The organism is Photobacterium sp. R1, assembly GCF_054600795.1.
This window is the reverse complement of sequence record NZ_BAAHZP010000003.1, coordinates 114,083-171,753: the sequence shown is the minus strand read 5'-3', so window position 1 is coordinate 171,753 and position 57,671 is coordinate 114,083. Positions and strand designations below refer to the sequence as shown.

57 protein-coding genes and 1 pseudogene (2 of these 58 running past the window's edge) are annotated in these 57,671 nt (G+C 47.3%); 14 read left to right on the top strand and 44 right to left on the bottom strand.

All coding sequences use genetic code 11. The features are described 5' to 3' along the window. A protein-coding gene (locus ACYP03_RS06550) for a PnuC protein (RefSeq protein WP_459778967.1) crosses the window boundary here: on the top strand, positions 1–20 show its end. Its footprint begins 223 nt before the window's first position; only the last 20 of its 243 coding nucleotides appear in the window; its start codon lies beyond the left edge, outside the window; it ends in the stop codon at positions 18–20. A 5-nt stretch (positions 21–25) separates the two neighbouring features. On the opposite strand, the gene ACYP03_RS06545 is transcribed toward ACYP03_RS06550, so the two are convergent. The 7 genes from ACYP03_RS06545 to ACYP03_RS06515 all read right to left on the bottom strand — a co-directional run bounded on the left by ACYP03_RS06545 (position 26) and on the right by ACYP03_RS06515 (position 7,554). Continuing rightward, complete coding sequence (locus tag ACYP03_RS06545; protein ID WP_248143124.1) at positions 26–1,033, bottom strand: substrate-binding domain-containing protein; 1,008 nt, start codon at positions 1,031–1,033, stop codon at positions 26–28. Positions 1,034–1,056: 23 nt separating this feature from the next. Further along, complete coding sequence (rbsK, locus tag ACYP03_RS06540) at positions 1,057–1,989, bottom strand: ribokinase (RefSeq protein WP_459778966.1); 933 nt, start codon at positions 1,987–1,989, stop codon at positions 1,057–1,059. A 165-nt stretch (positions 1,990–2,154) separates the two neighbouring features. Further along, complete coding sequence (gene rbsB, locus ACYP03_RS06535; protein ID WP_459778965.1) at positions 2,155–3,036, bottom strand: ribose ABC transporter substrate-binding protein RbsB; 882 nt, start codon at positions 3,034–3,036, stop codon at positions 2,155–2,157. A 73-nt stretch (positions 3,037–3,109) separates the two neighbouring features. Further along, positions 3,110–4,093 (bottom strand): ribose ABC transporter permease, encoded by a 984-nt coding sequence (gene rbsC, locus ACYP03_RS06530; RefSeq protein ID WP_459778964.1) that lies wholly within the window; start codon positions 4,091–4,093, stop codon positions 3,110–3,112. Next, positions 4,090–5,595, bottom strand: coding sequence for a ribose ABC transporter ATP-binding protein RbsA (gene rbsA / locus ACYP03_RS06525; protein WP_459778963.1), 1,506 nt, complete (start codon positions 5,593–5,595; stop codon positions 4,090–4,092). Before rbsA ends, rbsC begins: the two co-directional genes overlap by 4 nt. A gap of 25 nt (positions 5,596–5,620) precedes the next feature. Continuing rightward, the gene (gene rbsD / locus ACYP03_RS06520) at positions 5,621–6,040 is read right to left on the bottom strand and encodes a D-ribose pyranase (RefSeq protein WP_330961273.1); all 420 of its coding nucleotides are present in this window, start codon (positions 6,038–6,040) and stop codon (positions 5,621–5,623) included. Positions 6,041–6,480: 440 nt separating this feature from the next. Continuing rightward, complete coding sequence (locus ACYP03_RS06515; protein WP_330961274.1) at positions 6,481–7,554, bottom strand: alkene reductase; 1,074 nt, start codon at positions 7,552–7,554, stop codon at positions 6,481–6,483. A 116-nt stretch (positions 7,555–7,670) separates the two neighbouring features. Here ACYP03_RS06515 and ACYP03_RS06510 point away from each other — a divergent pair, with 116 nt between their 5' ends. After that, positions 7,671–8,549 (top strand): LysR family transcriptional regulator, encoded by an 879-nt coding sequence (locus ACYP03_RS06510; RefSeq protein WP_459778962.1) that lies wholly within the window; start codon positions 7,671–7,673, stop codon positions 8,547–8,549. Positions 8,550–8,648: 99 nt separating this feature from the next. Then, positions 8,649–9,077: a hypothetical protein gene (locus ACYP03_RS06505; RefSeq protein ID WP_459778961.1), complete on the top strand. Its 429-nt coding sequence runs from the start codon at positions 8,649–8,651 to the stop codon at positions 9,075–9,077. 130 nt (positions 9,078–9,207) lie between these two features. Here ACYP03_RS06505 and ACYP03_RS06500 read toward each other — a convergent pair whose 3' ends face one another. The 6 genes from ACYP03_RS06500 to ACYP03_RS06475 all read right to left on the bottom strand — a co-directional run bounded on the left by ACYP03_RS06500 (position 9,208) and on the right by ACYP03_RS06475 (position 13,888). Then, the gene (locus tag ACYP03_RS06500) at positions 9,208–9,708 is read right to left on the bottom strand and encodes a hypothetical protein (RefSeq protein ID WP_330961277.1); all 501 of its coding nucleotides are present in this window, start codon (positions 9,706–9,708) and stop codon (positions 9,208–9,210) included. 184 nt (positions 9,709–9,892) lie between these two features. Continuing rightward, entirely contained in the window at positions 9,893–10,147 is a 255-nt protein-coding gene (locus tag ACYP03_RS06495) for a DUF5676 family membrane protein (protein WP_459778960.1), read from the bottom strand. Between the two features lie 18 nt (positions 10,148–10,165). Then, positions 10,166–10,627 carry a hypothetical protein gene (locus ACYP03_RS06490; RefSeq protein ID WP_459778959.1) on the bottom strand — a complete coding sequence of 154 codons (462 nt, stop codon included), beginning with the start codon at positions 10,625–10,627 and terminating at the stop codon, positions 10,166–10,168. 127 nt (positions 10,628–10,754) lie between these two features. Next, the gene (locus ACYP03_RS06485) at positions 10,755–11,108 is read right to left on the bottom strand and encodes a cupredoxin domain-containing protein (protein ID WP_459778958.1); all 354 of its coding nucleotides are present in this window, start codon (positions 11,106–11,108) and stop codon (positions 10,755–10,757) included. Positions 11,109–11,135: 27 nt separating this feature from the next. Beyond that, positions 11,136–13,493 carry a heavy metal translocating P-type ATPase gene (locus ACYP03_RS06480; protein WP_459778956.1) on the bottom strand — a complete coding sequence of 786 codons (2,358 nt, stop codon included), beginning with the start codon at positions 13,491–13,493 and terminating at the stop codon, positions 11,136–11,138. A gap of 23 nt (positions 13,494–13,516) precedes the next feature. After that, the gene (locus ACYP03_RS06475) at positions 13,517–13,888 is read right to left on the bottom strand and encodes an NfeD family protein (RefSeq protein WP_459778953.1); all 372 of its coding nucleotides are present in this window, start codon (positions 13,886–13,888) and stop codon (positions 13,517–13,519) included. Between the two features lie 119 nt (positions 13,889–14,007). On the opposite strand from ACYP03_RS06475, the gene ACYP03_RS06470 reads away from it, so the two are divergent. Further along, the gene (locus ACYP03_RS06470; protein ID WP_459778951.1) at positions 14,008–14,160 is read left to right on the top strand and encodes a hypothetical protein; all 153 of its coding nucleotides are present in this window, start codon (positions 14,008–14,010) and stop codon (positions 14,158–14,160) included. Positions 14,161–14,890: 730 nt separating this feature from the next. Here ACYP03_RS06470 and ACYP03_RS06465 read toward each other — a convergent pair. From ACYP03_RS06465 to ACYP03_RS06450, 4 genes are all read right to left on the bottom strand, one after another. Next, on the bottom strand, positions 14,891–15,094 hold the full coding sequence (locus ACYP03_RS06465) for a hypothetical protein (RefSeq protein ID WP_459778948.1): 204 nt from the start codon (positions 15,092–15,094) through the stop codon (positions 14,891–14,893). A gap of 15 nt (positions 15,095–15,109) precedes the next feature. Further along, positions 15,110–15,253, bottom strand: a complete 144-nt coding sequence (locus tag ACYP03_RS06460; protein ID WP_459778946.1) for a hypothetical protein — start codon at positions 15,251–15,253, stop codon at positions 15,110–15,112. A 382-nt stretch (positions 15,254–15,635) separates the two neighbouring features. Further along, positions 15,636–15,848 carry a transcription antiterminator/RNA stability regulator CspE gene (cspE, locus tag ACYP03_RS06455; RefSeq protein WP_330961286.1) on the bottom strand — a complete coding sequence of 71 codons (213 nt, stop codon included), beginning with the start codon at positions 15,846–15,848 and terminating at the stop codon, positions 15,636–15,638. A 455-nt stretch (positions 15,849–16,303) separates the two neighbouring features. Further along, entirely contained in the window at positions 16,304–17,836 is a 1,533-nt protein-coding gene (locus ACYP03_RS06450) for a methyl-accepting chemotaxis protein (protein WP_248143366.1), read from the bottom strand. A 696-nt stretch (positions 17,837–18,532) separates the two neighbouring features. On the opposite strand from ACYP03_RS06450, the gene ACYP03_RS06445 reads away from it, so the two are divergent. Both ACYP03_RS06445 and ACYP03_RS06440 read left to right on the top strand, forming a co-directional pair. After that, positions 18,533–19,147 (top strand): TetR/AcrR family transcriptional regulator, encoded by a 615-nt coding sequence (locus ACYP03_RS06445; protein ID WP_459778943.1) that lies wholly within the window; start codon positions 18,533–18,535, stop codon positions 19,145–19,147. 28 nt (positions 19,148–19,175) lie between these two features. Further along, positions 19,176–20,126 (top strand): LysR family transcriptional regulator, encoded by a 951-nt coding sequence (locus tag ACYP03_RS06440; RefSeq protein ID WP_459778942.1) that lies wholly within the window; start codon positions 19,176–19,178, stop codon positions 20,124–20,126. On the opposite strand, the gene ACYP03_RS06435 is transcribed toward ACYP03_RS06440, so the two are convergent. From ACYP03_RS06435 to ACYP03_RS06400, 8 genes are all read right to left on the bottom strand, one after another. Further along, positions 20,108–21,646: an MFS transporter gene (locus ACYP03_RS06435; RefSeq protein WP_459778940.1), complete on the bottom strand. Its 1,539-nt coding sequence runs from the start codon at positions 21,644–21,646 to the stop codon at positions 20,108–20,110. The genes ACYP03_RS06440 and ACYP03_RS06435 overlap by 19 nt on opposite strands. A gap of 30 nt (positions 21,647–21,676) precedes the next feature. Further along, on the bottom strand, positions 21,677–22,684 hold the full coding sequence (locus tag ACYP03_RS06430) for an HlyD family secretion protein (RefSeq protein ID WP_459778939.1): 1,008 nt from the start codon (positions 22,682–22,684) through the stop codon (positions 21,677–21,679). Between the two features lie 216 nt (positions 22,685–22,900). After that, complete coding sequence (locus ACYP03_RS06425) at positions 22,901–23,308, bottom strand: hypothetical protein (protein ID WP_459778937.1); 408 nt, start codon at positions 23,306–23,308, stop codon at positions 22,901–22,903. A 79-nt stretch (positions 23,309–23,387) separates the two neighbouring features. Then, positions 23,388–23,966 carry a TerD family protein gene (locus ACYP03_RS06420; RefSeq protein WP_248143106.1) on the bottom strand — a complete coding sequence of 193 codons (579 nt, stop codon included), beginning with the start codon at positions 23,964–23,966 and terminating at the stop codon, positions 23,388–23,390. 24 nt (positions 23,967–23,990) lie between these two features. Next, complete coding sequence (locus ACYP03_RS06415; RefSeq protein WP_248143105.1) at positions 23,991–24,566, bottom strand: TerD family protein; 576 nt, start codon at positions 24,564–24,566, stop codon at positions 23,991–23,993. Positions 24,567–24,589: 23 nt separating this feature from the next. Then, on the bottom strand, positions 24,590–25,759 hold the full coding sequence (locus ACYP03_RS06410) for a toxic anion resistance protein (protein WP_459778935.1): 1,170 nt from the start codon (positions 25,757–25,759) through the stop codon (positions 24,590–24,592). Continuing rightward, positions 25,749–26,825, bottom strand: a complete 1,077-nt coding sequence (locus ACYP03_RS06405; protein ID WP_459778934.1) for a toxic anion resistance protein — start codon at positions 26,823–26,825, stop codon at positions 25,749–25,751. Before ACYP03_RS06405 ends, ACYP03_RS06410 begins: the two co-directional genes overlap by 11 nt. Before the next feature lie 517 nt (positions 26,826–27,342). Next, complete coding sequence (locus ACYP03_RS06400; protein ID WP_459778932.1) at positions 27,343–31,407, bottom strand: hypothetical protein; 4,065 nt, start codon at positions 31,405–31,407, stop codon at positions 27,343–27,345. Positions 31,408–31,861: 454 nt separating this feature from the next. Between ACYP03_RS06400 and ACYP03_RS06395 the strand changes: the two genes are divergently transcribed. The 3 genes from ACYP03_RS06395 (at position 31,862) to ACYP03_RS06385 (ending at position 33,511) form a co-directional block, all read left to right on the top strand. Continuing rightward, positions 31,862–32,062 carry a hypothetical protein gene (locus ACYP03_RS06395; RefSeq protein ID WP_459778930.1) on the top strand — a complete coding sequence of 67 codons (201 nt, stop codon included), beginning with the start codon at positions 31,862–31,864 and terminating at the stop codon, positions 32,060–32,062. 95 nt (positions 32,063–32,157) lie between these two features. Further along, positions 32,158–32,664, top strand: a complete 507-nt coding sequence (locus tag ACYP03_RS06390) for a cupredoxin domain-containing protein (protein ID WP_330961293.1) — start codon at positions 32,158–32,160, stop codon at positions 32,662–32,664. A 13-nt stretch (positions 32,665–32,677) separates the two neighbouring features. Continuing rightward, a complete protein-coding gene (locus ACYP03_RS06385; RefSeq protein WP_459778928.1) occupies positions 32,678–33,511 on the top strand; it encodes an FTR1 family iron permease in 834 nt (277 codons plus the stop codon). Between the two features lie 113 nt (positions 33,512–33,624). Here the strand turns inward: ACYP03_RS06385 and ACYP03_RS06380 are convergent, their stop codons facing one another. Further along, positions 33,625–34,779 carry a right-handed parallel beta-helix repeat-containing protein gene (locus ACYP03_RS06380; protein WP_459778926.1) on the bottom strand — a complete coding sequence of 385 codons (1,155 nt, stop codon included), beginning with the start codon at positions 34,777–34,779 and terminating at the stop codon, positions 33,625–33,627. A gap of 325 nt (positions 34,780–35,104) precedes the next feature. Between ACYP03_RS06380 and ACYP03_RS06375 the strand changes: the two genes are divergently transcribed. Continuing rightward, entirely contained in the window at positions 35,105–36,715 is a 1,611-nt protein-coding gene (locus ACYP03_RS06375; protein WP_459778924.1) for a methyl-accepting chemotaxis protein, read from the top strand. 104 nt (positions 36,716–36,819) lie between these two features. Here ACYP03_RS06375 and ACYP03_RS06370 read toward each other — a convergent pair whose 3' ends face one another. The 4 genes from ACYP03_RS06370 to ACYP03_RS06355 all read right to left on the bottom strand — a co-directional run bounded on the left by ACYP03_RS06370 (position 36,820) and on the right by ACYP03_RS06355 (position 40,308). After that, complete coding sequence (locus tag ACYP03_RS06370; protein ID WP_459778923.1) at positions 36,820–37,242, bottom strand: hypothetical protein; 423 nt, start codon at positions 37,240–37,242, stop codon at positions 36,820–36,822. A 462-nt stretch (positions 37,243–37,704) separates the two neighbouring features. Then, positions 37,705–38,373 carry an alanyl-tRNA editing protein gene (locus ACYP03_RS06365; protein WP_459778922.1) on the bottom strand — a complete coding sequence of 223 codons (669 nt, stop codon included), beginning with the start codon at positions 38,371–38,373 and terminating at the stop codon, positions 37,705–37,707. Between the two features lie 170 nt (positions 38,374–38,543). Continuing rightward, positions 38,544–39,023, bottom strand: a complete 480-nt coding sequence (locus ACYP03_RS06360) for a DoxX family protein (protein ID WP_459778920.1) — start codon at positions 39,021–39,023, stop codon at positions 38,544–38,546. A 289-nt stretch (positions 39,024–39,312) separates the two neighbouring features. Further along, on the bottom strand, positions 39,313–40,308 hold the full coding sequence (locus ACYP03_RS06355) for an AraC family transcriptional regulator (protein ID WP_330961299.1): 996 nt from the start codon (positions 40,306–40,308) through the stop codon (positions 39,313–39,315). Positions 40,309–40,646: 338 nt separating this feature from the next. On the opposite strand from ACYP03_RS06355, the gene ACYP03_RS06350 reads away from it, so the two are divergent. After that, positions 40,647–41,003, top strand: coding sequence for a VOC family protein (locus ACYP03_RS06350; protein WP_459778916.1), 357 nt, complete (start codon positions 40,647–40,649; stop codon positions 41,001–41,003). Between the two features lie 318 nt (positions 41,004–41,321). On the opposite strand, the gene ACYP03_RS06345 is transcribed toward ACYP03_RS06350, so the two are convergent. From ACYP03_RS06345 to ACYP03_RS06310, 8 genes are all read right to left on the bottom strand, one after another. Then, positions 41,322–41,564: a hypothetical protein gene (locus ACYP03_RS06345; RefSeq protein WP_248143079.1), complete on the bottom strand. Its 243-nt coding sequence runs from the start codon at positions 41,562–41,564 to the stop codon at positions 41,322–41,324. 103 nt (positions 41,565–41,667) lie between these two features. Further along, a complete protein-coding gene (locus ACYP03_RS06340; RefSeq protein ID WP_459778914.1) occupies positions 41,668–42,018 on the bottom strand; it encodes a hypothetical protein in 351 nt (116 codons plus the stop codon). Between the two features lie 269 nt (positions 42,019–42,287). Next, on the bottom strand, positions 42,288–42,578 hold the full coding sequence (locus tag ACYP03_RS06335; protein ID WP_248143076.1) for a hypothetical protein: 291 nt from the start codon (positions 42,576–42,578) through the stop codon (positions 42,288–42,290). Positions 42,579–42,928: 350 nt separating this feature from the next. Then, on the bottom strand, positions 42,929–43,087 hold the full coding sequence (locus ACYP03_RS06330; protein ID WP_459779174.1) for a DUF7919 family protein: 159 nt from the start codon (positions 43,085–43,087) through the stop codon (positions 42,929–42,931). A 447-nt stretch (positions 43,088–43,534) separates the two neighbouring features. Continuing rightward, positions 43,535–44,152, bottom strand: a complete 618-nt coding sequence (locus ACYP03_RS06325; RefSeq protein WP_459778913.1) for a hypothetical protein — start codon at positions 44,150–44,152, stop codon at positions 43,535–43,537. Between the two features lie 862 nt (positions 44,153–45,014). Beyond that, positions 45,015–45,371, bottom strand: a complete 357-nt coding sequence (locus ACYP03_RS06320; RefSeq protein WP_459778911.1) for a hypothetical protein — start codon at positions 45,369–45,371, stop codon at positions 45,015–45,017. 163 nt (positions 45,372–45,534) lie between these two features. Then, positions 45,535–46,089, bottom strand: coding sequence for a hypothetical protein (locus ACYP03_RS06315; protein ID WP_248143069.1), 555 nt, complete (start codon positions 46,087–46,089; stop codon positions 45,535–45,537). Between the two features lie 202 nt (positions 46,090–46,291). Then, a complete protein-coding gene (locus tag ACYP03_RS06310) occupies positions 46,292–46,651 on the bottom strand; it encodes a hypothetical protein (RefSeq protein WP_459778909.1) in 360 nt (119 codons plus the stop codon). 317 nt (positions 46,652–46,968) lie between these two features. Here ACYP03_RS06310 and nfi point away from each other — a divergent pair, with 317 nt between their 5' ends. Continuing rightward, positions 46,969–47,661, top strand: coding sequence for a deoxyribonuclease V (gene nfi, locus ACYP03_RS06305; RefSeq protein WP_459778908.1), 693 nt, complete (start codon positions 46,969–46,971; stop codon positions 47,659–47,661). Here nfi and ACYP03_RS06300 read toward each other — a convergent pair. After that, on the bottom strand, positions 47,640–48,056 hold the full coding sequence (locus ACYP03_RS06300) for a toxin-antitoxin system YwqK family antitoxin (protein ID WP_459778907.1): 417 nt from the start codon (positions 48,054–48,056) through the stop codon (positions 47,640–47,642). The genes nfi and ACYP03_RS06300 overlap by 22 nt on opposite strands. Before the next feature lie 2 nt (positions 48,057–48,058). Next, the gene (locus tag ACYP03_RS06295; protein ID WP_459778905.1) at positions 48,059–49,747 is read right to left on the bottom strand and encodes a YwqJ-related putative deaminase; all 1,689 of its coding nucleotides are present in this window, start codon (positions 49,745–49,747) and stop codon (positions 48,059–48,061) included. Between ACYP03_RS06295 and ACYP03_RS06290 the strand changes: the two genes are divergently transcribed. Continuing rightward, a complete protein-coding gene (locus ACYP03_RS06290) occupies positions 49,724–50,236 on the top strand; it encodes a hypothetical protein (protein ID WP_459778904.1) in 513 nt (170 codons plus the stop codon). The genes ACYP03_RS06295 and ACYP03_RS06290 overlap by 24 nt on opposite strands. Before the next feature lie 306 nt (positions 50,237–50,542). Here ACYP03_RS06290 and ACYP03_RS06285 read toward each other — a convergent pair whose 3' ends face one another. Continuing rightward, a complete protein-coding gene (locus tag ACYP03_RS06285; RefSeq protein WP_459778903.1) occupies positions 50,543–50,914 on the bottom strand; it encodes a hypothetical protein in 372 nt (123 codons plus the stop codon). Positions 50,915–51,029: 115 nt separating this feature from the next. Next, entirely contained in the window at positions 51,030–53,198 is a 2,169-nt protein-coding gene (locus ACYP03_RS06280) for a DUF6862 domain-containing protein (protein ID WP_459778902.1), read from the bottom strand. Between the two features lie 142 nt (positions 53,199–53,340). Between ACYP03_RS06280 and ACYP03_RS06275 the strand changes: the two are divergent. Further along, positions 53,341–53,545, top strand: a pseudogene (locus tag ACYP03_RS06275) (IS256 family transposase); the annotation flags it as partial. A gap of 47 nt (positions 53,546–53,592) precedes the next feature. Here the strand turns inward: ACYP03_RS06275 and ACYP03_RS06270 are convergent. Continuing rightward, complete coding sequence (locus ACYP03_RS06270; RefSeq protein WP_459778900.1) at positions 53,593–53,913, bottom strand: hypothetical protein; 321 nt, start codon at positions 53,911–53,913, stop codon at positions 53,593–53,595. Then, positions 53,913–57,671 carry the 3' end of a two-partner secretion domain-containing protein gene (locus ACYP03_RS06265; protein ID WP_459778897.1) on the bottom strand. It continues 4,785 nt past the right edge of the window, so only the last 3,759 of its 8,544 coding nucleotides appear in the window; the start codon falls outside the window, past its right edge; its stop codon occupies positions 53,913–53,915. Before ACYP03_RS06265 ends, ACYP03_RS06270 begins: the two co-directional genes overlap by 1 nt.

Sequence of the window (57,671 nt, the reverse complement as noted above, 5' to 3'; positions counted from 1 at the left end):
CAACGCATCAGCAGGATTAAACCGCTTAGCCTTCCAGCACCCGCACACTCTGCCGGACCACCAGTGTCGGCTCGAGCTGCACGATCTGCGGTTCAGTGATCTCTTTATTGATGCGTTTCAGCAGCGTTTCGACGGCGGCCTGACCGAGACGATATTTCGGCTGGTGAATGGTGGTCAGCGAAGGCGTCATAAATTTCGCGATATGGATATCATCGTAGCCGATAATGGAGAGATCGTCCGGAATACGGACGCCTTTTTCATTGGCAGCGTTGATCACGCCCATCGCCATCATGTCGTTACAGACGAAAATCGCACTGGGCAAAGTCCCGCTGGCGTACATGGTGTGAAAGGCATCGTAGCCGCCTTCGCATTCGAAGTCGGACTCAATCACCCAGTCACTGCGGAATGCCAGACCCGCTTCATTCATGGCCCGCTTAAAGCCTTCGTAACGAATTTGTGCCTGATGTTTGATCAAGGGGCCGGTAATACAGCCAATGTCCCGGTGCCCACAATCAATCAGATATCTGGCGGCCAAGTAGCCGCCCTGATAGGAATTATCCTGAATCTTGTCGCTGGCAAAAGACATCGGTCCCCAGTCCATGACCACGACCGGAATATCCGGGTAGCGGTCGAAGACTTCAATCCGCTCCCCTTCCAGCGTCGAGCACATCAGCAGCAGTCCGTCGACCCGCTTTTGCAACAGGGTGTCGATGGAGGCTTTCATACGCTCGTTGTCGCCTTCGGTATTACACAGAATCAGGTTGTAGCCCTTCTGGTAACAGCTGCGCTCAACCCCTTTCACCACTTCGCCGAAAAAAGGATTCGTCGAGGTGGTGACCAGCATCCCGATGGTCTGCGTGCGGTTAATCTTGAGACTGCGGGCTAACGCAGAGGGGGCGTAATTCAGCGCTTTTGCAGCATTGTTGACCCGCTCTGCGATTTCATCGCTGACAAAACGGGATTTGTTGATCACATGGCTGACCGTCGATGTCGACACGCCAGCAAGTTTTGCGATGTCTTTCATCGTCGCCATGGCTATCTCCTTCCCTGTTTCTATTAATCAACGATTGCGAAACGCTCTGACAGAAACACATCGACCTCTTCCCGGGTCGGAATCGAGGTTTGTGCGCCAAAACGCGTCACGGAAAGTGCAGCTGCGGCATGGCCAAACTGAATGGCTGATTCTAAAGACATCTCTTCCAATAAACCAGTCACGAACGCACCATTGAAGGTGTCGCCCGCCGCCGTGGTATCCACCGCATCCACTTTGTATCCGGGAATCAGCTGGCCCCGACCGTTCTGGCTCAGCCAGACCCCTTTCGCTCCCAGCGTAATCAGGACGATTTCAATGCCCTTCCGGTGTAACACGTCCGCAGCACGCTGAGCTGAGGCATTGTCAGTCACCATAATCCCGGTCAGCACTTCCGCTTCTGTTTCATTCGGTGTGATCACATCGACGCACGACAACAGACTGTCGGGCAACGCACGTGCCGGGGCCGGATTGAGAATCACATTGGTCTGGTGCGCTTTGGCTTCCTGCGCTGCTTTTTCGATCCCGTCCAGCGGCGTTTCCAGCTGCATCAGCAAAAACCGGGCTTCACGAATCCGCGCCAGATCCGGTTCAATCCGTTCAGCCGTCAGACAATCATTGGCTTCAGGAGACAGACAAATTGTATTTTCTCCGCTGTCAGACACCTGGATCATCGCGATGCCCGTCGGACAGTTCGGCTGCATTTTCACACCGGCGGTATTGATGCCGTCACACTTAAAACGTTCCCGGATATGAATGCCGAACGCATCGTCCCCGATGCAGGCAATAAAGCCGGTATCAGCCTTTAACCGCGCAGCCGCCACAGCCTGATTCGCACCTTTTCCGCCGGGAATCACCTGATAATCACGTCCCTGTAACGTTTCGCCCGGACGGGGAAAATCGGACACCCGAAGGACATGGTCCGCATTCACACTGCCTAAAACCACTAATTTATTCATAGAGTTATCCTGGAACATACTGTACCGACCCAAACACAAGGCTTTGCCATTTGTGGAAAAGACAAAGCGTTATATTCAACGCACGTGCTGCCCGCGTGCAGTCTCCGCCACTTCAGCGGCGCTTTGTGGATTGGATCCCCGCTCACACGGGGATCACATGCAAGATTACTGATTCGCAACGACTTTCAGTGGTACCGGAATGTACTTTTCAACTTTCTCGCCTTTCAGGACTTTCACTGCCGTTTCCACGCCCAGCGCACCGATTTGATCCGGCTGCTGTGCAATGGTCGCTGCCAGCTTGCCGCGGTTCACCGCCGCGATGCCGTCATCTGTACCGTCAAAGCCGACAATCATCACTTGCTTGCCTGATGCCTGAACCGCACGCAGCGCGCCCAGTGCCATTTCATCATTCTGCGCAAACACAGCCTGCACATCCGGGTTCGCCGCCAGCAGGTTTTCCATGACATTCAGACCTTTGGTCCGGTCGAAGTCCGCAGGCTGGCTCGCCAGCAGATCCATCTGACTGCCTTTTACCGCTTTCATGAAACCCTCACCGCGTTCACGGGCCGCAGAGGTTCCGGCAATGCCTTCGAGCTGAATGACTTTGGCCTGCTCACCGACTTTTTCCATGATGAACTTACCCGCCATTTCGCCACCGGCCACGTTATCCGAAGCAATATGGCTGACCACCTCACCCCGGCTGGCACCACGGTCCAGTGTCAGGACCGGGATATTGGAGCGGTTCGCCATGCGAATCGCATTCGACACTGCATCAGAATCCGTCGGGTTGATCAGAATGGCCTTCACACCGCGAATGGTCAGGTCTTCCACATTCGACAGCTCTTTACTCGGGTCATTTTGCGAATCCAGCACAATCAGGTCGTAACCCAGCGCTTTTGCCTTCGCTTCCGCACCGTCTTTCATGGTCACAAAGAACGGGTTGTTCAGCGTGGAGACCACAATCGCCAGCGTGTCCTGCGCCTGAGCAGACACAGAAACGGTCGAAGTGAGCAGTGCAGCAGAAATCAGGGTTGCCAGTTTTTTCATTGTTATGATCCTTTGTGTAGGGGGAGCCGGTACACGTCACCCGGCTCTCTTTTCATGGGTAAATCCCGAGGATTTACTTGTTTTTATTATCCACCAGCACAGCCAGCAAAATCACAACTGCTTTGGCAATCATCTGGTAGTAAGAAGACACATCGAGCAGGTTCAGGGCGTTATTCAGGAAGCCGATGATCAGCGCGCCAATCAAAGTGCCCATAATCCGGCCCTTACCGCCCATCAGGCTGGTGCCGCCCAGCACCACAGCCGCAATGGCATCCAGTTCGTATCCCATGCCCGCCGTCGGCTGTGCCGAAGACAAACGCGAGGTCACAATGATGCCCGCCAGCGCAGCCAGCAGGCCACAGATGGCGTAGACACCGATTTTCACCCGGTCCACATTGATACCGGACAAACGGGTCGCGGACTCATTCCCGCCGAGCGCATACACATAGCGGCCAAAGCGGGTGTGATTGAGCAGATACCAGGCCGCCGCGAACACCACCACCATCAGCCAGACCGGCACTGGAATCCCCAGCGCATAGCCGGTACCAAACCAGGCAAAGGCATCAGCCGTATCGGTAAAACCCGTCGAGATCGGACGGCCATCTGTGTACACCATGGTGACACCGCGCAGCAGCGTCATGGTCACCAAGGTGGCAATAAAAGCCTGCACCTTGCCCTTGGCAATGATGATCCCGCTGACCGCGCCCAGCGCAGCTCCGGCAAGCAAAGCCGTCGGCACCGCAATCAGGACCGGGACTTCCATCGCAATCAGACTGGCGGCAAACGCGCCGCACAATGCCAGCACCGAGCCGACACTGAGGTCGATCCCCGCAGTCAGAATGACCAGTGTCATGCCGACGGCAATGATGGCGTTGACCGAGGTCTGGCGCAGAATATTGAGAATGTTATCCGCGGTGAAAAAGTTCGGATTCAGAAAGGACACCACAACAATCAGAAACAGCAGGGCAATCAACGACTTCTGCTCAATCAGCCAGGCTTTGCTGAACCGTTTTTTCTCGCGGGCTTCGGTGGGTTGACTCAAGGTTTTGGTACTCATGCTGCTTCCCCGTTAATCAATTTGCCGACAGCACAGGCCAGCAGTTTTTCCTGATCGGCATCTTTTGCATCAAATTCGCCGCTAATCCGGCCTTCATGCATCACCAGAATCCTGTCACTCATTCCGAGGACTTCCGGCATTTCGGAAGACACCAGAATGATGCTCATACCTTCGTCTTTGAACTGATTGATCAGCTGATAAATTTCTTTCTTGGCACCGACATCGACACCCCGTGTCGGCTCATCCAGAATCAGAACTTTGGGCCGGGTCATCAGGCCTTTGGCAATCGCCACTTTCTGCTGATTCCCGCCCGACAGATTGCCGATGATCTGATCCCGGCCCGGTGTTTTGATGTTGAACAGACGAATAAAGTCATCCACAGCCATCACTTCGTCGCCATGCTGAATCTGAATCCCTTTGCTCAGTTGCGCCAGTGCACACAGAGACATGTTTTCTTTCACCGACAACCCCAAAACCAGACCATCGCCTTTGCGGTCTTCCGAGATATAAGCGATGCCATTGGCCAGTCCGTCCTGCGGGCTGATCGGATTGATGGTTTTGCCGTTCAGGTTGATCACGCCCCGCTCGCTTGGCAACGCACCGTAAATCACCTTCATCAGCTCCGTCCGGCCAGCCCCCATCAAACCGGAAATCCCCAGAATCTCACCGCGTTTGAGGGTAAAACTCACCTCATGCACACCGGAGCCGGTCAGGCCGATCACTTCAAGGCAGGTCTCACCATGTTTGACCGCAATGCGCGGATACTGCTCTTCCAGTTTGCGGCCGACCATCATTTCAATCAGACCGTCTTCATTGGTGTCTGCCACCCGGCATTCCCCGATGAATTTGCCGTCCCGCAGCACGGTGATGTCGTCACAGATTTCGAAGATTTCTTTCAGGCGGTGCGAGATATACACAATGCCGCAGCCTTGTGCGCGCAACTCATTGATTACCGCGAACAGAGAGGCGGTTTCGGTATCCGTCAGCGCGTCAGTCGGCTCATCCATAATGATAACTTTCGACTCGAACGACAGCGCCTTGGCTATCTCCACCATCTGCTGTTCACCCAGACTCAGGTCGCCCAGTAAGGTTTTCGAGCTGTGTTTCACATTCAGCCGGGCCAGCAACCGGTCGGCTTCATCGTACATCCGGCCCCACAGAAACCGGCCCAGCGGACCGGTGAATTCACGACCGAGAAAGATATTCTCGGCAATCGTCAGTTCAGGGATCAGGTTCAGTTCCTGATGAATAATACTGATGCCCGCCTGCTGAGAATCACGTGGCCCTTTGAAAGCTGCGGTTTGCCCCTGATAGTGAATGCTGCCCGCGTCTTTGCTGTAAATGCCGGTCAGCACCTTCATCAGGGTTGATTTCCCGGCGCCGTTTTCCCCCATCAGCGCCATCACCCGTCCCGGATAGACGTTCAGGCTGGCTTTATCCAGTGCCTTCACGCCCGGGAAGGCTTTTTCAATCTCACTGAGTTGTAAAATGGCTTGCGTCATACGCCGTCCTCAATGGTTGCTGTGGTCAGAACACCACACCGGCCTGAAAAATCACGTTCGCATACGGGGTGCATTCCCCGGTCCGGACCACAGCCCGGCTCTGGTGCGTCCGTTGCTTGAAGGCTTCGTGAGACAGGTAGGTGACAGCTATGTCGCGGCCAATACGTGCCTGCTCTTCCTCAAGCAACCCCATCAGCGACTGATGAAGCGCCGGACTCACCTGCTGAAACTCCTCTGCCATCACCACGCCTTCAATCTGTGATTCAGACAACAGTGTGCGGACAGTCTCAATGAAACCGGGCACGCCATGCGTCAGCGCCAGATCGATCCGCTGCACCTGATCCGGCACCGGCAACCCGGCATCACAAATCGTCACTTCATCGGTATGCCCCAGCGTCGCCACCAGATAGGACAACTCGGCATGCAGGAGGGTACTTTTTTTCATGCTTCAACACCTTTCTTGGCCCGGTTTGGGCCTTGCTCAAACCTTGATTAGACAATCCAGGCTTCCCGTAATGAAATCGTCGGGAAAAACTTCTAACGTCGTCAAAATATCGGTTTATCTGCCCAAAATAGGCAGTGATGTGTTTTCTGTATCCTGTCTTTTTTATGATTGGGAAAACTCATCGAAACGTTTCGATGAATTCTAATCCACTGAGATTTCTTTGCAGCAGGTGAAAAGTTGAACTGTGATTGGGATCGTCAGATCTATCAGTAGCAGAAGTAAAAAGGTGATCTGAATCGCGGTGAGCCGGATAAGAAAAACGGACATTTACAAAAAAACAGCAGAGGCGTTTTCGCCCCTGCTGATGTGGATGATATGCATCATGAATTTGCAGATTCACCTGCAAGCCCTCCATCTGGGCCAACGCCGGACATCTGAGCTTACGCAGAAGCCTCAGCAGTCAGCGTCGGATAGTCGGTGTAACCTGCCGCACTGCCGCCATAGAAAGAAACCGGATCTGCATCATTCAGCGCGGCACCGGTTTCAAGGCGCTCAACGAAATCCGGATTGGCCAGAATCATCATGCCGTAAGATTCCAGATCAGCCAGACCCGCATTGAGATCACTGCCAATCTCATCCCGCGGCCGGCCCGGACGGTTCAGGATCAGCGTGTGCTGCCAGATATCCCGGATGTCACGGATCAGCGGCTCATTGCCCTGATGCATGATATGCAGGTAAGCCAGCCCCAGTTTGTTCAGTTCTGCGACCAGATAACGGTAAAGCGCCGGGCCTTCGCTGCCCTCATCAATTCCCCAGATGGTGGTGCCCGGTGACAGACGGATCGCCGTTCTGTCGGCCCCGATTTCCTCCGCAATAGCCGTAGCAACCTCAATCGCAAACCGGGCACGGTTTTCTATCGCCCCCCCGTATTCGTCGGTCCGGGTGTTGGCACTGGGTGCGAAAAACTGCTGAATCAGATACGCATTGGCCCCGTGGATCTCCACGCCGTCTGCACCGGCTTCAATGGCACGACGCGCAGCGAAGCGGAAGTCGGCAACGGTCTGACGAATCTCTTCTGTCGTCAGAGCACGGGGAACCGGAATATCCTGCATGCCGGAGACCGTAAACATTTTTGTCTGCGGCGAAATCGCCGATGGCGCGACACCCGGACGATGATGCAACGTATTGTCCGGATGCGACATCCGGCCCGCATGCATCAGCTGAAAGAACACATGGCCGCCCTGCGCATGAATGCCAGCGGTGACCTGTTTCCAGCCCGCCACCTGCGCATCGGTATAAATCCCGGGGGTGGCGAGGTAGCCCTGCCCATCATCGGAAGGCTGCACGCCTTCAGTCACAATCAGGCCGATACTGGCACGCTGGGTATAGTACTCGGCGGTCAGTGCTCCGGGCGTTCCGTCCAGGTTCGCCCGGGAACGGGTCATCGGTGCCATCACAAGGCGGTTAGATAAGGTGATTCGGCCTAAACGGACCGGTGCAAATAACTGGCTCATGGTTCACTCCCGCAGCAGATGCTGCTCACTCATTTTCGACCCAGTCATCATTAACCAATTCACATATGGAATAAATATGATTAAATGGAAATCATTGACCCATTAATGGAGCAATCATGACGGGATTACTGAACGATATGGCGCTGTTTGTAGAAGTGGCAAATGTCATGAGCTTCCGCAAAGCTGCTGAGATCACAGGCGTGCCGAATTCGACGCTGTCCAGACGCATCAGCACTCTGGAACAAGAAATCGGCTTACGTCTGCTGCACCGGACGACACGCAAGCTGGAACTGACAGAAGCCGGCAAACTCTATTACGAACGCTGCAAACGGATTGTGGCGGAGGCCAAGCTGGCCCATGAACAGTTAGGGGATATGCTGGAACACCCCAGCGGTTTGATCCGGGCATCGCTCCCGGTCGATTTTGCCGTGACTTTTCTGGCGCCGTTGATGCCTGAATTCATGCGCCGCTACCCGGACATCACCTTTGAATTTGACCTCACTTCCCGCAAAGTGGATATGGTCACGGAGCACTTCGATGTGGCGATCCGGATTGGTGAGCAGGAAAGCTCCAATCTGATTGCGCGGAAACTGGCAAGCCTGAAGGGTCAGCTGTATGCCTCGCCCGGTTATCTGGAGCGCTTTGGAGAACCAGCAACACCTGCAGAGCTCACGCAGCATGAATGTCTTCATATTCTGAAGACTGGCACATGGCAAATGAGTCACGGCTCAGAAACGATCGACGTGCCGGTCAGCAGCAAGTTCATTCTCAATAACATCGGAATGATCCGAAGGCTGGCCACCCTGGATCTGGGGATCATTCTGATGCCGGAAGAAATTGTGGCCGAAGATCTGAAAGCTGGCCGACTGCGCCGGTTATTGCCCGGCTGGCAGGGCGCCCCCACCCCGATTTACGCGATGACTGAAACCCGGTTGCTGCCCGCAAAAACCCGCTGTTTCATTGAATACGTCCGGGAATGTCTGGCGCAAACATAACAACCAAACCGAGCAACCTAACGGCGCAACAGACAAGGCGATGAACAGGTAAGCCATCTATACTTCTCACTGTTCAGAGCAGAGCGATGAGGTGCAGTTATGCTGAGATTCATCGGAAAAACATATCATTACCTTGTGCTGATTTTCGTCGTCACATTTTCCGCATTCAGTCTGGGTGCAACGGCTCAGTTACTCGACGGAAAAACCTTTACAGGGCCAACTGGCATCGTGGGTCAGTCGGCTGAAGAACAGGAAGTGCTCACCTTTAACCACGGCGAACTTTACTCCGAAAGTTGCGCCCCCTGGGGCTTCAAAAGCGGCGCCTATACCCTCGAGCAGCAAGGTGAGACACTGTACTTTACGGCCACCACACTGAGCCCGGACAACGGTAAAATTGTCTGGCGCGGTAAGGTGAAAGGTGATGCCATCGAAGCCAGCTACATCTGGACCAAAGAACGCTGGTGGTGGAAGGATGCCCGGCAGGAAAAATGGTTCAAAGGGACACTCAAAACAGATGGGGTGAACTGAAATACTGACGAGCTAATCTGAAAATATGGCAGGTACAGTGTCGCTTCTTGTACCTGCCATACGACGTTGTAATATCTGGCTAGATACGGTGAAAAATAAAAAAGATTGTTATTTCTTCATCCCTTGGCACTTAATGACGATGACTGTCTTTCGTCAAATGTTCGAGATTGTCGAGCGCACATTCTTCGCTGTAATGAATCAAGCCGCGTTTGATGTTTTCTAATATTCTGCCATCTAATTGAACTGCACAGTTTTCAATTGCTTCTTCAATCGTATCCAGAGAAATTTCCAACAAATCGTATATTACAAAGATATCTTCTTGCTCAAAATCAACTGATTTTATACCCATCAAAGATTTCAGTCCCCCCTCCAAGGTTTTTTTTAAATCCTCATCGATTGTCTCATGAAGGCGTATTCGCCGCTTTTTCAACACGACCTGATTTTTTTGTTTTGGCGCTAACCCGTGTTGCGGATCACCAACATACAAGTGAGGATGAGCTTTGAACCGTTGGAGACACTGGGTTGAACAAAAATAATGTTTCACACCCTGAAAGTTCCAAGCCAGTGTCTTGTTCACCTCCGTCATATGGCAGACGGGGCAACACATTATATATCCATCAGATTCTCTCACTGCAATCACCTCTCTGGTTACATCACAAGACCGAATACTGCATTGCCGTTGATGTATCTGAGGGAATTAGAAAGAAACAGTTTCTGTCAGCTTCACATCACCTACCTTCAGTCGCGCGTGTCAAACTGACGTCCATCAATATCACAATGCCAATCATTTTTGCCTGATGAATCATTTGATTAACTTATTGCAAGCGATTATAAATCGAAGCCAACAGCCAGCCAGCACCTCCCACAATCACAAACCAAGCAACCAGTCCCTTGACGACGCCAGCCCATGTCAAATGCCAGCCAATATCATCCAGTCTCATATGAACCATGTCACCAGACATTGACATCATCATCGAAGGCATGGCCATCACCAGCACACTGCAAATAATCCAAAACAAAGAGGCAGTGATGGCACAGGCTATCCCGAACTTAAATGCATTTATCTTCATCACTAAGCCAACCCCAGCTTATTCTTCGTCATGCATCCCTCCACGATCACGATGCTCCTGAGCTTCATGCTCTCTCATCTGCCCCATCATCATCTGCATCATCCCCATGCTCTGGTTCATCATGCCCATGCGTTCATTCATCATTTCCATCATCTGATCCATGTGCATCATGTCTATGGACTGATTATCTCCAGACCCCAGATTCATCATATGCATGCCCTGCTGAAGCTGCTTCATGTGTTCCTGCATCAGTTGCTGTCGCTTCTCAGGATCTTTCTCACTGCGTACTTGATTCATCGTTTCACGCATTTTTTCCAAATATTCGTGCATCGCCGTTATCTGCTCATGATCCATCATCATGCCACTTTGCATACCACTACCGCCCATTCCCATACCACTATTGTTTTGAGAACCACCAGCAGCGAATGCCATAGAAGCGAGAAGCGGGGAAATTGTTATCAGGTACACAAGCTTATTCATCATTGTCTCCTTCAAAGATTCAGGATTACCTACTGTGAATATAGAACGCCATTGCGGTTTCGATTTGAAAAATTACCCCTGACAAATTTCAGACAAGAACACCTTTTAAAGCTTTGTCCTTATTGCTTTATTGCACAATAATCTGCCCACGATACATTTGCATTTGGCAATGAAACGTATACTCACCAGGTTTTAGTGCGGGAAGCGGGATAGATTTCAATCTATTAAGAGGTAGTGTGTCGCTGATTTGCAGTTCAGGGATCAGTACCGTTTCCGAGCAGGGCAATTGATCCTTGCGCATAAACTTCAGGTCTATGGGGGTTCCGGCAGGCAGTTTTATCCGTGATGGTGTATAGATTCCGTTTTCTACAACTATCACCAGTTCGTTTTTTCCCAGTTCGGTTTCCCGGGGCTTATACAGCCAAAACCACCATATAATGAGTGCAATGAAGAGGAAACCTGCAATGTTAATCAACAGCATGACGTCTTTCTCCTGACGGATGAAACGTTAATGTTGATGCACCTGAAACAGACGCAGCCGATTCGCATTTGTGACCACAGTCAGCGATGAAAAAGCCATTGCAGCTCCCGCAATCACAGGGCTTAGCAACAAGCCAAAAAATGGATACAACACACCGGCAGCAAAAGGCACACCAGCCATGTTGTAGATGAAAGCGCCAAATAGATTTTGTTTTATGTTACGCAGCGTTGCTTTGCTGACCGCAATCGCATCTGCCAGTCCATGCAGCGAGCCACGCATTAACGTGATATCCGCACTTTCGATGGCAACATCAGTCCCCGTACCGATAGCAAACCCCACGTTCGCAATCGCCAAGGCTGGGGCATCATTAATGCCGTCCCCAGTCATACCGACCACTTCACCTTCCATTTGTAATTCCTGAACTTTACGGGATTTATCTTCCGGAAGTACTTCAGCAAAATACTCATCAATACCAGCCTTTTCAGCAACCGCTTTTGCCGTCGCCTGATTGTCACCCGTCAGCATCACCACACGAATACCATTGCGACGCAAGCGTTGAATCGCGGCAACGGAATCTTCTTTGATTGGATCAGCAACAGCAATCATCCCTGCCAATTGATGATTCACAGCAAAATACATCGGGGTTTTCGCCTCAGCCGCCAGCGCCTCAGCTTTTTCAACAAAATGACCGAGTTCGATACCATGCTCACGCATCAACTTTTCATTGCCTAACAGCAAGCGCTTCCCTTCAACTTCAGCCTGCACACCGTGGCCAGTAATGGCTTGAAAACGGGTGAACTTACCGGTCTCAATACCACGTTCATTGGCAGATTCCACAATTGCCAGAGCAAGAGGATGCTCTGAGCCAGACTCCATCGTGGCCGCTAACTTTAAAACATCCTGTTCGTGATACGATCCTGTCACCAAGACATCCGTGACTTTCGGTGAGCCCAGTGTAATCGTGCCGGTTTTATCAAGAATCATTGCACTGATTTTCGAAGCAGTTTGTAATGCCCCACCGTTACGAATCAGCACACCCGCTTCAGCCGCTTTACCCACCCCCACCATCACCGACATGGGCGTCGCCAGACCCAATGCGCAAGGGCAGGCAATAATCAATACTGTCGTTGCTGAAACAACGGCATAAGCCACTGCGGGTTCAGGCCCAAAATTCAACCAGACGAGTGCGCTCACGATCGCAATCATCATGATGACAGGGACAAAGTAAGCGGCAATCACATCGGCAAGCCGACCAATCGGAGGCTTAGAATTTTGCGCTCGTTTGACCATTTGAATGATCTGCGCCAATGCTGTGTCCTTGCCAACCCGGGTCGCCTTGAAAAGAATGGAACCTGCTTTATTAATTGTCCCGGCAACAACTTCATCACCCTCGGCCTTTTCCACAGGCATCGGTTCACCTGTCAGCATAGATTCATCCACCGCGGTATGACCCTCGATTACCTCACCATCGACAGGGATTTTTTCTCCCGGGCGTACACGCACAACATCGCCAAGCAGCACTTGTTCAATCACGATATCTACCTCTTGACCATGACGAACCACCCGTGCAGTTTTTGCCTGAAGGCCAATCAATCGTTTGATCGCTTCTGAGGTACGTCCTCTCGCCTTGATTTCCAGCGCCAGCCCGAGATCAATTAAGCCAATAATCATCGCTGTAGCTTCAAAATAAACATGACGTGCCATCAGGGGCACAACGTCAGGAAAGAATACAACCACCATGGAATACAACCAAGCCGTCCCCGTACCCAAAGCAATGAGCGTATCCATATTCGCACTGTGATTTTGAAAGGATTTCCATGCGCCGAGATAAAAGTGCCTGCCTGACACGACCATGACGCCCATCGTTAACAAGCCCACCACAAACCAAGCCGCCCGCTCCATAGTCGTCGCCACGGTCATCTCGCCAACAAAAATACCGTAAGCCATCAAAGGGACACCGAGTGCAAGTGCGATAGCCATTTCCCACATCAGACGCTTGTAATACGCCCATTCGGCTTGTTCTCTTTCTGCCAGCACATCGTCTTCAGAACCACTCGGTGCGACTTTCGCTTGATATCCCGCCTTTTCGACCGCCTTGATCAAGTCTTCAGCGGAGACATTCCCTGCAACAGATACCGTTCGTTCTGCCAGATTCATCTCCGCTTGCTCTACACCCGGAACATTTTTCAACGCAGATTCAATTTTTCCGACGCAACTGGCACAGCTTGCACCTTCAATCATCAGTTCCTGATGTTCTGTACTGCCATCCTGGCTTGGGCCATCATCATGAATTTTACGAAGATCTCCCCCTTCGCTCTCCTGAAGAGAGTTTTCATAAGAAACGCTGTCATGAGAAGAATTGTCACCCTTTTTCACCGAAGTCATCACATCACTCCAGATTGAGTTGGTCACGTCTGGTCAGCACCATGCCCTGTCATTAACTTTGGCCCGACCCGGTGTATATGTAACGTCACGCCCTGAACCGAGACCACCTCCACTTGATCGCCCAGTTGAAGTTCCTCATCTGAGAGCGCATTCCAAAGCTCATTGTGCAAATAAACCCGATAAAAACCGAATTGCCATCCTTTAATAACACCTACTTGGTGCAGCAGTGTTTCTGAACCTGTGACGACGGGTAAATGCATCGCACGAAACGCCAGTAAGTAAATCACTATCGAAATCATAAATATGACGCTATACACCGGCACGGCAAACGATAGTGGCGTCAGCCAAAATAACGGCAAGGCAAGAAAAGGAAGGGCGAGCAGGAGGTGGCACATCAGTCATATCACTCACATGAAAAGCTTTAAATGAAGTATAGCTTTACAGGCAGATGAGGTCGGCTGGTTCACTATCAGCGAAAATCAGCAGGGTTTGTCCTCTGAAACAACAAGGCAAGATGCTGTACCTGACCGCCACAAAACTGAGCCCGGACAACGGCAAAATCATCTGGCGCGGTCAGGAGAAAGGCGATGCCATCGAAAACAGCTACATTATGGACCAAAGAACGCTGGTGACGGAAAGATGCCCGGCAGGAAAAATGGGACTATAACGTCCATTGCCTGCCATTTTTGATCGTGCTATATCGATTGGTAATGAGCAGAACAGGCTCAATCTTGATGTATAAAGGGGCTAAATATCATGATTTACCTGAGACGGACGAGATTGGCATTCAGATTCATCGTGCCCATATTCTTCGCACGCATTACGCCAATAACAGGGGTCAGGAAAGACTAGCTGATTAAATGACCTGGATGATTCAAAGGAATTATGTTTGATTTCAATTCATGTTATGAATTGTCACCTTTAAATGCAGTCCGTTTGCCTGTCGCTCATTACAGGCACAAAACGTGCCCAGAATTGCCTAAGATTATTTGATGTTGGCCGGACTGGTCGTAGACGCTCCCGGCGCCGACCACCTAAAAATTCATTCATAAATTTTTCCCTGGGAATGGAGAAACTTAGCTTCTCACTCGTGATTAGGCATAAGTGAAATTAAATTTCAGCACAAAGTCATCCATTTCGGAATCGTTACACTTAGCCAAATGTGGGAACTGATTTTGTTGTTAGCATTAACGCCCTATGATATAGCGTTGGCAACGCGGTACCAGTCAAGATAGAAATGTCTAGAAAATCTAATGTGGACATATGAGAGTTACTGAGTATTCAAACAACACGACCACAATCATAAAGTTGAATTTTAGTTCTTAAAATCTAAATGGTGATGATGCAAATAAGGCTACATCTGTACCCACTAAAGATAGGATACAAATCAAGCACAACTACTGATGTGAATTGATGAAACGTTCGGCGCTCGCGAAGAGGCTATCACACTGTTTTTTCTTTTTCGCATACTCAGCAGTGCCTTCCTCCAAAGAATCAAGAACTTCTTTCGCTTTATGGTATTCCTCGACCATTTTTGAAAATCTTTCTTCGAAATCGCTTTTTCGCATTTTTTTGCCAACTTTTTTTACTGGTTTTCGCATAACGTTCTCTTCCCATCAAAAGTCTAATAGTTTTTTCTGTTCACGCTCTAACAGAATATCTTCGATTTTTCGTCTTATCTGGTGAATCTTATTTGGATTGTCGCCTTTGTCATCATGCTTATCTTTACGCGACTTACCACTAGATGATTTCTTTTTCAAGGTTTAGCTTCCATTTCTGATTGAAGGTTAAACGTCCCTAAACTTAATCATTGAGAGTCTTTAATTTTGCCAGTGTTAGTCAACTCATAAAATGAAAAATTCGAATCAAAGAACCTTGTATGAACTCTGGATGATATATGGCGTTTTAATACATCGCTATTTAGCTTCGGTATAGTGGCAGACCAAGAGGTCTCGGTACAATGAAGGTGGTAATTTACTGTGAACAAACAGTTTTTGTCATTTTGATATTTTCTGCCCGAGAGCGATTTAATACCAATGCAACAGTCAATTGCCTCTTCGGTTCATATAAATACTTACCAAACATTGAGCTAGAAAGATCTCGCCATAATAAGAAAACAAACGAAATCTTCCTAAAGATCCACTAAGCTAAAGTAACGTTCGTAGCTTGTGGGCCTTTTCCGCCATTCTCTACATCAAAAGCTACTCTTTGGCCTTCAGCCAACGTTTTAAAACCGTCTGTAGTGATAGATCTGAAGTGAACAAAAACATCAGCACTGCCATTATCTGGAGCGATAAAACCAAAACCTTTGGCTTCATTAAACCATTTTACGGAACCAGTTGTCTTATTTGACATATATACCTCGATACATTAATACATTAAAAATAAAAGCTACTAAATCAGGAAGAAGAAAAAGGTATCGCAGGCTAAATATAACGAATTAAATCGAAAGAAAACTGAGAAGATCTTGAACTAAATATTTCATTAATAGCTCAGCTTTTTGAGCTGCAGCCACTATACACGTTGTATAGATAATAGATAGTTATTTCTGTTTTATTTTTAATTGACAATAAAAACAATAGTTTATACTCACTCCCTTTAAGCTACCTAAATAGATTATCCTCAATCAATGCTTTATTTCTGCTCCTCTGAGGTAACAAAAACCAGCACAGAACGCAAAATACTCAAATGGGAAAATAGCTATCCAATACCTAAAATAGCGTCTCAACTTATCCGGGCGAGGGTCACAGCAGCAAGAAAATAAGAAAGGAAACGCCGCGGAGCAAGATGCATCCGCGGCTGGAGTCGGGTTATCGGGTGAGTTTGAAGGCGCCGACCAGACGATCGAGTGTCTGAGCCAGTGCTGCCAGTTCCTGGCTGGTTTTTTCCAGTTCGGTGCTGGCGTCCAGTCCGGCCTGAACGGCCTGATTGACTGTATCCATGTTGACGTTGATTTCATTCGCCACGCTGGACTGCTGTTCGGTCGCGGTGGCGACCTGCGTATTCATGTCCAGAATCGCGACCACCTGACGGGAAATCTCTTCCAGAGCTGTCAGGGCGTTTTCTGTCGCCTTGGTGCCGTCTTCAGTCAGCGATTTGCTGCTTTCCATCGCATCCACGGCATTTTTGGCTTCATGCTGAAGCTGGTCAATCATGTTCTGAATTTCATCCGTGGACTGCGATGTTTTCGTCGCCAGGTTCCGGACTTCATCAGCAACCACAGCAAAACCACGACCGGCTTCACCGGCACGGGCCGCTTCAATGGCCGCGTTCAGTGCCAACAGGTTGGTCTGCTCTGAAATGCCGCGGATCACTTCCAGAATGGAACCGATCGACTGCGTTTTATCGGCCAGCGTCGCAATCACCACCGACATATTATTCATTTCTTCGGCCAGATGATTGATGGTGTTCGTTGCCGTTTGCAGCGTCTGACGACCCGCCTGAGTCTGGCTGTTTGCAGAACCTGCCGATTCAGCCGCACCCGCTGCGTTATTGGAGATCTCGTTGATGGTCGCGATCATTTCGTTCATCGAGGTCACCACCAGCAGCGTTTGCTCACTTTGCTCCTGACCGCGGGACAAAGCATGCACCGATTGCTCGCGCAGAGACGAAGCCGTGCTTCCGAGACCCACGCCAGTATTTACAACCTGTACAATAATGTCGTTAATTTTGCCGACAAAGGTGTTAAAGGCAGCAGAGATATTGGCGATTTCATCGTTCCCTTTGACTGGCAGGCGAACCGTCAGGTTACCGTCCCCTTGAGAAATATCTTCCAGCGCCTGCTGCAGACCGGTCAGCGGCTGGAACAGCCTGCCCAGCAGCCACATCAGAATGACGGCACAAACCACGAAAATCAGTACAATCGCGGTCAGCTGAGCAAACATAATTTCTTTGGCGGCATTATCCACTTCAGTAATCGGAATCCCCACGTCAAAGGAACCGTATAATTTACCGTTCAAGTAAACCGGCGTCATGATGTCATACACCCAGACTTTCTGAACGTCGGCATACCATTTGGAATGCTTCGGTTTGCCATGACCTGCCCCTTCAACGGTGTAGTTATCGTCATAGACTTTGTTCAGTTTTTGCGCGTCACTGTGCGCCACAGCCTTGATGTTCGTATCAATGACAACCGCGTAACTGATGTCATTTCGTTGCTTCAGTGACGTCACAAAGGCCTGCAAATCCGCCATCGGCTTTGTGGACGTTTCAAGCACGTATTCCACATTCTTCGCCAGCAATTCGGCCTGAGCCTGCGACCGCTTCAGAATGATACTGTCTATTTCCTGATGGGAAATATAGGAGGTTGACGAGATGCTTGCTATCGCAGCGATAGCGAACATCGCACAGACAACCATGACGATGATTTTTTTCATTTTGATAAACCCTGACGCCAAAAAGACTCAAATTAGAATTTCATAAAAGTGGCCTGCATCATCACTACTGCCTGCGTGCCTATACATCAGAAAAGCGGCGGTCCGGACAGCAACGATAAACCAATAAGTTACTCAATTTGAGCAAAAAGCTTATGCATCGATCCACTTATTTAATTGTCAGCTTGCAATATTTGAAGTGATTGCACATTTTCACAACATTTTATTCCTTAAAGGAATTCACCTGTATCAAAAAGTCATCAACTGGTGCGGGCGATTTGCTGAGCAATTTCAAAACGTTTTTAGCACGAAAATGAACAATCAGCGTTGAACTCCCCCCTCAATCGGTCGCGTTCTGCTGAAAACGCGCCGGTGACAGGCAGGAAGCATCAGACAGGGCGTACGAACTCACTCTGGCCGCAGTCATTTCTGCTGCCGTTTTCGTGCTGCATCAGACGCAATCCATGGAATATGAGCAATAAAACGTTGCTATCAAAATCTCAGACAACCTGAGGACCTGTACATTTCCAAAACAATCCGCACTTTCACGGCATGCCTGGAATCCCCAGAAGCATAAACACAATCACGGTGCGGTATCTTTGAGCGACAAAGAAACTTATACTTAACAAGTGTACTTATGAGTACGATTTTGAAGTCAGAGTTGTGATGCGTCCATCGACTATTGAGAAACAGAAAAAAATCATCGAGATTGCCACCGTTCTTTTTCTGGAACAGGGCTACAGAGACACCAGCCTGGATCAGATTGTTCAGCATTGCGGAGGGTCCAAACAAACGCTGTATCGCTATTTCAGCTCCAAAGAGGGACTGTTCAAAGCAGTACTGGCGCACAACCTTGAATCGCTTGAGGGAGTATTCAGTTTTCCGGAACACCCGGATCATCCAGTTGATGCGTGTCTGGTGCATTTCGGGCTGGGGTACGTCAAACGTCTGTGCTCAAATCCGGTCTTGGGATTATTCCGGATTGTCTCGGCAGATTTTCACCAAGATGCCGACATCACAGATTTCTTTCTGGCCAACGGGCCAGAGAATCAACATCATCACCTGGCCTCGTACCTGAAGTCAGAAGCCGTCGCACAACAGCTGACGATCCCCTCCGCGAATCAAGCCTGCACGCATCTGCTGGCCATGCTGAAGCAGAATTATTTTTATCTGGCATTACTTGGGAAATCACTGCCGGATGACGAGCAGCTGACCCTGCAAATCCGTCAAGCCGTAGATGCTTTTATCCGCATCTACCATCCAACACGCATCGGGCGATGACGCTGTACTGGCATACCGGGAGAAAATCATGTCATCCGTAAAACTGGACTCATTACAGCTGTTTCAGCATGTGGTCGAACAAGGCGGGATCACTCAGACCGCGGATTTTCTGGCGATGCCAAAATCCAGTGTCAGCCGGAAAGTGAAAGCACTGGAAGAAGAATTCAACGTTCAGCTCATCAGCCGGAGCGCCCGGTACTTTACACTGACGGAAGCGGGAGAAATATTTTATGAACGCAGCAGGGAGATCCTCGCACAGCTCAAGGTGCTGGAGCAGGAAATGGCGGACCATCGTCAGGGGGTTGCCGGGAAAATCAGCATTCTCTGTGTTTCCCCTCTCCTGAAGTGTCTGGGTGAGCTCCTGAAAAATTTCTGCCGCCAGTATCCCGGGGTTGAACTGGCATTCCATGCGCAGGATGTCGTGCAGCGCAATATTCCCAAACGCCGGTTTGACCTGCTGATCCAATTGGATAAACCTGTCACCAGCAACCTGATTGGCAAGACAATTGGTCAGATGTACGCCGATTACTATGCCAGCCCGGATTATCTTGCTGAATTCGGGACTCCGGCTGAGCCGGAAAATCTGCTCAGCCACCGGATCATTTTCCGGGAACTGTCGCAGGATCAGCCCAAGCAGTGGTGGTTTCAGTCCCCCTTACGCGCCTTAGATCTGGGAAGCGCCAACATCACGCTCGTCGACTCGCCAGACATGGCACTGACCCTGGCCCGGCAAGGCTTCGGCGTGGCGATGCTGCCGGATATTCAGGCCCTTTCCGCTCTGAATTCTCAGGCGCTGATGCCGTTATTCGGCCGGCAACACCGCCGCTGTTTGCCGGTGAATCTGATTTATCATGACCGTGAACAAATTCCGAGACGGGTCCGGTTACTGATCGACTTCCTGGCTGAGCATTTCGCTGAAGCCGCTGCAAAATACCAGCTTCAGCCAGAGTCATTGGCTGATCAGCAAGACGTCGATTGATGCCTCGCAACCAGTTTTTTCCCGATGATCATCACCGGGGCCAGCAACAGAATCGCGATCACGAAAGCCAGAAATGTGTTACTGAGTGCCAGCGTTGATGCTTCCAGTTTCAGCGTCTGGCTGAGCTGTCCTGCACTCAGCGTTCCGGAAGGCAGATATCCCTGAGTCAGTGCCAGATGCTTCATTGCCTGAGTGTATTGCTCAACCGCCTGTCCGCCGTTATCCAGAGTCCGGGCAAGCTCACTCATCGACTCGTAACGGGTGATCTGCATGATACGGGCAAAAATTGCAGACCCCGCCAATCCACCCAGTGTCCGGAAGATATAAAACACACTGATCCCTTCCGGGCGATGATCAGGCTTAAAATGAGCCAGCATCGCAATGGTCACTGACACATTGAGCAAACCGACGCCCAGCCCCCGTAAACAAAGTGGAAACAGCAGTTCATCCGGGCCAACATAGCTTGGTAAATGACTGAACATGACGACCGAGCCGATAATCATCAGGACGCCAATCGGCGTGATCATATCGCGCGGGAAGCGATGCTGGTTTGCGGCCACAACACTGAGCAGCATCCCGGCCAGCATGGCCAGGAACGACGGCAGCTGGATCAGTCCCGCATTCTCATGACTGTAATGCATCACATGAGAAAGAAAGTTTGCCACCAGAGCCCCGCTGGCCATCACGCCAAATCCGGCCAGAAATCCGTTATACATAAAGACGTTATTGTGCAGATTCGTCAGTAACTTCCGGTTCAGGGTATGACCAGACCGCTGCCCGGCCTGCATCAGAACCAGTGCTCCCAAAGCCAGCATGGCCGTCACCCCGGTCATCCACCGGAAACGCGGATGATCAAACCAGTTGTAATAACTGCCCCGCATCAGTAAATAGGCAATCAGAACCAGACAGCCGGTCATCAGCAGGTAAGGCAGCACATTCGACTTCCGCTCACGCTGCGGCTGTCTGATATCCGTCACCCACTCGGCCATCAACTGCGCGGTCAGCAGCATGCCCGCAAGAAGATAAGACAGAAACTGCCAGGCTGTTTCCTCCGCCAGCCAGGACAGCAGCCAGGGATAGACCCCCATCGGCAGCAACGTTGAACACAGCAGGATCAAAGCCGTTATCACTGTTATTGTCCGGTAGCGACATCTGGCCAGGATCAACAGGTTCAGACTGACCAGAATCAGGCTGGCACAGGCACCAAGCGCCAGCCAGGCACCTGCCTGTAAAAGGGGGGCATGATCAGTCACCGCAATCACCAGATGGGAAACGGCAGCCATCATCAGTGCCCTGCGCAGCGCCACATTGATTCTGCACCTGCGCAAGATCAGAGGCGCCAGCAACAGCATCACCAGTTGCGTCATCATGAACCCGATATCGAGGTGGCTCATCTCATCCGGTGAAAGGCCATTGGTGACGGCCATATGCGTTGACATCGCCCTGAACATCGCTGAAGTCAGACCCACCGGTAACATGGCGATGACCGCCAGTAAGGCCAGGGAAAACGAACGATTCATACTCGAGCTCCTTCCGTAAACCTGTCCGGATTACCGGATGATCCGGACACTGGCAATGGCTGAAAGACCCGGGTATATCCGGCCCTGCAGTTGATCTGGCAAATTCAGTCTGATTTTCACCGGCACCCGCTGAACAACCTTCACAAAGTTTCCGGTGGCATTCTGTGGCGGCAGCAGACTGAACTGCGCCCCTGTCGCCGGTGTCACGGAATCGACAACCCCCTGAAGCGGCTTGTCCGGGAACATATCCAGCACAACATTGACGGTCTGACCAACAACAACATGCGCTAACTGCGTTTCTTTGAAATTAGCCTCCAGCCATACCTCACTCGGTACCAGCGTCACGACACCCATGCCCGGCTGAACAAATTTTCCGGTTTGAACCTGGCGATTGGCGATATATCCGTCGGCGGGGGCTTTCACAATGGTGCGATTCAGAGCAATGGTATTCAGCGCCAGCTTGGACTCTGCCTGCTGACGCTGCGCCTTCAGTTGCTCACGCTCCGCCGACAGGGTATCCAATTGTTTTTTAGAGGCTTCCAGGACGAGGTAGGCATTTTTCAGTTTCACCTCAGCTTCAATGGCTTTGGTGTTCTGATTATCAAAAGCGGTCTGGCTCACTGATGAAGAACGCAGCAGTTTACTGAACCGCTCCCTTTCAGAGTGCTGCAACGCGGCATTGGCTTTCGCCCCTTTAATTGCAGCCGTTGCCTGCTCAATACTGACCTGTTGTAACCTGATCCGTGACGCATTATTGTTCAGTGCGGATTTGGCTACCTCGATGGCAGCTTTCGCGATATTCACATTGGCCTGATAATCCCGGCTGTCGATGGCAAACAAGGGGTCACCAGCCTGCACCCATTGGTTATCTTGAATGAACAGCTCAACCACACTCCCGCTCACTTCAGGGGAGACGACAGTAATATCAGCCTTCACATAAGCATTATCTGTGGTGACATAATCCTGGTCTTCCCAGTATTTCCATCCGCCCAGCAACAGCGTTGTGACCGCGCTCAGGGCAATTAAGATTTTTTTCATCATCGTAGCAACTTCTTCTGACTGACAGATGCAGAAAATGTACTGAGTAGTACGATTATGAGCGAGCAATTTAACTGGAATCTTACTGGCCGGAAAATGGAACAACCGGCGTTGATCAGATCTGTTTGAACAGGGCAGGAATCGCAAAGCGAAGCTTCAGGGGAATAGTTGGAAGGCGTCCATTGCCTTCCAGCGCGCTCGTTCTGCCGGAAATGATTATGCTTTCAAAATACCGACTGAATCATAAAAAGACAGAACAAAGCAGAGAAAGGCAATGTGAATCAAAAGTGTAGCAACAGAAACAACCAGAACATTCCAATCAGAGAAAAATTGATATTCCTGAGATTGTTCAATCTCCTCTTTTGATACCTGGTTATTTCTCGCGTATTGGTAAGTTGCAAAAGCAAATACAAAGGGTAAGAGAAATCCTGAAAATTCCTCGGATAACAACCCGAGAAAAAATGTCAAGATTACTGTCAACCAACAGCCTGACTGAGCAACATCCTTTGCTTTAAGCGGATTTCCGAGCGCAATAAAATTTCGGTTCAACATGTAACTGGCTGCGAGTGGTCCGCCAAGAAATGTTGCGGCGGCGACTTGTCCGGGGGAATACAAGCGTTGCATCTTCATCCTCAAATCATCAGACAGGAATAAAAAAAGCCATGAAAACATTCATGGCTTTTGAATCAGAAACGTTGGTCGCTTACAGAGATCCGCAAATCGTCGGGAGCATGTCATTGACGTGAGTGCCCTGAACCGGCACACCTTTCGCAGAGAAATGCCATTCCCCGCCCTGACGGGACAGCAGCGCAATATAAATGCCGGTGTGCTTCCCCTGCTCCGACAGCGTGAAACGACAGACTTCAGTTTGAGTCTGGTCCATCACGCGGCAGTAAGCGTTGTCCACCTTGCTGAAAGGCTGACCACGGAAACTGTTCACTGTCAGTGCCATATACGCGACGTTGTTCGGCAGTTTTTCCAGATTAATTTTAATCTGCTCATCATCGCCGTCCCCTTCACCGGTGCGGTTATCGCCCTGATGAAGCACGCTTTTACATTTTGATTTCAGTTTCTGATAGCTGACGATATCCAGCACTTCGCCGGTCTCATCCAGCAGCACGCAGGATGCATCCAGATCGATATCACCATCGCTGAAAATTGCGCTGAAAAATCCGGTTGGTTTTACCGGACTCCAGCCCAGTCCCAGGGTCAGTTTTTTCAGCTCGACTGTCGCTGTCTTCGTCAGGGAAATCGTGCTGTTTTTCTCTAGGTTAATAGCCATAAAACTCTCTTCCTGATCGGTGAATTACTGGTAACCGTTGACAAAGTCCACCAGACCCAGCTGGTAACCTGCACCTACCGCTTTAAAGTTCCACTGACCATTTTCTTTAAACAGAGAGCCGAACTGAACAGACGTTTCATTGCTGAATTCATTGCCCAGATTAAACTGTGCAATCAGCTGACCTGAGTCTTCGTTATACAGCTTGATGTAGCTGTTACGGACCATACCGAAGTTGTGATTCCGTGCCGGTGCATCGTGAATGGTCACAATCAGAGAAATCTCATCCGCTTCAGGAGACATGCTGGTCAGGTTGATTTTGATGACTTCATCATCACCGTCGCCGTTACCGGTACGGTTATCACCAGTGTGGACCACAGCACCCTGCGGACACTTCAGGTTGTTATAAAACACGAAGTGACCGTCAGAAATCAGTTTTGGCTCGCCCTGTGCGTTATGACGGCAGATGAAAGCAGAAGAATCGATATCGAACTGAGCCGCGCTTGAGACCGGATCCCAGCCTAAACCCAGACGAAGATTGACCAGTCCCGGTTCCGCTTTCTGCAGGTTAATGGTGTTCCCTTTCTCTAAATTAATAGCCATAGTTTTTTATTCTCTATTGATGATTATTGGGACAGAACAGACAGTAATTCTGTTTTCATGGATTCCATTTTCTGGCTGGCAGCCTGACGCTGTCTTGCGCCTTCCTGCTCAATCGTGACCACATCCTGCAAGGTGCTGATCAGTGTGGTCTGAACATGTTCAAGGGTCTCGATATCCACTACAGAGCGCTGATTGCTGCGTGCGACATCCAGGGTGTTCTGGCGGAGCATATCGGCATTCTTCCGAATCAGATCATTGGTGGTGTCATCGATCTTGTTACTGAGCTGGACCGCTTTCTTCTGCTCCAGCATGGTGATCGCCAGGGTGAATTGTTTCTTCCAGGCCGGAATGGTGAGTGTTTTGATGTTGTCGAATTTCTCGACCAGAGTCAGGTTGTTGGTCTGCACCATGCGGATCATCGGCGCCGTTTGCAGCGCGAGCATTTGCAGTGATTTCAGATCGTACACGCGTTTTTCTACACGGGCCGCAATATCTTTCAGATCACTCACCTGCTGAGCCAGAAACGGAGAGGTCGCCGCTTCTTCAGTCAACCCTTCGATTTTCTGCTGAATCAGGTACAGCTTGGCTTCGCCGAACACAATACTGGCAGACAGTTCTTTATACTCATTCATATTATGGATAAAGACATTGTCCAGCTGATGCGCCCGCTCACGCAGGTTGGACTGCTGTTTATCAATTTCTTTCACCAGCCGCTCAAGCTGTGTATTCACAGAATTGAACTGCGCCAGAATTTTTTCTTTGGTGTTCTTCACCTTCGCAACCAGCTTCGAGAAGAAACTGTTTTCGCCCATCAGGGCTTCAATATTCACGCCCTTCGCCAGACCAATCACCTCATTCAGGTTCCCGGCCATGTGCTCCAGATCTTTACACTTCACATGCTTGAGCATGTCATCGGAATAGCTGCTGATCTTCTGAGCAGAAGCATCACCCAGCGTCGCAACCCCATTCGGACTGTAGACATCCACTTGAGACAACTGGCTGACTAAGGTTGTGCTTAACACCCGGGTATCAATCTGACATTGTTCAAGCTCAGACTGATACTGCCCCATCGCCTGATCAACAGCAGCCTGGATGACTGCCTGCTCAAGAGCAACCGGGGCTTGTTGTACTTCAGCGGTTTGGACCGCCGTCGCAGGCGTTGCAGTGTTTACAAAAACAGGTTTAAAGGTCATTTTTATTCAGCTCCATGATACTGGCGAATAACTTTTCCTGAACATCGTTGAGTTCGTAATACAGAGAGACTTCACTTTTCTCATGAAGCGCAATGGCAGTTAAAAACTGCTGTTTCCACACCTGAATAATGTTGGTGCGAATTTCTTCTATCCGGCTGAAACCATTCACCAGATTCGAGGAATAAAGCTTGAGCTGAGGCAAGGTCATCAGCAAAGACTGACGCAGCACCTGCAGGTTTGAAATTTTCCTTTCCCAGCGGGAGATCGCCTCTTTCTGAGTCGAAAGCTTATCGGCGGCAAACGGATCAGACGACCGGCTCACGGATGTATCTGAATTGATTTCGGCGGTAAATGCGGTCAGTTTCACCCGGGCTGCCAGAATTCTCAGCTCCAGCTCCTGATAAATGGACTGCACTTCCGACATCCGCGCTTCAAATTCAGACAACGTCGACTTCATTGACGTTAAATCCTGAAAAACTGAGTCAATTTTTGCGTCTATCTGATCGCAGGCAAAATCAAATTCGTGTTTTACAAACTCAATTTTTCCTTTTTTCGTTCGCATCAGTGTTGCGATTCGACTGGTCATCTTTTTGGGATTGAAGATGGAAATATCGATACTTTTCGCAATATCAATCACGGATGAACCCAGATCGGTTAATTGATCCACTTTCCCAAGTTTGGCGTAGTCTGACAGTTCACCCTGAACCGTCTGAAAACGCTTGGAAAGATGGTTACAAAATTCGATCTGATCGGTCGTACTTTCAATCGTGATCTCACCTGAGTAAGTCCGGACTTTCAGGTAGTCATGATTTGAAATCTCGGTTTCTGCACTTCGCTCAGCATCAACCGTTTGTTTCCATGCAGAGGGAATGTCAATATCGCCGTTCACAGACTTCACCTGGTGAGAAAAAAGAACACCCGGTGAACGATTCAGTTTTTTCTCCTGATGAGCAGCGTTCTGAGTTGATGTGACCTCAGGCTTCGCTCTTTCTACGGAAGAGAAATCTTTTATCTTAGATTTATTTTCTTTACTGGTTTGTGCAGTACTATGAAACGTTTTAACCATTCGATCACTCTGCTCTAACATGGCCTGAAAAAGCCTGTGGCGATAAAGCACTCAGATTATTGACACCCAGAACCCCTGAAGAAATCTGGTGAAAATGATCGTATTACTCATTGTTTTTTAAGACAACTTTGATTATGAAAGTACAGCCTGTCATTTTCACTATTCCACCAGTCAAAATGATAGTCATTGAATAAATCATTCAAATTCAGAGCTTGATTCAACATTTAAAAATCCAATTTAATATTTGAATTATACGTATCAGAAAATGAATCGAATCCGTATTCATTCTATTGAAATGAAATTCATCACGCCAAAAACATCTCAATAAGAGATTTTGATCCAATTTCAATTTCAGTCTGAATCAATAAAAAACCATCCTCAGTGAAAATTAACTGAGGACTCATTTTTATTGTGACTTTCACAGTTTCATGCAAACAGAAAATTCAAATAATCCATCGCTGATGGCCACTGCTGCTGCAGTGGCCGAACAAAAGATGATTTGTATCAACCGGTCGTATTAAGCCCCTGATGCTGATGCAGTCTCGTTTTGTTTCCGACGGGCAAAGCGACGGTGTCCTTCCTGACGAAAGAACCAGCTCACCAGCCGATCCCACCAGCTCAGCCGACGACTCATGATGAAATAACAACACACGTCTTCCTGCTGATCAAAACCGAAGAAAATATGATGTCCCTGGTATTTATCACGGAGTGCAATCAGTGCAGATTCATCATGACCTTCAGGCCGGTACACACGAAATGGCACTTCACCCGGCACCTGTTGCCAACGTTGGTCTGGCTCAGCCAAAACCTTATCCATTGTGGTTTTATCGCCAACAAGCACCGTCTGTGATTTCAGATGACGTTCAAGCCACAAATATGAGGCATTACAACCATGTTGCCATTGTTTGACCGAATCCAGTTGCCCGACAGCCAGACCAACCACCTGATCCTGTTCCCGGTAAATTGTTGCAGGAACAGGCGCTTCACCCAGCAAATACGGTAAAACTACAGCCTCATTCTCTCGGGCCGGATCAACAACCGTGATCTCCCCCTTGCCAAATGACAGTGGCGGGAGCATCTCCTGCTGCACTGTATCGCTGTTCAGTAATGCTTTAAGTTCCGGTAGTCGGGAGCCTTTTGCTTCAGCAACCATCACCACATGAAAGGTTTTACGCAACAAAACCTCCTGATTCTCTGCCAAAATCTCAATATCATAACGACCAGGTCGGCATAACTGTTTCGTCGCCAGAGACCACCCAAAGAAATATTCTGTATTCGCTTTGATAGCATGCATTCCCGTCACAGGCACACCGTGATCTTCCGGGTGATGTACTTTTAATTTCACCGCAACTTCTTTCGGATAAGTCAGTCCGTCCTTTTCCGGCCGGTAGGCAAGTTTCATTCCGAATATCTGTCCCATGACCGCTTCAACCATTCTGGAGTTACTTTCCAGCACCAAATAATCAGTCAGATTGATTGGTGCATTTGGTTTTTCCTGAAGTACCAGTTCAAGTGCATCATCGTTCGTGGTGTAAATACCTTCATCGACCCGATCGATTAACGTGCCATATATCCGGTGATGATACTGGCCCTCACGAATCCGACTGACCAAATCACGAACCTGCGCTGAGTCATCATCCGAAAATTGCTCCACCAATTGCATCTGACCATCCAAAACCGACAGCGATTTCAGTAATTTCAGCTTATGGTGCTCGCTGAGTCCGCGAATCGTGTTGAATAAGTCATGCTGCTCCGCCAGATAACGAATCGCCGTATATAAATCATGTTCGATAAAATACGCCAGCAGTCTTTCCAGTGTAATTCCGGCCTCACACAACTGCTGCGTATAATCGGTTTCACTGAGCTGGCTGCTGTCATAACAATCATGCAACGCTTGATCAGACAGTGCTGCACTCAACTTGAGAACGCGTCGACGAAGTTCCGGGCTCGTATGCCACAATAAAGAACTCAGATTGACTCTCGTGAACTTTTCTTGGAATGACTCAACCTGATACAAGCGCAGTTTGTCCAATGCTTCTTCCAGACTTGTTTGCCCGGTAAAGAAAGTCAGAATTTCATCCTCTAATGGTTTCAGAATCGCGTCGTCGTCCGGTAATTCCACCTCTTGTGCAATCAGATATGAAATAATCTCATCCCTGATCTGCTCGCGAATCTCATCCAATAATGCGGTATCAAAATATTCATACCACCGAAGCGATGGGTATTGTTCGACAAGCATCTTAAAGAACTTCTGCTTATCCTCTTTTCTCAGATAACTGACGACTGAATGGATCTTCTGAGAATTATCCGGTGACTGTTTTTCAGAGGTGTAGCGCACGCCATACTTTTCCAGAATGGGTTTCACGTCCTCGTCTTCCGACTGAATCAGGGTCGTCATCAGAACCACAGTTTCCTGAAGTTCTCCAATCTCTTCTCCGACGATCTCCCGCACATGATGAACAATTGCAGCCACATCCGTTTCGACAGGGAACTGTTCTGAAATCACATTCGCCACCTGCGCCGGTGCAATTTCGATCCAGAGGGATAAAAACCTGCGACTGATCTCCCCGATATTGGCTTTATATTTCGCCAATTGATGTGCCGCACTCAACCAATATTTTGCCCCATTGCTACTTTCTAAATAACCGTGACAAAACGTATCTTCACTCGCATCTTGGTTCTGTTCCAAAATGGTCTGCAGCGCTTTGACAGACTCCTCCCTGCTGACATCGTTTCGGGCATGAAGATAGTCTTCAACCAAAATAAACGCCTGTTCCTGGGCCTCTGTAATCGGTTGTTCATAATGACCCAGATCTTCATCGTCATCACGTCCGTAAAGCGTGCATTCAATATGATCCAACGCCACTTCGTTTGCACACCAGGCACGCAGGTGAGCCACCATCCCCTTCCCAAGTTCTTGCTCCAGAAGCGCTTTACTGTGAGAAAAAAGTGGATGGTGCTTGTCGAGACAGTAACGAATAAAGTAAAGCCCGGCGAGCAACGCCATACCGGCTGACTTATGTTTCGGATCTTGAATGATTTGCGTCAAAAAGGACTTTGCATACTCCCGATGTTCATCGAGTAACTGATTACAAAAATGAAACGAGTAACCCAGCATGCCACTGTCGGATTTAAATTCTTTAAATCCCCCCAAAAAGAAAGATTTCCAATCACAACCGTATCGTGTATAGAAGTCTTCAGCAGGCATCAGACCAATTTTTCCAAGTACGATAAACACCATTTCATCGGAAAAAGGGGCCTGATTTTTCAGCCTGTAAATCAGATCAAGCAAACGAATGCACTTGTGCCGATTCAACTCAACTTCATCAGCGGTCACGACACCTCTCATAAACCAGTCACTGCTTAGCCCAAGTAAGAAATGCATAGGCAAGCAACAGTCTAAGTCTTCCTGCCGTATTGAAAACCGGACTAATTGCCGATGCAGATGATACTGTCCTGCAAGCGCCAGACTGAGGATATCGCAGGGTTCGACTTGCTCAAGAACGGACGCGTTCTCTCCTGATTCAACGTAACGCCACAATGCTTTCCCCTGAGGCAACGCACCCGTAATGAAATCCTCCCACGCAGCAACACACTGACCTATTTCGAAATCATCTTTCTCATCATCTTCTTCCTCGTCATCAGCGTCGTCGACTTCGGTTTCCTGGTATAAATCATCAGACCCGAACTCTGCTGGAATCACCGCTTTGATCTCAACAGCAAACTGCTCGGCAGACATATCCTCAACGAACGGCAAATCAAACGACAAATCATCAGTTGCGTAATTCAACGCCGCCTGATCATCAGGATGACAAACGGTCAATGCGAACTGGTGGGCCACATCAAATGTTTGCCGGTCACTCGCGACCGGAAAGACATAAGTCTGGTCCTCCAAACGCTGTGCCAATTGGCTCAGGAACCTGCCTATCTCTTTTGAGTCTTTCCGGAAAATCTCCACCAGACGGGTATGCCTTCTGAAATCCACCTGAATCAGATGATTGTCCGGTCCTTTCAGGTCGCATGAGGAGAACATACGTCCACGGGCGATATCGTTATCACAGTAGCAGAACGCCTTCATCAGATGCTCGCTGTAACCATGATGCGCCACCAGCAAAGCCGGCAAATTCAGCGCGTAACCGGCAAAAGACTCATTCCAGTCCGTCACCAGACAGCCTGCCAATAAGTAAGCGTATTCAGGATAGGCAAAACCAATCTGATATAAAGGCACAACACCACACACTTCGGTGTCATTCAAACGCATCGATTCAGGATGATTCAGCTTTCGCGAAGTCTGTCGAATTGCATCACCCGCCTTCACGACCGCCTCTTTCAAATCGGCGTTCAGACAGGCAAAAAGAAAAAAGACTTCTTCCGGGTTCAGTAACGCAGACAAATTATCTCTGTGCTGCCAGGCATCAATCGATTTCAATGCCAGTGTGGCTTTCATCAACGGCTGATGGAGAATATCTTTGAGCGCTTCATTAATCTCGGCTTCAGGTTGAAAACAAACTGAAGTATAAGAATCATCAAAAGCCTGATCACTATTGAGCCATTCACAAAACTGGCTGAGCGCCTGTAGCATGGAAGCTGTTTGATGTGGATGGTAACAAATAAAATTTGGGGTCTCAGATTGTTTTTCCGCGTGCATGACTGACTTCTAAGGTAATGATTTTATTTCATTTATTTGCGACCACCTCCGACAATCCATTTAAAAACAAAACGCAGTGAAGCACACTAAAAATAAACAAGCAGTCAATTTAACAGCGATTACAGTCATTCTGAAATTTCAGCCTGTAATATTTACAGCCTCGTGCATTGACCATTAAAAATAAGCAATGATGATGAGTTTTATCTTTCATGAAATATGTGAGTTGGAAGGTCATCATTGTTTCAGAACCAAACCCGTCAGACACAACTACAGCAGATTCAGAATAGACAAACCAAAATCATTAAGATGAAACAACCGCATGGCAGGCCCACTTCTGTACCGTCATCTACCGTCATCTTTTTCACGCTTTTCCTCTGGGCAGCCAAAGATGCTGGTCACCCCTCCCCCCTGTTTGCAGCGTATTTTCACAATGGTGATGGTGTCAGCGGCAAAGCACACAAGTGCCGACAGGACCAAGGGAAGCGAATACGGCGGCATCCTGCTGGGTGACACCACACAATCCGGTGCGTCAGCCATTGTTGTGGCGCCCGCATCTTTATTTGATATACAACTGTGCCAGTATTTTTAATCCGGCCTTGCCGGATGATATTTTTATAAACCTGTGGCCATATATATGCAAAACTCAGCAGTGAAATAACGCTTAAAAACCTCATGTGAAATAAAATGAGTAACAAAAAAGATAACTTTGATTGCAAAATTAAAACATCACAAATGAATTTCAATAAGTTAGCTGTCAGCCTGCGAAAAACAAAAGACTATCGCCAATCATTCCCATTTACATTTATGTTCTCCCCATATAATCTCAGACGGTTCATTTTACATAAGGCTAACAAACACATGATGAAGTTACTGAAAAACACGGCTCTGGCATCCCTTTTACTGACCTCTTTTGCCTCTCTTGCCGAGATGCCAACCTATGAACTGATCATGAAAGATCACCAGTTTCATCCGGCTGAATTAACCATTCCGGCAGCACAAAAAGTGAAGCTCGTGATTAAAAACCAAGATGAAAATGCTGAAGAATTTGAAAGCCACGCATTACATGTTGAAAAAATCATTCCGGGTAACAATCAGGGTTTTGTAATCCTTCGCCCGATGGAAGAAGGGACCTATAAATTCGTGGGTGAATTCCACGAAGACACAATGATTGGCCACATCATCGTTAAATAATCAGGATCATATTGTGAACTCAGGTGCAGCAATTATTGTTTTCAGAGAACTGTTTGAAGCAAGTTTGATTGTTTCTATTGTTCTTGGGGTAACGAAACAAATTCCAAACCGAACCCGGTGGGTCACTTCAGGAATCATTGCAGGAATTATTGGTTCTGTTTGGGTTGCAGCATCCATGAATTACCTGATTGGTTTATTTGATGGTCTGGGACAGGACCTGCTCAATACGGCCATTTTGCTGTTAGCTGCCCTGATGCTTTCCTGGCACATCATCTGGATGTCGACTCACGGCAAAGCATTGGCGAATAACATTTCCTCCGTGAAGCACAGGATCATTTCCGGTGAACAGCCACTGTACGCACTCTCCCTGATTGTTGGCCTTGCAGTGCTGAGGGAAGGTGCCGAAGTCGTTCTGTTCCTGAATGGCATGCTCGCATCCTCAAAAGATGTGCCCGGCATTATTCTGGGTTCATTCGCGGGTTTCGCGGCAGGTTTAGTGATCAGCGTGATCATGTACAAAGGTATTGTGCATATTCCCGCGAAATACTTTTTCAGCTCGACGACCTGGCTGATTACGCTCCTGGCAGCAGGCTTAGTCAGCTCTGCAGCCGGTATTTTAGAGCAGGTTGATCTGATCCCTTCAATCATTCCGGTGGTGTGGGATACCAGTGATATTCTCAGCCAGAGCAGCATGCTGGGACAGGCGCTGCAAACGCTGATCGGGTACAAAGCCGCACCAAGCCTGATGCAACTGCTGTGTTACGGCTCAAGTATTGTACTGATTACGCTGACCCGAAAAGTGGTGGCCGGAAATTCCCAGATACAACGCGAGGCAAAAGCCTCCTGAACCATACAAAAAGAGTGCAGTCCTGCACTCTTTTTTTTGCTGTCGCGACAGACGGATGATTTCCGTAAACAGAAAGGCGGCACAGAAACATTCAATCTGTGTCAATCGCAGCGCTACAAAGAAACAGCCCGGCAAAAGACCGGCACCGTTTGATTGCCCACACGCATCATGCACTGACCATTTTCCTCTCGCGTAAACTCAAAAGCCTGCAGAAACTGATTATTCACTCTGAGAGCCGCTTCATCCGGAATGGACCCGTCGACACCATCGACTGCGGGCTGTGTACTGGTAATCATCACGTCAGATTTGAAAACATTCCCCTTCACCTCAATCGGCCCCTCACTCGGAATCGCACGAATCATGACCGAAGAACGGTTGGCGGTCCCAAAATCACCGTAATTAAACCAATTGTTGTATACCTTCACATAACTTCCGCCATAACCATCTTTCGCATGCATATCGAACTGATGATAGGCCGCTTTTCCGCCGCCTTGCATGACCAGATTATACGAAGCGGTGTATCCCTCTCCGAGTGCCCCGGAGCCCGCGATTGCATGCCGGTTATGATCAAAGATATTGCATTCAATATCCGCAGTCGCCTCCCCGTTTTGCACCACCACCCCGTAACCGAGCTCTGTTTTTATATTGTGGTGAATATAGTTGTGACTGACTTTGGCCGATTTCGAACGCTTGAGAGATATTCCGGCCCATGGCCAGCCAAAAATCTCATTATTGTCAAAGACAATCCCTTCCGAATCATTTTGACTCTGCAATCCAATCGTCGATTTAGTGGTATTGCTGACCTGAACTGGCCCTTCAATCATCAAACCGGTTATCCGCGCATAACTGGATAATCGGATCACCGGGTAATTGTCTTCCGTCGGATTCGGATTTGCCGCAACCCGTAACCTGCCCGGATTGTCTGAAATGCCCCGCTCTCCAAACAGGGTTTGATGCTCCCCCAGCACAACCGCAGCTGACTGGTTAGGAATCTCAATCGTCACGCCATTCGGCACCTTGATGTAGGCATACCCGCTGTGAATTGCCGTCACCAGGGCCGCGTAATCTGACACTTCAATCAGGCGGCTTCTGTCTGTCGGGAGCTCCGGACTCACATTCAAGCCCAGTGTTCCACACTTGAAATCCGAACGCTCTTGCCCTGAACTGGCGGACGATGTCGTGGCATCTGAACCCGTTTCGGATTCATCGGAACAGGCAATCACTGTCAGTAGCAGTACCGGAATACTGATTCGCTGGCTTGTTTTCATGGAAATCATGATTCCTTTGGTATTTCAGGATCGCAGATCATGGATGGATAAAACGACAGCCTTTATCCGCATCTTAAGAAGGTTCATCAAGGTTTACATTTTAATGAGGATTGGTGCCGTTCAGTCATACCCGCGCAAAGTGCTGCCACGTATAAGCAACCCGATGAATTCGAAAATTTCACTTCCATGACAACTGCTGAAATAACCAGCACGAGTGTGACATTCACTCGTAAATATGACGAAATGCAGTATAAAAAATATTAATGATGCCGATATCCATACACACTCAACACTTTATACTTCCACGGTATTATTCTGATTTCATATGAAACGAAAAATTTTCACAAAACTTCTTGTGGTCCCTTCGACACTGTGTGTGTTTATGTTTCTGATTTTCTGGAATCAAATGTCTGGTAATCAAAGCACGCTGCAGGCAATGAATTCGATCTATCTGGATCGCGTCATCCCATTACAACAATTAAAAACAATTTCAGATGCATTCGCGATAGAGGTCGTGGATGCATTCAACAAATGGAATATTGGTAGTTTAAATCAGAGCGGACTGGAAGCTTCCGTACTGAATGCAAAAGATAAAGTGGCAGACACCTGGACACAATATTCTTCGACAACGTTAACTGCTGAAGAAACAGTGATCGCAAATCAACTGTCCATGGAAATTCAGGTCATCAAAAAGGACCTGGTTACATTATTACAGGAAGCCCGGAACAACCCTGAGACTGCCGATCAAATCGTTCAGAAAGTTTATGACTTGATTGACCCCATCTCGATGCATATTGATGGACTCATACAGATCCAGCTGTCCACCTCTCAGAAAATTTATCAGGCCAGCCAGAAACAATATGATTCAGATATTCAGCTCGCGATTTCCCTGCTTATTGTTGCCTGTATCCTGGGTTTTATGATTTCGTTCTGGATTATCCGCAAAGAACTCAGAGTACTGCCCGAGATTACCAGGGCCATTCAGAAGATGTCTGACGGCGATTTTACGCCCAATCAGATTGCCGCTGCCAATAACGAGCTGGATTTGATTACGGAGTCTCTGCACACGCTGCAGCGCAGCATTGTCACCATTATCCAGTCCTCGGAAAATATTCTGGGGCAGCTTGGAGCCAATCAGTCACAAATATCAGAAGTTATCCACGGTAACTCTGTAAACGCGCAGCGGGAACTCTCCGAAGTCGAGCAGGTTGCAGCTGCGGCCACAGAGCTTTCATCTACAGCCTCTGATGTCGCGCAAAATGCGCAACTGGCCGACAGTGCCACAGGAACTGCTATCAGCATCATCACGGACAGCACCAGCACGCTTCAGCGTTCGGATCATATTGCCGGGCGCGTGGGCAGCACCATCACGGAATCTGCCACGATCATCAATGACCTCAAACTCCATTCGGATAACATCAGTTCGGTCGTCGAGGTCATCAACAGCATTTCGGATCAAACCAACCTGCTGGCACTGAATGCAGCGATTGAGGCTGCCCGTGCCGGCGAACAGGGTCGCGGTTTTGCAGTGGTTGCCGAAGAAGTCCGGGCTCTGGCAGCAAAAACCCAGCAATCGACCATTCATATTCAACAGATTATCAGTCAGCTTCAGGAGCAATCGAAACGAGCCGACGATCATATGAAGTTAAATACAGAACTGGTGGCTGAATCTCAGACGAATACCCAGGCGCTGTCGCATGCTTTTCAGGCGATTTCAGAGCAAGTCTCTCAAATTTCAGATATCAACACGCTGGTTGCAACGGCATCAGAAGAGCAATCATCGGTCACGAAAGATATTTCACAACGGCTGGAAGCGATTAGCCAAATCGTGCAGCAGAATACCAGCAATGCAAATCAAACCATGCTGGCAAACGACGACATTTTAGCGCTGACACAAAATCTCAGAAAGGAAATGTCATTTTTTAAAATCGATTAACAAACTTAAATTAAAAACAATACCTGAATACAACTACAGTCAGATAAAGCCAGGATGAGCAAAGTTTATCCTGGCTTTAAATAAACGTCCTGCCGATTCCCAGCTTAGCTCGATTGCTGCTCAAGACACCGGGTAAATGAGCTGATCACGAGAACACAAGGCACAGTGATCAAAGGAACAATCAAGGGAAACAGCGCTGATATCAGCGACGCATAAGCACTTGTAATGAAGTCACCTGAATTGATCCCCAAGTGTTCACCACCCGGCACATGCGCGATGGCCAATAATGCCGCCGGAACAATATATGCCAACAAATAGAGATTGAAACCACTGCTCGTTGCCTGAATCCATCCAAATGCAGTCACGGTAAGACATATCAATGAAACCCACACCAGGAACTCATTTGAGCTGGTCGCAAGCTGCCATAGATCAAAGAACAAGGCTAAAACAGAGCATACAATCACAGATGCAGTATGCAGCTTTATCGGGAACAAGTCCCTGTTTAAGAAATTTAATATTTTTTTCATGGGGAACTTTCCTTATTATTATAACATTAAGTCAAAATCAGATATATCCATCTGATGAATCACTTAAAGTTAAATTATGAATCCAGAATTGAATTCTTTTTACATCTTATAAGAACACCCGAGAAAAGATCAAGCGATAATTATTAAAAAACATAAATTAAAAACATGATAATAACAAATTTAAATAGCATTCACTAATATCAATCCGAGAATAAAACAAATCAAACCACTGATATAAAAAATAAATTTATTTGATTGAAATCACCTGATTTTTTTAAAAATGAAGAGTCCTTGATGTGATTAAAGTACTCAAATTTTAAATGCTTTTTCGCCCCGGCATCAGTAAGTCAAAAGCCAGCCATACCTGCCGGGCGACTGGCTTCATACCATCAGACATTCTCTGAAGTGCTCATTTTATGCTTTGTTCGTGCCCAGACAGCGATGAAGATCGAGTACCATGTTTCATTCCTTTTCTCCGATATTCGATGCTTCAATGCTGTACTTCACGATCAGTTTACTCTTTTTCACTTTGACCGTAGCCAACACCTTGCCATTCACTTCACTGAGTGATTTCAGATGTGTTCCGCCACATGGCCAGGGAGATAACTCACCGAAACCGACCCAACGGAATCCTTTTTCATCGGTATAGATCTTGGAAGTCAGGCCCTGAGCAATCAGATCAGACAGTGTCTTTTCAATTTCAGCCGCTTCCAATTCAGAGCAATTTGATTCCGGCATGAATTCAATCCGGCATTCTTCCGGCCAGTGATGGGCCTTCACGGGTTTCCATCCGTACTGCTGACCGATATTCCCGATGACATGACCCACACTATGAAGCGCCGCATGATGCTGACGGACGGCCTGATTCACACGCATCATGACAGTCCCGGGCGGCAGCGGCACATCCAGCCAATGCAAAATCACCCCATCGACCTCTTTCACTTGCAGCACAGTCGCCTTCACACCCGGCTCATTTTCAAGCTCCCCAAGGTCACTGGGCTGCCCGCCCCCCTGAGGGTGAAACAAAGTGGCATCCAGCTCTGCAATGTATCCTGTTTCATCTGCGTCACACCGAATTATTTGTGCTGTTCCTGTCAGCTCTGATGTCGTCATATACAAACGTGTCGTCATTGATAACTCCTTTATCACCAACTGATTGAAAACACAGTTTAATACCAAATCTAACGCACTTGAATCAGCCACAAATTAAAAACTCTTTTGCGTGCAACGCACAAGCCAGCAAGAATTTCGCTTCAGCAAAGATTCGATCTGAAGACACAAGGAAAGAAAAACTCTGGTTTTCAAATTGAATCAGTCATTGATTGATACGACGGGCGTTTCACACAGAAATAGTACGCCCAGCCAATCAGGATCAGTTGAAGCGGCGCACGAATCAGCAAGTACCCGGGACCCCACTGATGTCCGCCGAGTCCAACGCTGTGCCAGGCGGCATAAATATTGGCAGAGAAAAAGCAAATCAGAGTGGCAATAGCGACCTGACCCGCAACCTGCCGATAAGCAGACAGGAAGATCCCGATGGCAATGACCACTTCAAACATCCCGGTGAGATAAATAATGTCATCCCGTAAAGGCAGCCAGGGCGGTAACATCTCAACCATGCCTTCAGTCGCGACAAAATGTCCGAGCGCAAAGAACAAAAAAGCCAGGCCCAGACCATAGCTCGCAAAACGGTCACACGCTTCAGCCCCCCGCTTTCCGGCGAAGTAAGACAAAAGTAACGGACTGCAAAGCAGGATTAAAATCACCAATGGTGTCGTCATAGTCAGATTTCCTCCGAAATTCAATGGAAAAAATTGGGGGAACGGGCATCCGTGCCACCACAATTCAGGAAGAAGGAAACAACGTTTATCCATGCCTCAAAGCGCCAACACGGACAGACAACGAACCCGCTAACAGATTCATGCTGATCACTGGTTTATGGTTCCAATCAATCATGTGTTTCCTCCTTTCCAGCCACTTTAAGGCAACCGAAAAAGAGGAGAAAGACAGGCGGGCTGTATACGGACTGAGTATCGATGCATCTGGACGATCTATCGATTTTTCCTGACTTCAGGGAGAAACGCTGAAATCACGCTGACGGTTCTGGGCGTTCATTCGATATTGTTTTGGCGTGGTGCGGTGAAATTCTTTGAAGTTCCGGATCAGAACATCACTGGATTGAAAGCCACATTCAAACGCAATTTCCTGAACAGACTGAGTGGTTTCTGCCAGCTTTTGGGCTGCAATAAAGCAACGCCACTGACGGATATACTGCAGGGGGGTGCTCCCTGTCAGGCGTTTAAACCGTTCGGCAAAGGCCGATCGGGATAAGGCCGATATTGCCGCCAGCTCTTCCAGCCGCCAGTCCCGGCGGTAGTCTTGCTGAATTGCCAGTACTGCCGGAGAGAGGTACCTGTCATTGATTGCCCGGAGCCAGCCCGGATGAATATCCAGATGCGGCAGACCACGGATCATCTCCAGCAGCATCAGCTCGAGCAGATGCTTCAGGGCAAGCTGGTGACCTGACTGACGTTGCAGGTTTTCCTGATAGATCCACGCCATATAGCGGCTCATTCGCTCGCTGTGATGAATATCAATAACCATAACCCTAGGCAGACGGACCGCCGTCGCATCCATCCCCCAATGCTGAATCATGGAAAACGTAATCGCCCCACACATCAACTCACAGGAGGCACCAGTACCACCGATCACTCCAAAGCTGACATTATCAGCTCTATTGCCATCGAACACCTCAGAGACTGACTGGCACTCGACACCCGCTTCACTCATCACCCGGTAAGCATCCCCATAGGGAAGCAGCACCATCTGGCCTTCCTGCAAAGTGAGGGCAGGTTCTCCTTCAATTTCAACCCTGCAACGCCCGGCGAGCAGATAACAGAAACTGCCCCGCTCGCGTTGTGAATCCGCAATTCCCCAGGGTTCATTTAGTTGTATCTGAGTAAAAACGTCTACGCGCGGTGCCAGTTTGTGAATAAATTGGCTGAGTGAATCGGAATATTGCATCACATCCTGTGCTCGCTGAATCAGTTCAAGTATCTGAATCATAAACACTCAGTCTGTTGAAAGAAAGTTAGCGGCCTTCCAAAACACTGCAACGCTGGGACAACCAATACTCGTGAAACCTGTCAGAACTTGTTCCAAAACACAGATATGAAATCCAAAACATACCAAGACGTGAAACAGGTGCCTTCTGTGAATATCATGGCTGTTACACAAGGTATCTATCCTTCAGTAAGACAATGTTTAGGGCGGTAGCATGCTTGTGCCGTGCAACGTGTAAACTGAGCCGTGCTGACTGAACCAACGGGTCGCACTGGACACGTCCCGTTTTCAATGTGAATGTACTGTTGTTGACTAAAAAGTTTGGCAAAGAAAGGTGATCGATGAAAGTTTCCCTATCAAGCGTCATTATCTATGCGAAAGATGTCGAAAAGACTGCTGATTTCTATACAAAACACTTTGACCTGATCGCCTCTCGGGAAGATCGCTTGATCTCACTGAAAACATCGGAGGGTAAAGAAGTCATTTTAATCCATCAGGCGGGTTCTGCCGTTAAATTAGGGCAGGCATGTATCAAACTTGTTTTTTCTGTCTCCGATGTTGAAGCATTTAAACAGAAGGCACTAAAAAATGGTTTGAAGTTTGGTGCAACACATCAGGGGAATGGGTACTTATTTGCGAACGTGAAAGACCCGGACAAAAATAATGTCTGTATCTCAAGCAGAGCATTTGCTCAATAAATCACTCAAGCTGAGACTATTGCATGCGATATTTTCATTAAAAATCGTCAATTTAATATTGATAATCCGTTATTAAAATCCAAATTGGCACAAATTAATTTCGTTAATACTTCAATCATCAACCCCATTTATCCATGGTTTATTTACCAAGTTTCATGTTTAGAGCATTGCTTCAACATGCAATTCTGGTGATAGAAACTGTGTGGCCTCATACTTAATATCAGGACTATTCCTTCTGAATTTTTCGATCATCAAGACAGCAAAAAATTTTATCCCAATTGAAAAACCTCAGTAAGCACATTAAAAATAAACCATGAACTATAAGAAATCCAAATCCCAACCTTTTGCTTCAACAAGCATGTTCTCAATTGCATCATGATAAGTTCCCACAAAGCAATTCATACTTTCAACCGGACCGGAAACTCTATGTTCAACAATCGTCCAGATCTCATAACAATCGTTACTCATCCTTATTGAAATGATTACATCCGTACCATCGGAATATGTTCTTTGAATTGATTTAACACCATGCCAATTTATTTCACTCCAATCATCCAGCATTTTCAACCTCTTTGTGTCATACAATTTAAAATAATATTTTTCAATATAAGATCATAAATAAAAAACATTCATTTTAGAATATAAGTATAATTATTTTCTATTATCATGAACCAATGAACGTACCACCCGGACCGACCCAAACAATCGCAGGAATTTCATAAAAGTATAAATTTAAATCTGAATCTAATTCTGATGTTACAGATTCTGGCCATAACCTTTTGAGATAAGAAATGATTTCATCATTCTCAGCATCCCAAAATGTCTCTAGAGGGTCTTCAGGACTGCAAAAAAACACCTTGCCCTCATTCATCCAATTCGTTAATAAAGTAAAAAATATATCTTTCTGTTCATCAAACGACACTTCTGGAATATGTCCAGAAATAGCACTAAACAGTCCAGACACCCACAATCCAAAAGAATCTGTAAAAATTTCATTTTCATTTTTTATTATCATCAATATGTCCAGTCCATTAAATATGGAATAACCAGTTATTCATCACCAAAACAATCAACAAACACATTATAAAAAACGATATAACATTTAAATTCAAGACAAAGCGTACTCCTTATTTATTGACTAACATCAGCTACAATCGTAATAAAAAACTCACTTTCTACGTTCAAAAAATTTTTATACTATCTTATTCAACATACATTTAAAATCAAATCCGTTAAAAAACTATCAACACAGTATTTTTGCATGAATTCTCGCATATTTTCATTTTATATTGACCAATAAACTGAAATCCTTTTTATAATAGAAGTATCAAATACTACTTCAACCATACTATCTAAATCAAATCCATCTTGAATCCTAACAATAATCGAACCATTTTTACATTCATATACACCAGATAAGACATGGCGGTAAGTATCCCCTCCAGCAACTGGTGGTATAATATTACAAAATTTGTTCGCTTGAAATTCATCCCCTTGAAATAAAACCAAGCCATCACAACTTCGCAAAATAATAGACGACTCATCAATAGGAATTAGTAACGTACATGATTTCATTAAAACCTCATATTTTTACTTTATTTTTTGTGACATTTTTTCAAAAATTTTATATCTTTATGAACACAACACTGTCACTTATACGCCAAAATAAATAACAGAATAATCCATTGGATGAAAATTTAATATTTTCCTTTATTATGATTCATGAATCACCATCAAAATATTTCAAATAACTCATCCATAATCATATTAAAAAATCAATTAATATGATTCACAAAATTTATTAAAAAGACACCTTAAGATCGCCATGATGTGTATTTTAAAAAATATTTTATAGCACCCCACTCATATAAACCAAAAAAACAAAAATAACATTAATACACCATTAAAAACTTGAGATTATTTATTTAAAACAATCCGTTATTTTCATTTAAACATACTTTTTGAGCTGTGAATTTCTTAGTGCAATCAAATGCCATAACAACCTCCACAAACTCTTGAGGAGGCAAATAACTATGTTTTTCGACATAGTGGTAAACCATCGATGGCGCTGCAAAAAAACACATCCATTTCTTGATGAAACCCATATTCTTGCAGCCCCCAAATACTCTTTTCGACCACCAGATTCAATATCCAATGTAGAAGAACCTTAAGCGTGATTCATAAAGCGAAAACAATCTTGTAGAGGATATCTTCCTCCACTACAAGATAAAAAAACAAAATAATCTTCAGGTAAGAGAGCATCAATAATTTCAATCATCACTTCACCATTCATTGTAAGCTTTGATAACCAATACTGCCACATCTCTAGTGTATTTAACGACATCTTATGAATCATACGGAATGAAATGAACTCATCCTTATACCTAGTAATAAATGTGGGTAGAAGCTAATCGTAAAAATTATGAAATAGTGATTTGTTCTTTATATAACTGTTAATTTTTTTAGATTATCGAAAAGTGTGCCACAAGTAAATATGAGTATAATTTCTTCATTATCACTTGAGAATCTGCTTAGTTGAAGTCCTGTGATACTAAAAGTTCAGTTCCAGTAAGAGCATAGTCTCCACGTAATTCCCAGAGCTTGAAAAAATTAGAAAAATCTATTGATGTTTCCGTCAAAGGAGCACATAGATACCATTTCATGGGAAATAAAGTTGTCATCCCATAAAATGCCTCAAAAATCGCATAATAATGCTGTTCTCTGGAAATCATAACCGAATTCACATAATCATTAGTATTTTCAATAAGGCCAATGTTCCAATCATCACTTTGTGCAGTTCTTACCATTGAAAAATCCAAAACAAATCTTTTAGATACACTCCTTGCAACATCTACTAGTTCCTCATCACCTAGCAACCTAGATGCTTTTAATCTTTCCGATAAATCTCGTGCTGCTAGTTCCAGACACTGAGCTGGATCACTATTACCTAAACTTCTAAGATTATGCATCACAGACTGAACGTTCCTGACTCGATCAATCAACTCAGAAGCACAAGGAAAATACTTAAAAATCTCTTCAAGATCTCTATCACTGATGACACCATGAAACATCGTTAAAAAATACGAAGGTTCTAAAATCACTTTCCCTTCACAGAAATTACACCACTTATTCAAAGTTTCATATTCCATACCATTACCCTCCAGAGCTCGAAAAATCCGGCAGAAGCAAAAGATCGATACTCCAAGGATCTCTAAGAGGTTGAACTATGGAATTAAATTCATTTAATGAATTACTAATATCAATCATGTCTCTGAGTTCTTTTTTGAAATTGCTCTGAACCTTTTCCACCATGGCTACCAGATTTTCCCATGTAGAGATGTACCAAATTTAATCTCTTTCGTCTGAATCTGAAATATTTTTAAATTAATTATTTATACCAAAAATTATAGTCATATTTACATCTAAAATTTTAATGCTACCTGTATGACTTTCCTATATTTAATATCTTTCCAACAAAGAAAATCATAATTAAAACTAACAAATCATTTAATCAAAAATATGTAATAAGTAAAATCTACACATTTACAAAACAAAAATCCCAACTAAACTGAACTATCATTTTAATCCAAAATTTTTTGCATTTAAGTGAACCTCATTAATTTCATCAGCATTAAAGTTTATATAATTAGATAATGATTCCTTCGGGATATTCAAAAACAATCCATAACCTGAAGCCAAAAGATAGCGCAACTCAGATTCTGAAAGATCAATAATGACTTTATTCTTCACTTGAACATCTAATCGGACACATGAACCCCTCCAATACTAACTAAATCATAATTAGGTTGATTATAAAAACCTATCAATCTGTTTTGAGTCTGCCTTCCCAAAATCATCTCTACGTATTCCAATTATTCATGATTGATCTTATAAACTATTTCATGATTTTCCCATTCCCCCGAAACATCTCAACCAGTTTCTATTACCTTAACAGCAAGAACGTACGCTAAATATTCTTTAAATATGCTAAGACTTTTATATTAACCAGTCTCATTTATTTCTTCCATCTCTGAAAATCTGATTAGAGAGCCAATATTCATAATAAGACAGAGATATTAAATTAAATGTATCAACACCTTGAAACCAACCATATTCAGAAAAATCCCCAATATCCCAAGCATCTTGTTCTATTGCATATAGAACACAAATTTCCAAAGGAATGACAGTCAATATGATTAGATATAAAACATCCATTTGTGATGAATTAATGTCGATTTTACGAACAAAAAAATAAACATACGAAGATTTCTTAGTTAAAATCCCTTCTATCTCAGATAAATTGTCTTCATCGAATCTCTCATCACTCCACAGCTTATCCAGTTCTATCTCCGTTGAGTCAATTGTCAACCTCCGAATAGTTCCAAGTTAGATGAATGGTTTAGATCATACCAATATCCAAATCATGTATAAATTTCACTATCACCTCTTGTAGAACCTCAAAAATCGATCAGAAACATTTACTGGAATTTTATAAAGTAGCTGGATTTATCAGCCCCTCTTCCCAAAAAAATCACTTCCCAAGCTCACTCAATTCTTCAATGATTAGTTTGGAAATCATCTGAATATCTCTCGGCTCATCTTCTGCTCCCCATTGGAAGGAAGCTATTTCTAGCGATACTGCGGCATCTTCAAAATAAGCATATTTTGTTGTGTATCCAGACTCCTGGAAGCTAGCCAATCGTTTGCCATTCCTTTGTACAACCACTTCGTGGGATACAGCAGGTTTGTTCAACGCCTTGCCACCATAGTTAAAGTTTCTTTGGTACTGAATACTGATACTTGCTTGAATTGCATCTTTATCGTTATTATTTGACAACACACCTTGCTTATTCATTTCTTCTAGTAATGCAGCATAAAACTCTTCTTTCAACTTAGACTCAGAAGCAAAAGTTGTGTCTCCAGGAATCGCTCCATGACCTAAAGTTAATTTTAGATTTACATCGTTCAGCTGGTATTTCGTTATCCCCTTTTCAATTGATGTCGACTCTTCATAGTACTGATATGGTGAACTGGAACACCCAGCTAGTATTGCCACAATACCTACAGCTAGAGATTTTTTAAACATGATTATTCTCACTTATGTATATCTATTCAAAAATTTTCATTCGAAAACCATTTAATCAATGAGGACAGTTTGATGGAAAAATTAATCAAACTGCCATAAAAACTCACCAAAACGAAGCGACATCACGCTTGTAATGATATCTTTCTACTTCATCATCTACAGTAATTTACGGCTCTAAAAATGTTGTCTCAAATATATTCCGTCAGCTGTCAAGGGTGACATCCACATTGCCTTGCTGACGATCGACGTCGAACAGTTCCTGGCTGGTGCTGCTGGAATCGCGGTTCAGGGCGGTGAGGTCGCTGTCGTCTGCAATGTTAATCTCACCCAGTCCCAGCGTCGCGAGCGTCTTGTCTTTGCGGTAAGACGAGGTGTTTTTGTATTGCATGCTGGTGCTGTTCTTCGTGAAATCGATGCCACCTTTTAGACCTGCACTGGACGTCAGGCCGCCGGACATCTCCTGACGGTAGTCGGTGTTGTTCAGATCGCGATAGCTCAGGCTGCCGGTGGTCAGAGCCAGATTACCGAGGTCGTTGCCATCTTCATCGACGGTGGCGATCACCGACCCGGTGGCGTCGGTATTCCCGGCGACTTTGATATCTGCTGTGCCGCCTAAGGTTAAGGTTATGGGCTGACTTTAGGTGCTTTTAGAGATGTTAGGGAAAGCTCGGAAAGGCATACACAAAACTTTGAACACGACCTTGCAACTCCAACAACTCACTTGAGCCAATCAGTATAAACCAGAGAAGGTACCACCATAACGCATTGAAAGTTAATGTTTTTTTATTTTTATACTATCTTTCTTGTAAGTCACAACTATTGATGGCATTCTCTTAAAGCATACGAATATCCGACTTTCAGAAAACTCAAAAACTATCAGTGAAACCTATTATCAATCACCCTTGGGCTTTATCCCAGGAAGAAGCTTTAAACCTACAACAAGAACTGGCAGATAAAGTTGTTCCGACAAATCAACTCGGTGAGATAAAGCTTGTCGCAGGGGTCGATGTCGCCTACCAAAAGGACAGCAATAGATTAGTCGCTGCAGTCGTCACGCTCAACGCCAAGACTTTAGAGATAGTTGAAACAGCAACCGCTGAAGACATTGAACGCTTCCCATATATTCCAGGGCTCTTTTCATTTCGGGAAATACCACCATTAATCAAAGCATTTGCGAAACTTCAACATACACCAGACTTAGTTGTGTGTGATGGACAAGGGCTTGCCCATCCTCGACGTTTTGGGCTTGCCTGCCATTTAGGTGTGATCTTTGATGTACCAACGATTGGCTGTGGCAAGACACGCTTGCTAGGGGAGCATCAAGAGCCAGATACAACAAGAGGCGCTAGTGCACCCCTTATTGAAAATGATAAAGTAATTGGCAACGTTGTAAGAACTCAAACTGACATTAAGCCAATTTATGTGTCTATTGGGCACCGTATTTCATTGGAAACAGCCTGTGAATGGATTTTAAAGCTAGCTAATAAATACCGTCTGCCGGAGACAACCAGACATGCAGATCATCTAGTTAAAATTCAACTAAAGAATTCTCAATCACCTAGTTCACCATAAACACGCCTGAATTTTTGAAGGATTTTGTAGTTAGACTCAGGTGATTCTGGGTCCAACCTCCTTTCGACAAGCAGGCTACCATCATTTGACCACTCCATATAATCCAGCTCTATCCCCCATTCGTAATGGGATTCCACTTTCTTTTTTCCATCTTCGAAGTAAGAAGTCAGTGCACCATACTTCATACCTCGTCTACATTCTGTCTCCTGTTTCAACTGACCATTTGAATACCATTCTTTACAAACATTATGCTCCAAGCCATCTTTATACTCTGATTCGGACTTCAACTCACCATTATCAAAAAGCTCATATCCAATACCAGTAAACGGGATATCGTTGAAACAACGAATATCATCATCATATTCCAATTCACTTTCTAGAATTCTACTTACCATCTTTAGTTACTTCCTTTCAAAGGCGGTTCTAGTGGAAACTTAGCACCATTCGTCAAATATGCACAATGAGGACAACGCGGTATTGTGCTACCTCTAGTAGATTTAGATCCACCAGAATTAATTACCTGAAGTAAAAAGTCGGATTTTATCGAACCAGGTCGAGCAAGCATAGCCTCGTTCAATGCGTGAACCTCAGCATGAGTACCTGCACCTTTAGTCTTGATATAACCAGTAAGAACTTTATCCGGCATTTGCTCCAAGCTCAAACGCATATCAGGAGACAAAATACTTGGTATTTCACCAACACCTGTATTCCTACCAAAGAATATTTGACCAGTTTTAGTATCCATTACACCAGCTAAAGCTGGCCCCATTTTATTAAATGAAACCCCCTCAACTAACTGTCTGTCATATTCTGCAGCGGTTGCTCCACGCAAGTTAATTTGTTGGTTTAGCTCAGTTCTACTCGCCGCATTAGTTTTAATTCTTTGCAAAGCAGTAACTTCGTTAGCAACAGAACTGTTTAGATCAACACTTGCCTCAGGCATCCTACCATCATCACCACCCTGACCATCAACATCCCGCTTCGCCAGCACACTTTCCGGCTCAGATTTAAATGTGGGTTCAGATGGTTTCTGCTGTTTCTCCGTTGTCGTACCCAAGTGGGTCGCAGGTTTATCTGCATCAACGGGTTTCTGTCCAAACTCAAGTTTTTGCTGATGCTTCTGAGATGAAGATGGCTTCTTTACTTTTCCACTTCTCGCTTCGATAACAGTCGCTAGGACGCCACCTATGACTGTAATTCCGGTAATATATTCTCCAACTTGGTCACAAGTTAACCCAGTAATCTCCATCAAACGGACCCGAGCATCATGGTCTCGGTAATTTAAAGCTAATTGCTCTGCATCCTCTAACTGATACGGCTTAGAGTCCTGAAACAGGCCTTCGGTAACAACCCATTGAACCGCTGGATAGGTACGTCCTTGCTCTAGGGATTTTTCACTGTAATTTGCCAGAACTGTCTGAGCTTCCTGATAGTTCGCTCCTTCCTTTTCCAGCGATTTGTAATACTCATAATTTTCTGTGCCATAGACGAATTGCCTTGAACATTTCGTCATCGCACACGCCGCACTCAATAGTTCATATTGCTTGTCCGGATCATCCCCAGCCAGCTTCTTCAGAACGGATTGCTCTGTCTCATTCGGCAAACGAAAATCCATCTCGCCACTTTGCCTGTCAGACTCAAAGTGGCTCTGGTTTTGTGCAATCAGCTCACTGCCTTTCGTGCCGGTTTGAGTATTCCAGCCGCCAAACTCGCCCTTGTCTGCATTGCCGTAGTTGAAGCTCAGGTAATCCTGGGTCGCCTCTCCCATCACCTCGGCATATTGTTCGCGGTTGTCATCGTAGGTTTCACCTTCTCCCTGATGGCCGCGCTGGGCATCAATGTGATGCTGGGTTTCATGACCAACAGTGGTCACCACATCTTCAAGGCGGGTATGTTCGCGGTCGTCGATATAAAACGTCCCGTTGGCATAAGCGCCTTTCCGTCTGCCACCATCAAAGGTGTCAACCACAGCCAGCAGGGCTTGTGCCGGAGGAATGCCCAGCTCTGCCGAGACATAACCCGACAAAGCTGCATAAGCGGCCTGCTTTTGTTCCGGTGTCGCATGACTGTCATTCAGAACCGCCACCAAGGCTTCATTCTGCGGCTCCGTCACAAAATTCTTGGTCGCTGTGAAGAATTTCTGTTTGTTGTCCTGATGTGCAAAGAAATTCTCGACACCCTTGGCTGCATCACCCAGCAGGCCAATACTTTCGTTCTGTGCTGTATCCACGACAGCATCGACAAAGATGCCATTCCGCTTCGCATCCTCTTTAATCTCCTTCCACCCATCTTCCGTCAGCAGCCGGTGGTCAAGAGTGACATCTACGTTACCTTGCTGGCGATCGACGTCGAACAGATCCCGGCTGGTGCTGCCGGTATCGCGGTTCAGGACGATGAGGACGCTGTCGTCCGCGATACTGATCTCACCTTGTCCCAGTGTCGCGAGCGTTTTGTCTTTGCTATAAGAGAAGACAAGGTGTTTTTGTATTGCAGGCTGGTGGTGTACTTCGTGAAATCGAGACCCTCTGACAGACCCGCACTGGACGTCAGCCCCCCGGACATGTCCCGACGGTAGTCGGTGTTGTTCAGATCGCGGAAAGTCAGGCTGCCGGTAGTCAGTGCCAGATTACCGAGGTCGTTGCCGTTTTCTTCGACGGTGGCGATCACCGCGCCGGTAATATCGGTGTTTCCGGCGGCGTTGATGTCCGCCGTACCGCCGGAGGTTAAGGTTGTGAGCTGAGGTTAAGTGTTTTTGAGGTATGCGGGGGGATTGGCGGTCAAAAAGCCGCCACTGAAGTGCCTGTCCTGGTAACTTAATTGTGCAATCAGGATGGAAGGGTGCCAGGGGGAAGACGTGGGGAAATCAAAAGCAGAGTGATTTTCACGAGTGGAAAATATCCTCATCCAAAGAAACTGAATACGTCCAATCAAACGGAAAAACATCCTCTTCGGTCAAAGCCAGAGCTTCTAAAACGCTTGGCTTATCTTGAAAATCCCACCACTCATTTTGAATTTTCCAATAGACCCCCAACAGATTTCCGCCGGTGTCCGTATCCACTCGAAAAACAGACGGAATTTTATACCCATTCCTCAGTTCAGTTTCCCCCGCAACCCAATACTCTCCATCATCCTTGGGCACCGACCGCACAGGTAAAACACTAGGGCTTTCGTTTTGTTCACCCACTTTAATTACAAAACTCGGAGACGAATGAAGCAAATTTAACCACTGAATTGTCGCTTTATCGTATTTCATACCCACACCTAATTAATAAGGGTTAGTTTGAGAGGGATTTATGCTCGGAACCTTCCCACCGGGTCTATAGAACTTGTGCGTGTTTTTATGGAGATCAACACCTTGCAGAACCATATTATCCACTGAATCCGTACCACCATCGAACAGGGCCTTTTTGTGATGGACGGTATATCCGGGGGGGTACCTTGCCCTGTTCGAGCCAAGGCTTGATATTTGACGGAACCTTATCACTATTTGCCAAGTCTTTAAGGAAAGCAGAGCGTGTAGCCGTATTCCTTACAACACTCGGTTTTGACCCCGGTATCAGCTTCCCATTTTCCAGATGCATTGGCGGCAATTTTCCTGCCTGCCCGGGATTTCTGACAACCTGCGTTTCGCTACCAACAGTACGGTAATGATAACCATTAGGCAGTTCCGGCAAACCTGCGCTGGTTGCCTCTGCTTTCGAGAGTGTTCCCTTTGGGGCAACATCCTCACCCTGCATCCTACCATCATCCCCCCCAATATCACTACCTTGAGCATCATTCTTCGCCAGCGTACTCTCAGCTTCCGGTGTTGATGGCTTTTCATGAGGCGTAACAGCATCCCCATCCTGCTTACCCGAATGTGGCAGTTCAGGGGGATGTGACGATGCTTTCTCCGTTAAAGCCAGTTGATTCGATGAGGGCAAATCATCAAAATCCGCATCCATATGCTGGAGGTGCTCCTGCGCTTTACTCAGTAATGCTTTGGCTTCTTCGACCCGACCGGCGCTGAACGCTTCTTTGGCTTTCTTCAGCAGATCACCGGCTACCGGTATCAGTCCAAGGCCCGCGACCAGATAGTCAATGCCGCTTTCCGCGTCAACAAAACCCTTCACATCCCCGGCACCCGGGGTGAATTCAATTAAGCCGTCGAACAACGCGTTCAGTTGTGCCTGCTGTTCCTGACGCTCCCTGCCCGATGGATCATCCAGCGTTACCTGGATCCTTCCTTGCGTATCCCCTAAACGGGTGTCATCCCAGGGCGATGCCTTGTCTTCATAGGACTCCAGGGCCGCCTGCGCCTTCGAAATTTGTGTGAGACAGCCGGGGCTGCTCATATCCTGACAGGCGACCTGAAGCTCGACATTCCGGGTATGGTCAAGCCAGTTAGACTGGTTCATTTGTTGACAAGCTTTTGAGCCAGCACCCTGCCGACCACAACTGGCAAGTTGAGACAGCTTATCCAGCATTTCCTGCTTGTTCAGGTAGTAATCGATACTTCCTGTCGGCAGTGTGGCTTCATCCACCAGAAAAGCTGTGCTGTTTTGCTGAATCAGGACAGCGTTGTTGCCAACATGGCTGTTGATATCTCCGTCTCTGACCGTGCCCAGCCCGCTGTTTTCCAGCACAAAGGCATAATTGTCTGCGGAATAGCCTCCCATCAGATGGGCATACCCTTCCTCTTGATCTTTATTTCTCGAATCCAACGCACCCTGAGCCGTTTGCGCATGGGTGACTTCATGACCCAGCGTTGCCATATAGTCTCTGGCATTTTTCATGCTCTCGTCGTTGATGACGATTTGGCTGGCCCCCGACTCGGTCTGATAATGTGCGCCGTTCACCACTTTGGTCACTGCAACCACAAGGGCCGATTCGATATCAAGGTGATATACCTCGGCATAAGCCGCTGCATACGCATTGATTACGGCCTGCTTTTCCTCACCCATTGCGCTATCGAGCTGATTCAAAATCACCGTATACTTGCCGCCATCTTTCGATGCAACCAGCTTCTGAACATCCAGGTTTTTCTGGACGTTATCAACATGCTCAAAAGTATCACCGAGAGAGACGGAATCTTGGGTGACCACATCAGCAAGCGAGGACAAACCCAGCTCATTCCGCTTCACATCCTCCTGAATCTCCTTCCACCCGTCTTTGGTCAGCAGGCGGTGGTCGAGGGTGACATCCACATTGCCCTGCTGGCGATCGACGTCGAACAGATCCCGGCTGGTACTGTGGGTATCGCGGTTCAGGGCAGTGAGGTCGCTGTCGTTTGCAATGCTGATCTCACCCTGCCCCAGGGTCGCGAGCGTTTTGTCTTTGCTGTAAGACGAAGTGTTTTGGTATTGCAGTGTGGTGCTGTTGTAAGTCGAGTCAATCTCACCTGCGTTCACGCCTGTGCTGGACGTGATGCCCCCGGACATGTCCTGACGGTATTCGGTGTTGTTCAGATCGCGGAAAGTCAGGCTGCCGGTAGTCAGTGCCAGATTACCGAGGTCGTTGCCGTTTTCATCGACGGTGGCGACCACCGCGCCGGTCATGTCGGTGTTCCCGCCGACGTTAATGTCCGCCGTGCCGCCGGAGGTGAAGGTTGTGGGCTGAGGTTAAGTATTTTTGAGGTATGTGGGGGGATTAGTGATCAAAAGGCCGCCACTGAAATGCCTGTCCTTGCAACTTTATGAAGTCGAGGCAACACATCACCATTCCCACAAGCAGACCAAAACCAAGGACGGCTTCGCCAACGATACCAGCTTGCTGAAGCTGCTCTATGCGGGGGATATTGAAGTCCTCCGAGAAGTGGACGCATCCGGTGCAAAACTGAAACCTGACGCTATCCCAGCTGAACATCCATTTCCCGGACAGGGTCGATCAATATGTGAATCTATGACTTACGCTGACACAGAACTATGCACAGTCTCTTGTCCTATTAATCAGTTATTTAGGATATTCAAACCTCGTTTTAACTTTACCTTCAGAGTCTATTTCAAGAGTAAAAGAAGTCCAACTCCCTCCAGTGTGAGATCTCATTACATTATGCAATTCAAATATAAGATCTGATATTATCCAATCAGGATCATTAATAAGCGTGCTGACTCTATTATCATGGTTAGCAAACCAAAATTCCTGTTCAACGGATTCATCTTGGCAATCAATAACGAAACGGCAACTCATACTCGTATATTGACAACTAACACTTTCTATCATCATGCCAGCAATTCGGCTGAGTATTTCCACTTGAACATTTGCTAAATTCATCACTGACCTCCATACTGATTTTTAAATTCTTTCCGAAATATTTTACCATCAATTACATATTCGACTCTTAAAGCATCAGGTCGAGGTGAATTAGGATCTAAACGTTTGAAATTTACTTTTACCGTTCCCACATTTTTACCATTATTTAAAGCTTTCCGAATTTCATTCTCAAATTTTTTATAGCCGCTATTGTTAAAATTCTTGTCTTGTGGGAATAAATTAAATCTGTCACATGTCCCACCAAAAGAACACGCCTGAATATGCCCACCAACATCTGTATCTAAGCCTTCTTTTCCAACTGCTGTTTGACGACTATCCCTAGGCATCTTAACGTCAACTGGCGTAAAACTGATTTCATCAACGAAACCGCTTTCATTTGTTCTAAACGTAGTCCCATTATCGAGCTCATACTGAGTATTAGGTAACGGATTGTTTAATGCCTCGTATTCTGGCGTACCTTTAACAGCTTGTGATGAATCAACCTTAACAACAGGTATATCACCGAGCATCCTACCATCAACGTCCCCAACGGTACTACCCGAACGTGTCCCCGAAACATCTAAATCCGTAGACGGGGCTTTATCCAGATGGGGGGCGGGGGCCGGCAGAGCCAGATCTGGCAGGTCAAAGTCCGCATCGACATGCTGGAGGTGCTCCTGAGCTTTACCCAGTAAAACTTTGGCTTCTTCGACCCGACCGGCGCTGAACGCTTCTTTGGCTTTCTTCAGCAGATCACCGGCTACTGGTATCAGTCCAAGGCCCGCGACCAGATAGTCAATGCCGCTTTCCGCGTCAACAAAACCCTTCACATCCCCAGCACCCGGGGTGAATTCAATTAAGCCGTCGAACAACGCGTTCAGTTGTGCCTGCTGTTCCTGACGCTCCCTGCCCGATGGATCATCCAGCGTTACCTGGATCCTTCCCTGCATATCCCCTAAACGGGTGTCATCCCAGGGCGATGCCTTATCTTCATAGGACTCCAGGGCCGCCTGCGCCTTCGAAATTTGTGTGAGACAGCCGGGGCTGCTCATATCCTGACAGGCGGCCTGAAGCTCGACATTCCGGGTATGGTCAAGCCAGTTAGACTGGTTCATTTGTTGACAAGCTTTTGAGCCAGCACCCTGCCGACCACAACTGGCAAGTTGAGACAGCTTATCCAGCATTTCCTGCTTGTTCAGGTAGTAATCGATACTTCCTGTCGGCAGCGTGGCTTCATCCACCAGAAAAGCTGTGCTGTTTTGCTGAATCAGAACAGCGTTGTTGCCAATATGACGGTTGATATCTCCGTCTCTGATCGTACCCAGTCCGCTGTTTTCCAGCACAAAGGCATAATTGTCTGCGGAATAGCCTCCCATCAGATGGGCATACCCTTCCTCTTGATCTTTATTTCTCGAATCCAACGCACCCTGAGCCGTTTGCGCATGGGTGACTTCATGACCCAGCGTTGCCATATAGTCTCTGGCATTTTTCATGCTCTCATCGTTAATCACGATCTTGCTGGCGCCCGACTCGGTCTGGTAATGCGCGCCATTCACAACTTTGGTGACGGCAACAACAAGTGCCGATTCAATATCAATGTTGTATACCTCGGCATAGGCCGCGGCATACGCATTGATTGCGGCCTGCTTTTCCTCACCCGTTGCTCTATCCAGGTCATTCAAAATAACCGCAAACTTACCGCCATCTTTCGAAGCAACCTTCTTCTGAACATCCAGATTTTTCTGGACGTTATCGACATGCGCCAGCGTCTGACCAACAGATATAGAATCTTGGGTGACCACATCAACCAAAGAAGACAAGCCAAGTTCATTCCGCTTCACATCCTCCTGAATCTCCTTCCACCCATCTTCCGTCAGCAGCCGGTGGTCAAGGTTGACATCCACGTTGCCTTGCTGACGATCGACGTCGAACAGTTCCTGGCTGGTGCTGCTGGAGTCGCGGTTCAGGGCGGTGAGGTCGCTGTCGTCCGCGATACTGATCTCACCTTGTCCCAGCGTCGCGAGCGTCTTGTCTTTGCTGTAAAACGAGGTGTTTTTGTACTGCAGAGTGGTGGTGTTTTTAGTCCAATCGATACTACCTGACAGACCCACGCTGGACGTCAGCCCCCCAGACATGTCCTGACGGTAGTCGGTATTGTTCAGATCGCGGAAAGTCAAGCTGCCGGTGGTCAGGGCCAGATGGCCGAGGTCGTTGCCGTTTTCATCAACGGTGGCGACCAAGGCACCGGTGATATCGGTGTTCCCGGCGACGTTGATGTCCGCCGTACCGCCAGAGGTTAATGTCGTCAGCAGCGTGTCTGAGGTGACTGAACGCCCCTTGCTGGCATTCAGGCCGCTATTCATACCGGAAAAGCTTGCGCTTTCATCAACGCTGGCACCCCCGCTGATGCCTGTGCCCTGATTGCTGGCGCTGTGACGGTTCTGCATCGAGGCCACGTTGAGGTCGCCACCGATATCCAGATTCAGGGCTTGTGCAGCATCAACATGGGCGCCTTCGATGCTGGCGTCACCACGGGACTTGAGCGTAACGGTGCTGCCCGCTATGCCACTGTTGACGTAAGTGGTCGACTGACTGCGCTGCTCCGACAGGTTCAGGCTGGCATTGAGACTGCCGCCCGTGCTGCTGCCGTGGACCGTCATCGACACACCGATGGTGCCGCTTTTAGTGGAAGACTGACCGGATTGGGTTTGCTGCGCAGCAACCACATTCACGGTGCCGCCATCCAGGACCACTTCTTCTTTGGCCTTGAGCACACTGCCCTGCACCAGAACCTGCTGATCGGTCTGCGTACCGGATTTCACGACAATGTTTTGACCGGCGAGCGACGAACGGCTTGCGGTCGTGCCGGTACTTTGGCTGTCGGTTTGCGCAACCGACATGTCCAGATGGAGACCGGCATTCACACCCAGAGTAGAGAATGAGGAGTAAGTCGTTGCACCTTGCTTGATCAGTAAGGTGGTTTTCGAAGCAACATCCGCCGTCGCGAGCGTGATGCCGGCGAGATAGAATGCTTCATCATTTTTCACCTCTTTGATGATGCCTTTCAGCTCATCAACATCGGCAGCATCCACGCCCGGCGCTTGGTTTGCCAGTGCCAGCTCCAGCGATGACAGGGTGTCTTCAAGACTGTCCAGCTGCTTCTTGTATTGGCGATAATCTTTTTTCGCCTGCTTCAGTTTGTCGGCAGACTCTTTCAGCGCAATGGCCGCTTTACCCGCTTCAATCGCCTGATGCTGCACCACAAAGCTCAGTTCACCATTACCTTTTGTATTCGATGACTGTGTGGTTTGTGTGTCGGTGACTTCCCGGATCAGAACATCGTTCGCAGCCGTCAGTTCGATGTTGCCGTGGCCGTCTTCATCGGCGTCGGCCAGTACCTCAGAACCTTCAATCAGAATGTCCTCGGCGGCATTCATCAGCACCGTGCCTTTGCCCATGATGGACGCGCCGCGATGGGTGGTGGCATCGGTCTTGCTGTCCGATTTTTCGTAGTCGGCTTTCGCCAGCGTCAGCTTAGCCTGACCGCCGTCAAAATTCACCGACTCATACGGATTCACGACCGACTTCAGGGCATCTTTCACGTCAACCGACAGAGACTCCGAAGACGACCAGGTGGTGTGCGTTTCTTCCGCCGCCAGCACGGCAACGCTGCCGGTATCGGCCGTGAAACTGGCGTCGGTCTCGGCGCTGACATCAGCCCCAATCACGGTCACAATGCCGCCTTTGACATTCACCGCTCCGCCCGACGTCAGTGCACT

What these genes read in the sequence shown, in the direction of transcription:
- rbsK (WP_459778966.1), bottom strand. Translation starts at nt 1,989, where the DNA reads ATGAATAAATTAGTGGTTTTAGGCAGTGTGAATGCGGACCATGTCCTT.
- ACYP03_RS06475 (WP_459778953.1), bottom strand. Translation starts at nt 13,888, where the DNA reads ATGTGCCACCTCCTGCTCGCCCTTCCTTTTCTTGCCTTGCCGTTATTT.
- rbsC (WP_459778964.1), bottom strand. Translation starts at nt 4,093, where the DNA reads ATGAGTACCAAAACCTTGAGTCAACCCACCGAAGCCCGCGAGAAAAAA.
- cspE (WP_330961286.1), bottom strand. Translation starts at nt 15,848, where the DNA reads ATGTCAAATAAGACAACTGGTTCCGTAAAATGGTTTAATGAAGCCAAA.
- ACYP03_RS06505 (WP_459778961.1), top strand. Translation starts at nt 8,649, where the DNA reads ATGCTGAGATTCATCGGAAAAACATATCATTACCTTGTGCTGATTTTC.
- ACYP03_RS06405 (WP_459778934.1), bottom strand. Translation starts at nt 26,825, where the DNA reads ATGGTTAAAACGTTTCATAGTACTGCACAAACCAGTAAAGAAAATAAA.
- ACYP03_RS06435 (WP_459778940.1), bottom strand. Translation starts at nt 21,646, where the DNA reads ATGAATCGTTCGTTTTCCCTGGCCTTACTGGCGGTCATCGCCATGTTA.
- ACYP03_RS06400 (WP_459778932.1), bottom strand. Translation starts at nt 31,407, where the DNA reads ATGCTACAGGCGCTCAGCCAGTTTTGTGAATGGCTCAATAGTGATCAG.
- ACYP03_RS06340 (WP_459778914.1), bottom strand. Translation starts at nt 42,018, where the DNA reads ATGATAATAAAAAATGAAAATGAAATTTTTACAGATTCTTTTGGATTG.
- ACYP03_RS06315 (WP_248143069.1), bottom strand. Translation starts at nt 46,089, where the DNA reads ATGTTTAAAAAATCTCTAGCTGTAGGTATTGTGGCAATACTAGCTGGG.
- rbsA (WP_459778963.1), bottom strand. Translation starts at nt 5,595, where the DNA reads ATGACGCAAGCCATTTTACAACTCAGTGAGATTGAAAAAGCCTTCCCG.
- ACYP03_RS06330 (WP_459779174.1), bottom strand. Translation starts at nt 43,087, where the DNA reads ATGTGTTTTTTTGCAGCGCCATCGATGGTTTACCACTATGTCGAAAAA.
- ACYP03_RS06440 (WP_459778942.1), top strand. Translation starts at nt 19,176, where the DNA reads ATGTCATCCGTAAAACTGGACTCATTACAGCTGTTTCAGCATGTGGTC.
- ACYP03_RS06345 (WP_248143079.1), bottom strand. Translation starts at nt 41,564, where the DNA reads ATGCTGGATGATTGGAGTGAAATAAATTGGCATGGTGTTAAATCAATT.
- ACYP03_RS06490 (WP_459778959.1), bottom strand. Translation starts at nt 10,627, where the DNA reads ATGAATAAGCTTGTGTACCTGATAACAATTTCCCCGCTTCTCGCTTCT.
- ACYP03_RS06280 (WP_459778902.1), bottom strand. Translation starts at nt 53,198, where the DNA reads ATGACCGGCGCGGTGGTCGCCACCGTCGATGAAAACGGCAACGACCTC.
- ACYP03_RS06365 (WP_459778922.1), bottom strand. Translation starts at nt 38,373, where the DNA reads ATGACGACACGTTTGTATATGACGACATCAGAGCTGACAGGAACAGCA.
- ACYP03_RS06390 (WP_330961293.1), top strand. Translation starts at nt 32,158, where the DNA reads ATGAGTAACAAAAAAGATAACTTTGATTGCAAAATTAAAACATCACAA.
- ACYP03_RS06480 (WP_459778956.1), bottom strand. Translation starts at nt 13,493, where the DNA reads ATGACTTCGGTGAAAAAGGGTGACAATTCTTCTCATGACAGCGTTTCT.
- ACYP03_RS06415 (WP_248143105.1), bottom strand. Translation starts at nt 24,566, where the DNA reads ATGGCTATTAATTTAGAGAAAGGGAACACCATTAACCTGCAGAAAGCG.
- ACYP03_RS06425 (WP_459778937.1), bottom strand. Translation starts at nt 23,308, where the DNA reads ATGCAACGCTTGTATTCCCCCGGACAAGTCGCCGCCGCAACATTTCTT.
- ACYP03_RS06515 (WP_330961274.1), bottom strand. Translation starts at nt 7,554, where the DNA reads ATGAGCCAGTTATTTGCACCGGTCCGTTTAGGCCGAATCACCTTATCT.
- ACYP03_RS06450 (WP_248143366.1), bottom strand. Translation starts at nt 17,836, where the DNA reads ATGTTCGCTATCGCTGCGATAGCAAGCATCTCGTCAACCTCCTATATT.
- ACYP03_RS06325 (WP_459778913.1), bottom strand. Translation starts at nt 44,152, where the DNA reads ATGGAATATGAAACTTTGAATAAGTGGTGTAATTTCTGTGAAGGGAAA.
- ACYP03_RS06410 (WP_459778935.1), bottom strand. Translation starts at nt 25,759, where the DNA reads ATGACCTTTAAACCTGTTTTTGTAAACACTGCAACGCCTGCGACGGCG.
- ACYP03_RS06470 (WP_459778951.1), top strand. Translation starts at nt 14,008, where the DNA reads ATGCTGTACCTGACCGCCACAAAACTGAGCCCGGACAACGGCAAAATC.
- ACYP03_RS06290 (WP_459778904.1), top strand. Translation starts at nt 49,724, where the DNA reads ATGACTGTCATTCAGAACCGCCACCAAGGCTTCATTCTGCGGCTCCGT.
- ACYP03_RS06355 (WP_330961299.1), bottom strand. Translation starts at nt 40,308, where the DNA reads ATGATTCAGATACTTGAACTGATTCAGCGAGCACAGGATGTGATGCAA.
- ACYP03_RS06360 (WP_459778920.1), bottom strand. Translation starts at nt 39,023, where the DNA reads ATGACGACACCATTGGTGATTTTAATCCTGCTTTGCAGTCCGTTACTT.
- ACYP03_RS06380 (WP_459778926.1), bottom strand. Translation starts at nt 34,779, where the DNA reads ATGAAAACAAGCCAGCGAATCAGTATTCCGGTACTGCTACTGACAGTG.
- ACYP03_RS06370 (WP_459778923.1), bottom strand. Translation starts at nt 37,242, where the DNA reads ATGAAAAAAATATTAAATTTCTTAAACAGGGACTTGTTCCCGATAAAG.
- ACYP03_RS06510 (WP_459778962.1), top strand. Translation starts at nt 7,671, where the DNA reads ATGACGGGATTACTGAACGATATGGCGCTGTTTGTAGAAGTGGCAAAT.
- ACYP03_RS06465 (WP_459778948.1), bottom strand. Translation starts at nt 15,094, where the DNA reads ATGCGAAAACCAGTAAAAAAAGTTGGCAAAAAAATGCGAAAAAGCGAT.
- ACYP03_RS06335 (WP_248143076.1), bottom strand. Translation starts at nt 42,578, where the DNA reads ATGAAATCATGTACGTTACTAATTCCTATTGATGAGTCGTCTATTATT.
- ACYP03_RS06485 (WP_459778958.1), bottom strand. Translation starts at nt 11,108, where the DNA reads ATGCTGTTGATTAACATTGCAGGTTTCCTCTTCATTGCACTCATTATA.
- ACYP03_RS06350 (WP_459778916.1), top strand. Translation starts at nt 40,647, where the DNA reads ATGAAAGTTTCCCTATCAAGCGTCATTATCTATGCGAAAGATGTCGAA.
- ACYP03_RS06375 (WP_459778924.1), top strand. Translation starts at nt 35,105, where the DNA reads ATGAAACGAAAAATTTTCACAAAACTTCTTGTGGTCCCTTCGACACTG.
- ACYP03_RS06445 (WP_459778943.1), top strand. Translation starts at nt 18,533, where the DNA reads ATGCGTCCATCGACTATTGAGAAACAGAAAAAAATCATCGAGATTGCC.
- ACYP03_RS06420 (WP_248143106.1), bottom strand. Translation starts at nt 23,966, where the DNA reads ATGGCTATTAACCTAGAGAAAAACAGCACGATTTCCCTGACGAAGACA.
- ACYP03_RS06495 (WP_459778960.1), bottom strand. Translation starts at nt 10,147, where the DNA reads ATGAAGATAAATGCATTTAAGTTCGGGATAGCCTGTGCCATCACTGCC.
- rbsB (WP_459778965.1), bottom strand. Translation starts at nt 3,036, where the DNA reads ATGAAAAAACTGGCAACCCTGATTTCTGCTGCACTGCTCACTTCGACC.
- ACYP03_RS06300 (WP_459778907.1), bottom strand. Translation starts at nt 48,056, where the DNA reads ATGGTAAGTAGAATTCTAGAAAGTGAATTGGAATATGATGATGATATT.
- ACYP03_RS06270 (WP_459778900.1), bottom strand. Translation starts at nt 53,913, where the DNA reads ATGAATTTAGCAAATGTTCAAGTGGAAATACTCAGCCGAATTGCTGGC.
- ACYP03_RS06395 (WP_459778930.1), top strand. Translation starts at nt 31,862, where the DNA reads ATGCTGGTCACCCCTCCCCCCTGTTTGCAGCGTATTTTCACAATGGTG.
- ACYP03_RS06285 (WP_459778903.1), bottom strand. Translation starts at nt 50,914, where the DNA reads ATGAAATACGATAAAGCGACAATTCAGTGGTTAAATTTGCTTCATTCG.
- ACYP03_RS06545 (WP_248143124.1), bottom strand. Translation starts at nt 1,033, where the DNA reads ATGGCGACGATGAAAGACATCGCAAAACTTGCTGGCGTGTCGACATCG.
- ACYP03_RS06430 (WP_459778939.1), bottom strand. Translation starts at nt 22,684, where the DNA reads ATGAAAAAAATCTTAATTGCCCTGAGCGCGGTCACAACGCTGTTGCTG.
- rbsD (WP_330961273.1), bottom strand. Translation starts at nt 6,040, where the DNA reads ATGAAAAAAAGTACCCTCCTGCATGCCGAGTTGTCCTATCTGGTGGCG.